We start from the raw sequence: 55,599 nt of genomic DNA, 5'->3' as shown, positions 1-55,599 counted from the left end.
ATGCAAACGGCACCTCCGGACGATCAAGCCTGGAGGTGCCGCCACCTATTGACGTGGATTCCTGAGACTTACAGCTTGTAGTCGGCAGGATTGGGCGAGTCGGTGGGATGCTCGATGACTTTCTTGAGTTCGGGCGTCATCGGCCAGTTGAGGTTGACGTTCTTCGGCGGGATGGGCGAAGTGAACCACTTGGCGTAGAGCTTGTCCACCTGGCCGTCTTTCATCATGGCCTTGACGGCGTTATCCACTGCCGTCTTGAACTTGACGTCGCCCTTGGGTTCGATCATGCCGTAGGGTTCGATCGTGTAGGCTTTTTCGCTGATCATCCATTCGCCCGGATTCTGCGAGTTGGCCACCAGGCCCGCCAGCAGGATGTCATCCATGAAGAAGGCCGTTGCACGACCGCTGGCCACCGTGAGGAAGGCTTCGGAGTGATCCTTGGCCGGGATGATGCGCATGCCCAGCTTTTGGTCGGCATTGATCTGCGTGAGCCACTTGAGGTTGCTGGTGCCTGAAGTGGACACCACGGTCTTGCCCTTGAAATCGGCCAGATCGTTGAGCTTGGCGCTCTTGAGCGCGGTGAAGCGGGTGGCCGTCACGAAGGTGGTGGGCGCGAAGCTGACCTGCACCTGGCGCTGTTCGTTGTTGGTGGCCGAGCCGCAGGCCAGGTCAACCGTGCCGTTGGCGACCAGCGGGATACGCGTGGAGGAGGTGACGGACACCAGCTTGATCTTCAGGTTGGGCAGGTTGAGGTCTTTTTTCAGCGCATCCGCAATGCCATAGCAGATGTCCATGGAATAGCCGACCGGCTTCTGGTTGTCGTCCAGGTACGAGAACGGAATGGATGAATCGCGATAGCCCAGCGTGAGTTCGCCCGTGGACTTGATCTTGTCCAGGCGGCTGGTTTCAGCCTGCGCGGACGTCATGCCCGCAACGGAGACGGCAGCTGCCAGAATGATTGGCAAGAATTTCATGGTTCCTCCTGTGAAATAGGCCTGTTTTTTCTATGTCAGTGGTTCGTCACTTGAACAGGCACCCGCATGGGGGTTACGCGAGCGACCGACAGTTTAATCACTTTGTTGTATTTGATACCACGCCAACCTGGGAGATGCGTGATTTGCACGCTCATTATTCTGCCAGAACCGCCCCTGCCGCAAATAGCAATTACACGGGCTCCCATAACAAGAAGCTATGCTCTATACTGCTGGGCTTTCAAGCCGCACGGTAGCCTGGCTGCCACCTGCGGGCATTTCTTCTTTGGCACATTCCATGCGGCTACGGCATATCGAAATTTTCGAGGCCATTCGCCAGGCAGGCTCGCTGACTCAGGCTGCCGCCCTGTTGAACATCTCGCAGCCTGCGGCCAGCAAAATCCTGGCGCACGCAGAAGCCCAACTGGGTTTCAAGCTCTTTGAGCGCGTCAAGGGGCGCCTGATCCCCACTCGTGAAGCGGAAATCCTCACCCCCCAGATCATCCAGCTGGGCCAGGATCTCGCCCACGTGCGGCGCCTGGCCGCCAACCTGCGTCAAGGGCGGCAGGGCCACCTGCGCATCGGCTGTGCCCCGGCAATCGGCCTGGGCCTGCTGCCCATGGCGATCCGTCGTTTTCACCCGGGGTCGCAAGCCTCGTTCAAGATCAGCACCCTGCACAGCCCGGGCCTGGTCGCCGGTTTACACGCCCAGGAACTCGACTTGATCGTCACCTTCGACGGCCAGGATCACCCCGGCCTGCGGCGCATCCCTGTCGGCGCGACCGAACTGGCTTACCTGAGCCGCACCCCCACGCCCAGCCCCGTTGCCCTCAAGACGCTGGCAGATCGGCCCGTCATCGCCCTGGACACCCGTGACCAGGTAGGCACGGTGATGGATCAGACCCTACGCCAGGCAGGCATCACGCTGGATACCCAGATCATCGTGCAAACACACTATGTGGCCTGTAGTCTGGTGGAAGCCGGCTGCGGCGACGCCATCGTAGATCTGCTGACAGGGCATGCCATGCTCAAGCCGGGCATGGCGCTGTGCCGTCTCGACCCCGCCATCCCGATCCCGATCTACGTCATGGCGCATGCCGCCGACCCCTTGAGCCTGCTGCACCATAAATTCATCGACTGCCTGCGCACTGCCTGCCAGCAACTGGCCTAGTGTGCCGTTGGGCCACACAGCCTGACTCCCCATCCCATGCCTTTTGGTTATGGGAGATACGTCGATTGGCATTTGTCGCCCTGGATGATGCCAGAGACAATATCCCCCGTTCTTAACAGATATTCATGAGCACGCAACAATGCACGCATGTGTGATCGGTGCCGGGGTGATTGGCGTCACCACGGCCTGGCAGCTGGCCCGGCAAGGCTGGCAGGTAACCTTGGTGGACGCGGCGGCCGAGCCGGCCAGCGGCGCCAGCCACGCCAACGGCGGACAGCTCAGCTACAGCTACGTCGCCCCCCTGGCCGAGCCCGGCGTGCTGGGCGACCTGCCCAAGTGGCTGTTGAACCCCAATTCGCCGCTGCGCTTTCGCCCGCGCTGCGATCCCCTGCAGTGGCGCTGGTGCCTGCAGTTCCTGCGGGCCTGCAACGCCCGCACGGCGTCCGCCACCTCCGCGCAACTGCTTTCGCTCGCGTATCTCAGCCGCCAGATGCTACACGACATCCAGCAGACGGCGCCCATCGATTTCGGCCATGCCCGCAACGGCAAGCTGATCGCCTACCGCACCCCCGCGCTGCTGGACAAGGCGCGCGCGCAGGTTGCCCTGCAGGCCAAGCTGGGCTCCAATCAGCAAATCCTGGACGCGGATCAACTGATCGCGCAAGAACCCGCGCTGGCGCCCGCCCGATCCCAGCTGGCGGGCGCCGTCTACACGCCCAGCGAAGAATCGGGCGACTGCGCGCGCTTCACGCAAGGCCTGTTCCAGCAGCTTGCCGCCCAGTCCCGGGTGACGCTGCGCATGCAAACGCCCATCCAGCGGCTGGAACGCCGCAGTGGGCGTATCGACCGCCTGCTGACCACCACGGGCGAGGCCATCGAGGCCGATCAGTTCGTCGTGGCCGCCGGCATGGGCAGCCGCCCGCTGCTGGCGGCGCTGGGCAGCCGCGCGCCCCTGTACCCGCTGAAAGGCTACAGCCTGAGCCTGCCCTGCACGCCCGAGCAGGCGCCCGCGATCAGCGTCACGGACTACGAGCGCAAGACGGTCTACGCCAACCTGGGGGGCACCTTGCGGGTGGCCGCCATGGTCGGCATCGGCGTGGCGGATCAGGGCATCGAGGCCGACCGCATCGCGCTGGTCCGGCGGCAGATGCGCGAACTGCTGCCGCGGGTGGATGCGGACCGGGCCCAGGCCTGGGCCGGCTACCGCCCCGCCACCCCCGATGGCCGACCGCGCATCGGCCGCAGCCGGGCCGCCTCGAATTTGTGGCTGAACATCGGCCATGGGGCCTTGGGCTTCACCCTGGCCTGCGGCAGCAGCGCCCTGCTGGGCAGCCTGATGGCGGGCGAAACGCCGGCCATCGACGCCCAGCCCTTCCAGCCGGCGTGCTGAGGCCGCCAGAGGCGAGCCCCGACAATCTCGACGGCAACCGCAAGGGCTACTGATACGCCTTGGGGTCGGCCGAATCGGTCGGGGACGCCAGCACGCGTTCGAGCACGGCCGACATCGGCCAGCCGAGCACCACGCCGCCGGGCGGGATGGGTTCGAGAAACCAGCGCCGATAGAGTTTTTTCAGGCGGCCATCACGCATCATGCCCACCAGGGCGGCGCGCACCACCCGCTGAAACTCGGGCTCGAACTTGGGCATCATGATGCCGTAGGGCTCGACCGTGAAAGCCTGCGGGCTGACGAACCAGCGCGCCGGCTGCGCCGAGCGGGCCACCAGGCCCGCCAGCAGGGAATCATCCATGAAATAGGCCTGGGCCTCGCCCTGTTCGAGGCGCTGCAGGGCGTCCTCGGGATTTTTGGCGAAACCGACGCGCATGCCCAGGTTCTGGCTGGCATTGAGCGTCTGCAGCCAGGCGACGTTGGTGGTGCCCCCGGTGGAGAGCACCCGCTTGCCCCGCAGATCGGCCAGCGTACGCACGCCGCTGCTCTTCAAAGCCAGAAAGCGGGTGTGCGCCACGAAGATGGTGGGGGTGAACGCCACCTGCCGCTCGCGCCAGGCATCGTGCGTATCCGTGCTGCAGAAAAGGTCGGCCTGTCCACCCACGACCAATGCCATCCGCGTGCTGGCACTGCCCGGGATCTCCTGCACGACCAGGCGGGACAGCCCCAGCTCGCGGCCCACTGCGGCGGCGATGGCGCGGCAGATGTCCAGGGCATATCCAATGGGCTGGTCGCCGTCCAGATATGAGAACGGAAAGGACGTCTCCAGATACCCGAGTGTCAGGGTCTGCGTCTTGCGGATGTGCTCCAGCCGCGACTCGGCCCTGGCCGTCGCGGCCAGGCACAGCAGCAAGGTCATGGACAACAGGGCAATGCGGATATGCTTCATGGGTTCTCCAGATCATGCGTCGTCTTGCCCGCGTACTATATCGACCAGCTTCCGCGTACGACAAGACTCAATCCCATCATTAGCCTATGGAAACCTGGCTGCTCTCATCGGTTCATGCCCTTCTGGCGGCGCTCGCCCTGCCCGGCATCGGGCTGCCCGCGATCTTCGTCATCAGCCTGGTGTCGGCCACGCTGCTGCCGCTGGGTTCGGAGCCCGCCGTCTTCGCCTATGTGCAGCTGGCCCCCGCCCTGTTCTGGCCCGCCGTCCTGGTGGCCACGCTGGGCAACACCCTGGGCGGGGCCATCAGCTATGCCATGGGGGCCGGCGCCGAAACGCTCTGGGAACGCTGGCGCCACCCGGCCACCGCCGCCCAGACCGGCGGCGGCCCGCGTCGGCAACCCATTGGGGGGCGCTGGCACGCGCTGACGGAGCGCTGGTTCCGACGCTTCGGGCCGCCCGCGCTGCTGCTGTCATGGCTGCCCGGCGTGGGCGACCCCCTGTGCGCCGTGGCGGGCTGGCTGAAGCTGCCCTTCTGGCCCTGCGTGGCCTATATGGCCGTCGGCAAGCTGCTGCGCTATATCGTCATGACCGCTGCCCTGCTGCACGCGTGGCCGTGGGTCAGCCAGTGGCTGTAAGCGTATCCGTTTCAAAAACTTTGACATCCTTCCCTTCCTGAGGCGAGGGGATTCCTGCCGCGCTCAGTCCGGATGGGCCGACTCACCTCGGCGGATTCCTGATGCTGGTGGCCTTGCCGCACCACTCAATCCACAGGCGAACTGCGCTTGTGTCTGCCGGTTGTCCTTCGACACATACCCACAAATTCGCAGGAAGAACTATCCAAGCACCCGCAAGAAACCATAGGGCGGTGCACTGTGGCCACTATCCGACGAGCAAACGATTTTGCCCTTACACTTGGGGATTGCCCCTAAGCATGATAGGGGTACTGCCAACCGCCATCCACCATGAACGCTCCCGTTGCTCCCGACCTGCTCGAACCCGCCCCTCAGCCGCGCCTGCGCGAAATCCCCTACAACTACACGTCCTGGTCCGACCGGGAAATCGTCTGCCGCCTGCTGGGCGAACCGGCCTGGCAGCTGCTTTCCGAACTACGCACGCAGCGGCGCACGGGCCGCTCGGCGCGCATGCTGTTCGAGGTGCTGGGCGACATCTGGGTGGTGCAGCGCAACCCCTACCTGCAAGATGACCTGCTCGACAACCCCAAGCGACGCCATCAGCTGGTCGAGGCCCTGAACCACCGGCTCACCGAGATCGACCACCGCCGCGACGACGACCACGGCGCGCGCGACGAACAGGTGCAGCAGCTGCTGACCGCCGCGCGGGCCGCCGTGGCCACGTTCGAGAACACCTTCGTCGAAGTGGCCAGACTGCGCACTGAAGCCCTCAAGCAGCTGGCGCGCCACACCCAGCGCGACAACATCCGCTTCGACGGCCTGTCCCGCGTCTCGCACGTCACCGACGCCACCGACTGGCGCGTGGAATACCCCTTCGTCGTGCTCATGCCCGACACCGAAGCCGAAATCGCGGGGCTGGTGCGCGCCTGTATCCAGCTGGGCTTGACGATTGTGCCGCGCGGGGGAGGCACGGGCTACACCGGCGGGGCCATTCCCCTGTCCTGGCGCTCGGCGGTCATCAATACCGAAAAACTGGACGCCATCGGCGCGGTCGAGACCACGGCCCTGCCGGGGGTCGATCACCCCGTCCCCACCATCCTGACGGGCGCGGGCGTGGTCACCCGCCGCATCGCCGAAGCCGCCGAGGCCGCCGGGCGGGTGTTCGCCGTCGATCCCACGTCGGCGGACGCCTCGTGCGCGGGTGGCAACGTCGCCATGAACGCGGGCGGCAAGAAGGCCGTGCTCTGGGGCACGGCGCTGGACAACCTGGCCTGGTGGCGCATGGTCGATCCCGCGGGCAACTGGCTGGAAGTCACGCGGCTGGATCACAACCTGGGCAAAATCCACGAGGCGCACGAAGCCCGCTTCGAACTGGCCTGGTCCGACGGCAGCCAGCCTCCGGGGCGCGCGCCGCTGAAAACCGAAACCCTGACGATCGAAGGTCGGCGCTTTCGCAAGGCGGGCCTGGGCAAGGACGTCACCGACAAATTCCTGGCGGGCCTGCCCGGCGTGCAAAAAGAAGGCTGCGACGGCCTCATCACCGCCGCACGCTGGATTTTGCACCGCATGCCCACGCACACCCGTACCGTCTGCATGGAATTCTTCGGCCAGGCGCGCAACGCCGTGCCCGCCATCGTCGAGGTCAAGCAGTATCTCGACACCGCGGGCAAGGCCAGCGGCGCCCTGCTGGCGGGCCTGGAGCACCTGGACGAGCGCTATCTGCGCGCCGTGGGCTACGCCACCAAAAGCAAGCGCGGCACGCTGCCCAAGATGGTGCTCATCGGCGACATCGTGGGCGACGACGAGCACGCCGTGGCCCTGGCAACCAGCGAAGTGGTGCGTATCGCCAATTCGCGCCACGGCGAAGGCTTCATCGCCGTCAGCCCCGAGGCGCGCAAAAAATTCTGGCTCGACCGCGCCCGTACCGCCGCCATCTCGCGCCACACCAACGCCTTCAAGATCAACGAAGACGTGGTGATTCCGCTGGCCCGCATGGGCGAATACACCGACGCCATCGAGCGCATCAACATCGAACTGTCCACGCGCAACAAGCTGCGCCTCATCGACGCGCTGGAAAGCTATCTGCAGGGCGAGCTGCCCGTGGGCAAGGCCGAAGACCCGGACGACGCGGAACACACCCGCGAGGTGATCCTGTCCACCCGACGCCACGATGCGCTGGACACCCTGGCGCAGGTGCGCAGCCGCTGGAGCTGGCTGCTGCAGCACCTGGACGCGCCGCTGGCCGCGCACCTCGACACCCTGGCATCGCTGGGGCTGGACACGCTGCTGCCCGCCTTGCGCGAACGCCTGGACACGCAGGCCGATGCCCGCATCGTGGACATCATCCAGGATCACACCCTGCGCATTTCCTGGAAAACCGACATCCGGTGCGCCATGGAACGCCATTTCGCCGGGGCCGAATGCGCGGCGATCCTGGCCGGTCTGCAGGCCACCCACGACCGCATCCTGAAAAGCCGCGTCTTCGTCGCGCTGCACATGCACGCGGGCGACGGCAACGTACACACCAACATCCCCGTCAATTCAGACGACTACGCCATGCTGGGCGAGGCCAACGCCGCCGTGGCACGCATCATGGGCATCGCCCGCAGCCTGGACGGCGTGATCTCGGGCGAGCACGGCATCGGCCTGACCAAGTTCGAGTTTCTCGACGCGGCCGAACTGGCCCCTTTCCAGGACTACAAACGGCGCATCGACCCGCACGGGCACTTCAACGCGGGCAAACTGATGCCAGGCGCCAACCTGTCGCGCGCCTGGACACCCAGCTTCAACCTGCTGGGCTACGAGTCGCTCATCATGCAGCGCAGCGAAATCGGCGCGATCTCCAACGCCATCAAGGACTGTCTGCGCTGCGGCAAGTGCAAGCCGGTGTGCGCCACGCACGTGCCGCGCGCCAACCTGCTGTATTCGCCGCGCAACAAGATTCTCGCCACCTCGCTGCTGATCGAGGCGTTTCTGTACGAAGAACAGACCCGACGCGGCGTCAGCCTGCGCCACTGGGAAGCCTTCGAGGACGTCGGCGACCACTGCACGCTATGCCACAAGTGCTACAACCCCTGTCCGGTGGACATCGACTTCGGCAACGTGTCGATGGACATGCGCGCGCTCCTGCGGCGCATGGGCAAGAAGTCGTTCAATCCAGGCACGGCGGCCTCGATGTTCTTTCTCAACGCCAAAGACCCGCGCGTCATCAAGGCCACGCGCACGGCCATGATCGACGTGGGCTACAAGGCGCAGCGCCTGGCCCACGACCTGCTCTCGCCCATCACCAAGCGCCAGGTGGCGCACCCGCCCGCCACGGTGGGCAAGGCGCCGGTGCGCGAGCAGGTGATCCACTTCGTCAACAAAAAGATGCCTGGCGGCCTGCCCAAGCAGACGGCACGCAAGCTGCTGGACATCGAAGACCCCAATATCGTGCCCATCATCCGCAATCCGGCGGCCACCGCCCCGGACAGCGAGGCGGTGTTCTACTTCCCCGGCTGCGGGTCGGAACGCCTGTTCTCGCAGGTGGGCCTGGCCACGCAAGCCATGCTGTGGCACGTGGGGGTGCAAACGGTGCTGCCGCCCGGCTACCTGTGCTGCGGCTACCCGCAACGCGGCAACGGCCTGGCCGACAAGGCCGAGCAGATGGTGACGGACAACCGGGTGCTGTTCCACCGCATGGCCACGACACTGAACTACCTGGATATCAAGACGGTGGTGGTCAGCTGCGGCACCTGCTACGACCAGCTCGAAAGCTACGAATTCGACAAGATTTTCCCCGGCTGCCGCCTGATCGACATCCACGAATACCTGCTGGAAAAAGGCGTGGACATCGCCGGGGTGCAGGGGGTGCGCTACATCTACCACGACCCCTGCCACACGCCGATGAAGCAGCAAGACCCGATGAAGACGGTGAAGTCCCTGCTGGGCGAATCCAACGCCATCAAGACCGACCGCTGCTGCGGAGAATCGGGCACGCTGGCGGTGTCGCGGCCGGATATTTCGACGCAAATCCGCTTTCGCAAACAGGAAGAGCTGGTGAAGAACACGGCGCAGATCCGCGCCGATGGTTTCCAGGGCGAGGTCAAGATGGTGACGTCCTGTCCGTCCTGCCTGCAGGGGCTGGCGCGCTACGAGCAGGATACGGGGCTGTCGGCGGACTACATCGTGGTAGAGATGGCCAAGCACCTGCTGGGCGAGAACTGGCTGCCGGATTACGTCAAGGCAGCCAACGCGGGCGGGATCGAGCGGGTGCTGGTGTAAGAGACTGGGTTCTCGCCGTAGGCTGTCTGGGGTTGAACCCCAGACAGCCCGCGGCGATTCAATGCCAGCCAGCGGGAAGCACCAGCTTATTGTTCAGTGCCGGTTTCAAAGGCGCAGACGGTGTAGACGGGCAGGCCGGAGTCGCGCACGGCTTTCGAGCCGCCGAGGTCGGGCAGGTCGATGATGGCGGCGGCTTCGGCCACGTTGGCGCCCAGGCGCTGCAAGAGGCGCGAGGCAGCCATCATGGTGCCGCCGGTGGCGATGAGATCGTCGATGAGCAGCACGCGCTGGCCGGGGCGTACCGAATCCTGGTGCATCTCGACGGCGGCGTTGCCGTATTCGAGCGCATATTGCTCGGACACCGTGCGGTAGGGCAGCTTGCCCTGCTTGCGCACGGGCACGAAACCCAGGTTCAGCTCGTAGGCCAGTACCGAACCGATGATGAAGCCGCGCGCGTCGATGCCCGCGACGAGGTCGAGGCGCTGGCGCATGTAGCGGTAGACGAACAGGTCGATGAGCACCCGAAACGAGCGCGGGTCTTGCAACACGGGGGTGATATCCCGAAACTGCACGCCGGGCTTGGGCCAGTCGGGCACGGTGCGGATCGTGTCCCGAATATACTGGGCCGGATCGGTTTGCATGGCTTCATCCTGAAGAAAGAGTGGGGCGGCAACAGTGTAGCAAGCGGGCTGCCGGATGGATACGCCAGGGCGGCAAACTCAGCGGCGGCGGAAAGGCGGCTCTTTCACAGTAAAATCACGGGATGCACAGCCACCCACAACCCAGCCCTGCCGCGCTGCGCAGCAGCGCGCAGCGTACCTTTGCCATCGAGATCGCAGCCCTGCAAGCCTTGCAGGGGCGGCTCGACGATCACTTCGTGCAGGCGGTCGAACTCATCCTCGGCTGCACGGGGCGCGTCGTGGTCACGGGCATCGGCAAGTCGGGCCACGTCGCGCGCAAGATCGCCGCCACGCTGGCGTCCACCGGCACACCGGCGTTCTTCATGCACGCCGCCGAAGCCATCCACGGCGACCTCGGCATGCTCACGGGCGACGACATCCTGCTGGCCATCTCGTACTCGGGCTCGGCGCAAGAACTCATCACCATCATTTCGGTGGCCAAGCGCATGGGCACGCGCATCATCGCGCTCACCGGCCACACCGATTCCGAACTCGCACACAGCGCCGACCTGTCCCTGGACGCCGCCGTCGATCACGAAGCCTGCCCGCTGAACCTGGCCCCCACGGCCAGCACCACGGCGGCGCTGGTGCTGGGCGACGCCATCGCCGTCGCCTGCCTCGAAGCGCGCGGCTTCAACCGCGACGACTTCGCCCGCTCGCACCCCGGCGGCGCGCTGGGTCGGCGACTGCTCACGTCGGTGGCCGATGTCATGCGCACGGGCAGCGCCCTGCCGCGCGCGCGCCCCGACACCCTCATTCCCGACGCGCTCAGCGAAATGTCCTCCAAGGGCATGGGCATGACCATCGTGCTCGACCACGACCGCCCCATCGGCATTTTCACCGATGGCGACCTGCGTCGCGTGATCGCCCAGTACGGCGACATCCGCACCCTGCCCGTCTCGGCGGGCATGAGCCACCACCCCAAGACGATCGCCGCCGAAGCCCCGGCCATCGAGGCCGCCTCCATCATGGACGCCAACAAGCTCAACCAGATGCTGGTGCTCGACGACAAAGGGCTACTATTGGGGGCTTTGCATATGCACGATCTGCTTGCCGCAAAGGTCATCTGATGAACGATCTGCCTGGTTTTTCCCACCCCGCCGAAGCGCAAATCCTCGCGCGGGTCGCCCCTGAAATACGCGCCCGGGCGCGCGCCGTGCGCCTGATGGTGTTCGACGTGGACGGCATCCTCACCGACGGCAGCCTCACCTACGGCGAACACGGCGAGGCCAGCAAGACCTTCAACGCGCTCGACGGCCACGGCCTGCGGCTGCTGCGCGAACACGGCATCCGCGTGGCCTGGGTCAGCGGGCGCAAGAGCGCCATCACGGCGCGCCGGGCCGCCGAACTGGGCATCTCGCCCGTACTGCAAGGCATCCACGACAAGATCACCACGGTGGAAGACCTGGCGCGCGAGGCCGGGCTGGGGCTCGACGCCGTGGGCTACATGGGCGACGACATCATCGACCTGCCCGTGCTGCAGCGGGCGGGGTTTGCCGCCAGCGTGCCCAACGCCCCGTTCTACGTCAGCCAGACCGCCCACTGGGTCGCCAGCCGCGCGGGCGGGCACGGCGCCGTGCGCGAATGCTGCGACCTCATCCTGGCCGCCCAGGGCCGCCTGGGCGCGTGTTTCACCGCCTCGCTCTCCACCCTGGGCGGCGCCATCCAATGAAAGAGCGGCTGCCGGGCCTGGTCGCCATCCTGTTGCTGATCCTGCTGGTGCTGGGCACCTGGTGGGCATCCGACTTCGCCCTGCGCTCGATCCAGGTCGATCCGCCGCGGCGCCTGACGCACGAACGCGATTCGTGGTCGGGCAAGTTCACCATGGTCAGCACCGACGCCCAGGGGCTTGCCACCAACCGCCTGGAAGGCACGGCGATGGCGCACTTCCCGGACACCGACAGCTACGACATCACCCAGCCGCGGGCCGTGGGACACCAGCCCGACTCGCCCGTGACGGTGGGCACGGCGCTCACGGGCACGCTCGACCAGCACGGCGAGCGCATCGTGCTCAAGGGCGATGCCCACCTGCGGCGCCTGCCCGACGCCGAACACAAGCTGCTGGACGTACGCAGCCAGCAGCTCACCATCGAACCCAACCGCGATCTGGTCTATACCGACCTGCCCGCACTGGTCATCAACGGTAATTCGACGATGCGCGGCCAGGGCATGCGCTACGATAACCGCACGCGCCAGCTCACCGTGAAGGCGGCCAGCGACGTGAAGATTTCTGGCGAAGATCAGGCCAATCGCAACACCGAATCCAAGAAGACCACCCAACCATGAAAACCGCACCCTTCGCTCTGCTGGCAGCCTCGGCCGCCTGCTGCGTCTTACTCTCCGCCCAGGCGGCGGCAGCCGACAAGGCCCCCGCGCCCAAGGCCGCCGAGCCCGACACGGTGATCCTGTCCGACACGCTGCACTACGATGACATCAGCAAGACCAGCACTTTCACCGGCAACGTGCTGCTCACCCGGGGCGCCATGACGCTGCGCGCCGCCAAGCTCGTCACCCACGAAGACGCCCAGGGCAATCAGTTCGGCACGGCCACGGCGGGCAAGGGCCAGGTGGTCACCATCCGCCAGGAAAACCCGGCCAAGTTCGAAACCATCATCGCCACGGGGCAGCAGGCCGACTACGCCGGCCAGTCGGGCGACATCACCCTCACGGGCCAGGCCACGGTCACCCGGCAGATTTGCGGGCAGGCGTTCGACAACGTGCGCGGCGCGCGCATCATCTACCACGAGAAAACCGGCACCTACGAAGCCTTTGGCGGGCAGAACTCCGCGGCGGCGGGTGGGCGCGTGCGCTCGCTGGCCCAGCCGCAATCCCGCATCGACCAGGCCATTGCCCAGTGCAAGGCCGGCAAATCTCCTTCCCGATAGCCCACCGTCCATGTCCGACATCTCTGCATCTCAAGCGGAAGCGCCCCGCACCGCGGGCTGCCTGCAAGCCATCGGCCTGGGCAAAAGTTTCGGCCGCCGCGCGGTCGTCCAGGACGTCTCGCTGTCGGTGGACAGCGGCGAAGTCGTCGGCCTGCTGGGCCCCAACGGCGCGGGCAAGACCACCAGCTTCTACATGATCGTAGGCCTGATTCCCGCCGATACGGGCCGCATCGCCATCGACCACCACGACGTCACCAGCGTACCCATGCACCGGCGCGCGCGCCTGGGGCTTTCCTACCTGCCGCAGGACGCCTCCGTCTTTCGTCGCCTGACGGTCGAGCAGAACATCCGCGCGGTGCTCGAACTGCAGCGCGACGCGCAAGGCCACGGCCTGTCGGCGCACGCCATCGAAGAGCGGCTGGAATCCCTCATTGACGAACTGCAGATCGAGCACATCCGCCGCAACATGGCGCTGTCGCTGTCGGGCGGCGAACGCCGCCGCGTGGAAATCGCGCGCGCCCTGGCCACGCACCCGCGCTTCATTTTGCTCGACGAGCCCTTCGCCGGGGTCGACCCCATCGCGGTGATCGAAATCCAGCGCATCGTGCAATTCTTGAAAGGGCGCAACATCGGCGTGCTGATCACCGACCACAACGTGCGCGAAACCCTGGGCATCTGCGACCGCGCCTACATCATCAGCGAGGGCAAGGTGCTCACCAGCGGCCACCCCAGCGAAATCATCGACAACGAAGCCGTGCGCCAGGTGTACCTGGGCAAGAACTTCCGTATGTAAGGCGGCCCATCAAAGCCAACCATGATAGCCCGTTTTCACGGGCTTGCAGTGACTACTGCAACCGGTACACTGACCTCATCGTCCACTTCCAAGCAAGGAGCCCCTTCCCCCACATCTCCCGGTTCCACACGGAACCAACCTCGTTTTCCGCAAGGAGTCTGCACTATGAGCCTGACAATCACTGGTCGTCATCTGGAAATCACCCCCGCCATCCGCGAATACGTCCACACCAAGACGGCGCGCGTCCTACGGCACTTCGATCAAGTCATCGACACCCAGGTCATGCTCTCCGTCGCGCCGCTCAAGCACACGGCGGAAATCACCATGCGCCTGCGCGGCAAAGACCTGCACTGCGAAGCCTCGGATGACAACCTGTATGCCGCCATCGATCTGCTGGTCGACAAGGTCGATCGCCAGGTGATCAAATACAAGTCCAAGGCGCAGACTTACGTCCATGAACCGCCCAAGCGTCAGGAAATCCACGCCGAATAAGGCGCCCTGACCCACTGCGCCTTTGGGGCGCACACCCACACATGGCCTCGTCACAACCGTTGCGAGGCCATGATGGTGTCCGGCTCCTATAATGATCACCATGAATCTCAGCTCCCGCATCCTGCCGCCTGACAACATCGTCCTCGACCTGGCCGCAACCAGCAAGAAACGCGCCTTCGAACACGCTGGCCTGCTGTTTGAAAACAACCAGGGCGTGGCGCGCATGTCCGTCTTCCACAGCCTGCTGGCCCGCGAACGTCTGGGCTCCACGGCCCTGGGCCACGACGTCGCCATTCCGCACGGGCGCATGAAAGACCTGCGCGAACCCCACGCGGCCTTCATCCGCCTGGCCAACCCGGTGCGCTTCGACGCCAGCGATGGCCGCACGGCGCGCCTGCTGTTCTTTCTGCTGATGCCCGAAACCGCCACCCAGGCCCACCTCGACCTGCTGGCCGGCATTGCGCGCCTGTTCTCGGACGCCGAGGTGCGCCAGACGCTCGCCCGCTCCAACGACCCGGCGGCCATCCACCAACTGATTCTCCACAGCGCCCGCACCGAGCCGCTCGAACATGCTGACGATACAAGAGCTGATTCGCGATAACGCCGACAAGGTCACCTTCACCTGGCTGGCCGGCCAGGAAGCCGCCAGCCAGCGCCCGGTGCCTGATTCCCGCGAAGCCGCCGCCGACCTGGTGGGCCACCTCAACCTGATCCACCCCAGCCGCATCCAGGTCTTCGGCACCGAAGAGGTCGCCTACTACCAGCGCCTCGACAGCAAACGACGCACCCACCACCTCGAAGAACTCGTGGCGGGCAACGTGCCGGCCATCGTCCTGGCCGGTGGCACGCTGGCGCCCGACGACCTGCGCGCGTTCTGCCAGGCACACGACATCCCGCTCATCGGCACGCCCACCGACGCCGCCCACCTGATCGACCTGCTGCGCGTCTACCTGGGCAAGCGCATGGCGCCCAAGACCACCGTACACGGCGTCTTCATGGACGTGCTCGGGCTGGGGGTGCTCATCACTGGCGAATCCGGCCTGGGCAAGAGCGAACTGGCACTCGAACTCATTTCCCGCGGGCACGGCCTGGTGGCCGACGATGCCGTCGAACTGTCCCGCACGGCGCCCAACTTCGTCGAAGGCCAGTGCCCCTCGCTGCTGCAGAACCTGCTCGAAGTGCGCGGCCTGGGTCTGCTCGACATCCGCACCATCTTTGGCGAAACCTCGGTGCGCCGCAAGATGAAGATCAAGCTCATCGTGCACCTGGTGCGCATGACCCCGGAAAACTTCGAACGCCTGCCGACACAAGACGAATACCAGGACATCCTCGGCATCCCCATCCGCCGGGTGATGCTGCAGGTGGCCGCGGGACGCAACCTGGCGGTGCTCGTCGAGGCCGCCGTGCGCAACACCATCCTCAGCCTGCGCGGCATCGACACCATGGGCGACTTCATCGAGCGCCAGGCGTTGGCCATCATGGAAAGCACCCGAGAGAAGCACTGATGCTCAACATCGTCCTCATCACCGGCATCTCGGGCTCCGGCAAATCGGTTGCCCTGCGCCTGCTCGAAGACACGGGCTACACCTGCGTTGACAACCTGCCGGTGCGCTTCTTGCACGATTTCATCGCCAGCACGCAAGAAACCGGTCTCGAACGCGTGGCTGTCGCCATCGACGTGCGCACCCCTGGTGATCTCGACGAGCTGCCCGGCGTCCTGACCAGCCTGCGGGCCATGGGCATGGCCCTGCACGTCATTTTCCTGGACGCCGACGACCACACGCTGATGCAGCGTTATTCCGAATCGCGCCGACGCCACCCGCTCACTGACCGCCTGCAGCACGAAGGCATCAACGCCTCGCTGCAGGAATGCATCACCCGCGAGCGCGACCTGCTGGCCCCGCTGCGCCACCAAGAGCACGTGATCGACACCTCCGACCTCACGCCGGGGCAATTGCGCAGCTGGGTGCGCGACCTGATCCAGACCGACCGCGCCTCGGTCATCCTCACCTTCGAATCATTTGCCTACAAGCGCGGGGTGCCGCACGACGCCGACCTGGTATTCGACGTGCGCTGCCTGCCCAACCCGCACTACGACCCGCAGCTGCGCCCGCTCACCGGGCGCGACGCCCCCGTGGCGGCCTGGCTGGCGCAATTCGGCAGCGTCGAGGCCATGATCGAGGACATCGCCAGCTTCATCCGCAAGTGGCTGCCGCTCTACATGCAAGATACGCGCAACTACCTCACCGTGGCCATCGGCTGCACGGGCGGGCAGCACCGCTCAGTCTACGTCACCGAGCAGCTCGCCCTGCGCTTTGCCGACCACTCGCCCCTGCTGGTGCGCCACCGCAACCCCCTGCTGCACAAGCCATGACCGCCCTTGCCCGCCCCCTGCCCGCCGCCCCGGCGGTCGCCCGCCTCCCGAGAGCGGCGGCCCGGGGCCAGGCCGCCACACTGAGCCGGGCCGTGATGCTGGGGGTGCTGGGCGTGATCCTGCTCGTCCTGGCTGGCTGCGCCTCGCGCTCGGGCGGTTATTACAAGGACGACGGCCCGGGCGACCGCGTCCCCGCCAACATCGACGCCATCCCCAACGCCGTCCCCAAAATCGAACAGCACGCCGCCGCCAACTTCCGCCCCTACGAAGTCTTCGGCGTGCGCTACGTGCCCATCGGCGAAAATCAGCCCTACCGGCGTGAAGGCGTTGCCTCGTGGTACGGCCGCAAATTTCACGGCGAAAAAACGGCCAACGGCGAAACCTACGACATGTACGCCATGACGGCGGCCCACCCCACCCTGCCCATCCCCAGTTATGCGCGGGTCACGCGGGTGGGCAGCAACCGCTCGATCATCGTGCGCATCAACGACCGCGGCCCCTTTCATCCCGGGCGCATCATCGATCTCTCTTATGTGGCAGCCGCCAAGCTGCGGCTGATCGGCCCGGGCAGCGGGCGCGTGGTGGTGCAGGCGATCACCAACGCCGACATCCGCGCGGGCCGCTACCAGGACGACAGCCCGCTGCTGGCCTCGGGCACGGACACCACCGAGGCGGCCAGCCCGGCGCCCGTCAGCGCGCCGGTGCAGCCGCGCGCCGTGCAGCCCAGCCTGCCGCCACCGGCGCCCCCGCTCGCCACGCCCATCCACCGCTCGGCCCCGGGGGGCATCTACCTGCAGTTCGGCGCCTTCGCCTCGGCTGAAAACGCCCAGGCGCTGGCCCAGAAGGTAAACGCGCAGATGGATCAAGGCCTGGGGCAGGCGTCGGTCAGCCAGCAGGCCTCGCTGTACAAGGTGCGCATGGGGCCCTACGCCTCGCGCGACGAGGCCAGCCAGACCGCCGCCACGCTGGCGACATCCGCCGGGCTGAACCCCGTGGTGGCCCTGGATCAGGGCTTCTGACGCAAGGCCCAGGCGTACAGCGGGTCGCGCGGCAGGCCAGTCGCCGCCATCCCGATGCGCACGGCGTCGCGCACCGACAGTTCGGCCAGCAACGCCCGCATGAGACGCTCGTGTTCGGGTGCCAGGCCCTCGCCCTCGTCGTCGGACGCCCGCGGCGCGTCGGCGTGCAACACCAGCACAAACTCACCCTGGCTGCGGTGGGCGTCCTGCGCCAGCCAGTCGGCCACCTCGGCCAGGCGGATCGTGGCCACTTCCTCAAAGCGCTTGCTGAGCTCGCGGGCGATGGTCAGCTGCCGATCCGGGCTCGCCAGTTCGGCCAGGTCGGCCAGCGCCGCGCGCAGGCGATGCGGCGTCTCGAACAGCACCACCGGCACGGGCCAGTTCAGCCAACGGGCCAGCCACTTGCGCCGCGCCTGCGTCTTGGACGGCAGGAAACCGGCAAAAGCGAAGCCGGGGTCTTCGTCCGAGGTGGCGCCGCTGGCCATGAGCGCGGCGATCACCGCGCTGGGCCCCGGCAGCGGCACGACCCGAAAACCCGCCGCGCGCACCTGGCGCACGATGCGCGCGCCCGGATCGCTGACGGCGGGCGCCCCGGCGTCCGACACCAGGGCGATACGCTCGCCCTGGGCCAGGCGGGCCACGATGGTTTCGGCCGCCTGTTGTTCATTGTGCCGATGCGCCGCCAGCAGCGGCGTGGCAATGCCCCAGGCATCGAGCAGGGTGCGGCTGGTGCGCGTGTCTTCGGCGGCAATGGCGTCGCAGCGCCGCAGGGCCTCCCAGGCGCGCAGACTGAGATCGGCCAGGTTGCCGATGGGCGTGGCCACCACGTACAGGCAGGCGGCCGGCCATTGTTGTTCGGCCACCTGCTGGATATGACGTTTCCACGTCACCTCGGCATCGCCGACCGGGTTTGTTTCGGTCATACTGAATTCCTTGTTTCTGGACGAACACGCCACCATGCCGACCGATGCCTACGCGCGCGCCAGCCAGGCCCAGGCCAGCGCCCACCGCCGACGCCGCAGGCGCCTGGCGCGGCAGGCCGCAACACGGCAGCCGCCAGTACCGGACGCACCGCCCGCCGCCGGTTCGCCCAGCCAGCAACGCGGCTACCAGGCCGAGCACCAGGCCCGCGATTACCTCGAAGCACGGGGCCTGCGCATCCTGGCGCAGAACCTGCGCTGCAAAGCGGGCGAGATCGACCTGATCGCCCGGCACGGCGACGTCCTGGTGTTCATCGAGGTACGCCAGCGCTGCGACGGGCGTTTTGGTGGCGCCGCCGCCAGTGTAAACCGCGCCAAGCAGCGGCGACTGATCCGCACCGCCCAGCACTTCCTGGCGCGCCTGTGCCGCCAGCACTTCCAGGCGACGCGCGCGCCCTGCCGCTTCGACGTCATCAGCCTGGACGACGGCGGCCTGCGCTGGATTCAGGACGCCTTCCGGCTATGAAAACGGTTACGTTCCCGATCGCCCCGCAGCCCTCGTCATGCGATAATCGGCGCCATGGATATGACCTCCCGCATGACGTCGCACTTCGATGATGCCGTCGATACCTTCAAGTCCAGCGCGCGCGAGCTGGCTCCGGCCCTGGCCGCCGGGGTCGACCTGCTGTTTGGCGCGCTCACCAACAATGGCCGCATCCTGGCCTGCGGCAACGGCGGCTCGGCGGCCGACGCCCAGCACTTCGTGGCCGAACTGGTCGGGCGCTTCGAGCGCGACCGCCTGCCGCTGGCGGGCATCGCCCTGAACACCGACACCTCCATCATGACCGCGGTGGGCAACGACTACGGCTTCAACGCCGTCTTCGAGCGCCAGGTCAACGCCCTGGGCCAGCCGGGCGACGTGCTGGTCGCCATCACCACCAGCGGCAATTCGCCCAACGTGGTGCGCGCCATCGAAGCCGCCCACGACCGCGAAATGCAGGTCATCGCGCTCACTGGCAAAGGCGGGGGCCAGGTCAACACGCTGCTATACGAAACCGACATCCACCTCTGCGTGCCGCATGACCGCACCATGCGCATTCAAGAAGTCCACATCATGCTGTTGCACGCCCTGTGCGACGGCATCGACGCCCTGCTTCTAGGAGACCCCCTCTGATGCCCTTGTCCATTCGCCCGCTGTCCCCACGCATTCTGGCCCGCTGCCTCATCGGCGCCGCCTGCCTGTCTTCCCTGTCGGCCTGCGGCCTGCTGATCGTCGGCGGCACCGCCGCCACCACGGCCACCGTCGCCACCGACCGGCGCACCGCGGGCGAACAGGTCGATGATCAGACCATCGAATTGCGTGTCTCCAGCGAAATGAACAAGGCCTTCGGCGACACGGCCCGGGTCGTGGGCACCTCGTACGCCGGGCGCCTGCTGCTGGTGGGCGACGTCCCCAGCGACGCCGACCGCGAACGCGCCGTCAACATCGCGCGCACCATCCCGAAAGTGCACTCGGTGGACAACCACATCCGCGTGGGCGACCTCACGCCGCTCAGCGTGCGCACCAACGACACCTGGATCACCTCCAAGGTCAAGAGCCAGATGGTCACCACCGAAAACGTGCCCTTCCGCACCATCAAGGTCACCACCGAACGCGGGGTGGTCTATCTGATGGGCAAGGTCACCGCCGACGAAGGCGAGCGCGCGGCCAAAGTGGCGTCCAGCATCACGGGCGTCAACAAAGTCGTAAAATTGTTTACGCTCGTGTCACGTGAAAGCCTGATTACCGACCCCGGCAAGCCAGCACCCGTCACGGATTCCAGCACTTCCAGCGCCAGCACCCCGCCAGCCCCGGCGGTCGATAGCGGCGGCGCACAAACCATGCCTGTGAAATGAAAAAAGTCATTCTTGGCCTGGCAGCGGTCATCGCGATCGGCGCTGCCACTCTATGGCAATTCCAGGGGGCTGCCCAGGCGGCCCCCAACGTCGCGCTCACCGATCTGCAAGGCAACACGGTGCACCTGCAAGACCTGCGCGGCAAGGTCGTGCTCGTCAAGTTCTGGGCCACCAGCTGCACCACCTGCGTGGCGCAGATGCCCGACACCATCCGTCACTACGACGAACTCAAGGCGCAGGGCTTCGACACCTACGGCGTGGCCATGCAGTACGACCCGCCCAACTACGTCAAGAACTTCACCGACACCCGCAAGCTGCCCTTCCCGGTGGTCATCGACGCCCAGGGCAAGATCGCCCAGGCGTTCGGCGACGTGCGCCTGACGCCCACGGCCTTTCTCATCGACAAGAAAGGCAACATCATCAAGCGCTATCTGGGCAATTACGACGAAAAGGCCTTCATGGCCACGGTAGAAAAGGCACTGGCCTCATGAGCATCCCCACGGATACCCAAACCGCATTTTCCGCCTCGGTGCAGGCCGAGGTGCTCTCCGAGGCCCTGCCCTACATCCGCCGCTTCCATGGCAAGACGGTCGTCATCAAGTACGGCGGCAACGCCATGACCGACGAACACCTGCAGCGCAGCTTCGCGCACGATGTGGTGCTGCTCAAGCTGGTCGGGCTCAACCCCGTCGTGGTACACGGCGGCGGGCCGCAGATCAACAGCGCGCTCAAGCGCATCGGCAAGGAAGGCACCTTCATCCAGGGCATGCGCGTCACCGACGCCGAAACCATGGAAGTCGTCGAATGGGTGCTGGGCGGCCAAGTGCAGCAAGACATCGTCATGATGATCAACGAGGCGGGCGGCAAGGCCGTGGGCCTCACGGGCAAGGACGGCTGCCTCATCCAGGCGTGCAAGAAACTCATGCCCGACCCCGACCATCCCGGTGAGACACTGGACATCGGCTTCGTGGGCGACATCGAACGCATCGAGCCCGCCGTCGTCAAGGCCCTGCAAGACGACCAGTTCATCCCCATCATTTCCTCCATCGGCTATGGCGAAGATGGCCAGGCCTACAACATCAACGCCGACGTGGTCGCGGGCAAGATGGCCGAAGTGCTGGGCGCCGAAAAACTGGTGATGCTCACCAACACCCCCGGCGTGCTCAACAAAGACGGCGAGCTTCTGCGCAGCCTGTCGGCGCAGACCATCGATGCCCTGTTCCAGGACGGCACGCTCTCGGGGGGCATGCTGCCCAAGATTTCCTCGGCACTCGACGCCGCCCGCTTCGGGGTCAACTCGGTGCACATCATCGACGGCCGCGTGCCGCACTGTCTGCTGCTCGAAATCCTCACCGACCGCGGCGTGGGCACCATGATCAGCTCGCACTGATGTCGCCGCTGCAGGCGCCCAGCCCGTTGCGGCGGGCGCGCCCCATCCCGTCCGATGCCCCCGTCTGGCTGTTCGACCTCGACAACACCCTGCACGACGCCTCGCGGGCGATCTTTCGCACGATCGACCAGCGCATGGGCGCGGCCGTCGCCCAGGCCCTGAACCTGCCGCCCGAAGAAGCCGACGTGGTGCGCCGACGCTATTGGAAACGCTACGGCGCCACGGCGATCGGGCTGGTCAAGCACCACCAGGTGAATCTGCAGCAATTTCTGCGCACCTGCCACGACTTCGACGTACGCCCGCTGGTGCATGCGGACAGAGGTCTGAAGGCGCGTCTGCGCGCGCTGCCCGGCAGGCGCATCGTGCTCACCAACGCCCCGGCCCACTACGCGCGCCGCGTGCTGCAGGCGCTGAACATCCTGCAAGAATTTGACGGCCTCTGGGCCATCGACCACATGATGCCCATGGGCCTGCCCCGGCCCAAGCCGTCGCTCGCGCTGATGCGCCAGGTGCTGGCCCGGCTGGACGTGCCCGCGCAGCGGGTGATCCTGGTGGAAGACACCTTGCGCAACCTGAAGTCGGCGCGCCAGGTCGGCATGCGCACGGCGTACCTGTATCACCCCGGCACACCGTTTTCACACCAGCAGCACGGCCGCGACCTTTACGTGGATGTGCGCGTCAACCGCCTGAGCGACCTGCTGATGCAGGCGCACGCCGGGCACATACCGGGCATTCGGGGTCACGCCTGAAGCGGATGGTGTGCCACTGCATGCGCAGGGCATCCACCGACAGCAGGCGCCCGACCAGGGGCTCGCCCATGCCAGTGAGTACCTTGATGGCCTCGGCCGCCTGAACACTGCCCACCATGCCCACCAGCGGCCCCAGCACGCCGGTGGTGGCACAGCGAAGTTCTTCGACGTCGTCGGCCTCGGGGAACAGGCAGTGGTAGCAGGGGGAATCGTCACGGCGCAGGTCGTAGACGCTGACCTGGCCCGAAAACTTGATCGCCGCCCCGGACACCAGCGGCGTGCGCGTGGCCACGCAGGCGCGGTTGAGCGCGTGGCGGGTGGCGAAGTTGTCGCTGCAATCGAGCACCAGATCGACCTGCGCCGCCAGCTCGCGCAGGCGGGTTTCGTCCAGCCGCTCGACCAGCGCCTGCACGCGGACGTCGGGGTTGAGCGCCTGCAAGGCCTGCTGGCCGGAAACGGCCTTGGGCTCGCCCAGGGTGCTCATGCGGTGCAGCACCTGGCGCTGCAGATTGCTGAGTTCGACCCGGTCGTCATCGACCAACAACAAAGAGCCCACCCCCGCCGCCGCCAGATACAGGGCGACGGGCGAACCCAGCCCCCCGGCACCGAGGATGAGCACCCGGGCGGCCAGCAGGCGTTCCTGGCCTTCGATGCCCAGCTCATCGAGCAGGATGTGCCGGGCATAGCGCATCAGCTGCGCATCGTCGAGCGGGGCGAGACCGGGTTTCATGGCACCTTGATCAGGCCTTCGGGGGTAACGCGATAGCGCTCGACGGCCTGCCCACCATTATTCAGTGTTTTTTTTTCAGCCGATGCGGGCTTGGTGGCCGCGGCAGGTTTGGCCGACGGCTGCGCCGCCTTCTGCCCGTCGCCACCGGTGGCCGCTTCAGCCTTGGCCTGGCGCACCAGGGCCGGATCGGATTTCAGCACGGGGCGCCCCAGCAGGGCATTGACGCCTTGCTGCAGCTGCCAGTCGTCGGCCCCGCCGAATTCAAACATCTTGATTTCGCCCTGGACGAAATCACCCTCGTCGTCATCCTCGGAGGCCGCCTGGGCAGCCGCCTGATTGGCCAGGTGGTGCTGGAGATCGACCTCGCGCTGCATGCGGAACAGGTTGCCCGCGGCGCTGTCGTCCACGATGTGGTCGGGTTCGACGCCGGTGTTCTGGATGGAGCGGCCACTGGGCGTGTAGTAGCGCGCCGTGGTGAGCTTGATGCCGGTATCTTTGCTGAGCTGCAGCACCGACTGCACCGAGCCCTTGCCGAAGGTGCGGTTGCCGATGATCTGGGCGCGCTTGTAGTCTTGCAGGGCCCCGGCCACGATTTCAGAGGCGGACGCCGAGCCGACGTTGACCAGCACGACCATGGGCACGGTGCGTGTCCAGGTTGGCAGGCGCGTGCCGTCCAGACCATGGCTGCCGTCCAGGGGCCGTGCGTAGAATTCTTCGTTGGACGAGGGGATGCGCCCCTTGGTGGACACCACCAGCTTGCCGGGTTCGACGAACGCCGACACGACGCCGATGGCGCCATCGAGCAGCCCGCCCGGGTCGTTGCGCAGGTCGAGGATCAAGCCCTTGGGCGCCTGCTTTTTAGCCAGGCTGCCGAGCATCTTGACGAGATCGGCCGTGGTGCGATCCTGGAACTGGCTGATGCGCACGTAGGCGACGTTGTTGGCGAGCATCTTGCCGCGCACGCTGCGCGTCTTGATCATCTCGCGCACGATGTGGAATTTGAGCGGCTTGGCGCTGCCCGCCCGCTCGATGGTGAGATTGATGGCCGTGCCCGGCTCGCCGCGCATCTTCTTGACGGCATCGTTGAGCGACATGCCCTTGGTGGGCTCGCCGTCGATCTGGGTGATGACATCGCCCGTCAGGATGCCCGCTCGCGCCGCCGGCGTGTCTTCGATGGGGGCGATCACCTTGGGCATGCCGTCTTGCGTGCCGATTTCGATGCCCAGGCCGCCAAAGCCGCCACGCGTGATGTCCTGCATCTGCTTGTAGGCTTCTTCATCGAGATACACGGAGTGCGGGTCGAGATCGGCGAACAGGCCCTTGATGGCATCGTCGATGAGCACCTGGTCGGCCACGGGTTCGACATAGCTGGACTTGATGGCGCCATAGACGTTGGCGAACTGCTGCAGGCTCTTGAGCGGCAGAGGCTCGGCCTTCTGCGCAGCCGCCGCGATTCCCAGGCTGACCAGAATGCCCCCGACAAACCCCAGGGTGATCCAGCCAAATGATCGATTTTTACGAGTGCTCATGCACGTTCCTAAGCCATCAGCCAAAAAGGCCCGCCTCAAAGCGCGGCGTGCCAAACGTCATATAGTACAGAAATTAGCGCAACCACAGCTGCGGATTGATGGGCGCACCCTGGTGGCGAAGCTCAAAGTACAGGCCGGGCTCGACCTGCCCGCCCGTGGCGCCCACCCGCGCCACCACGTCGCCACGCGCCACCACATCGCCCACCTGCTTGAGCAGCGCCTGGTTGTAAGCGTACACGCTGAGATACTGCTGGCCGTGATCGATGATGAGAATGTTGCCAAAACCGCTCAGCCAGTGAGCATAGACGACGCGTCCCGGTGCCACGGCATGCACCGCGGTTCCGGCGGGCGCGCGCAGGACGATGCCCCGCCAGACGCCGCCCTCGGGACGTTGCGCACCAAAACGGCCTTGCACCTCGCCCGCCACGGGATAAGGCAGCCCCTTGCGCAGACCGGCAAAACCCTTGTCGGGCACCCCCGCGGGCTCGTCCGCCGCGGAGGGCGCCTGCGCCACCTCGGCGGCCCGCGCCACCCGGCTGCCGCTGTCGTGCGCCGTGCCGGGCGTGGCGGCCAGTTCGTCCGCCGACAGCCCACCCGACGGATGCGCCGCCCCGGCGGACGCGGTGGCCGGGGCCTCGGCGCCGGGTGCGCCCTGCCGCAGATGGCGCTCGGCCTGCTCGCGGATCTGCTGCGCCTCTTGGGCGGCCTTGGCCCGCTGCGCCTGCAAGGCCTTGAGACGCTGCTGCTCGCGGCGCGCCTGCTCGGCCCGCGCCTTGGCCCGGCGTTCGGCCTCGGCCTTGAGCGCGGCCTGGCGGCGCGCCTCGGCGGCGGCGATTTCTTGGTCGAGCGACTGAATGAGCGTGCCCAGGCGCGCGTCGCGCGCCTGCAGGGTCTTGGCTTGCTGCTGCTCGTCGTGCAGGCGCGACTGCACCTGCGCCAGAACCACACGGCGCTGGGCCTGCTGTTCGAGCAAGGCGCCCTTCTGTGCCTGGGTTTCCGTCAACAGGGCGTCGAGTTCGGCCCGGCCCGCGTCGGTCTGCTGGCGCAGCTGCGCCAACCGCGCGAGCGTGGTCTGCAGCGCCTCGACCGTTGCGGTGCGCGCCCGCGAGACGTAGGCCAGGTACGCCAGCTCGCGCCCGATGTCCTGCGGGTCACGCCCCGACAGCAGCGCCGTCCAGGGCGACAGGCCGCTGGCGTACTGCGCCCGCAGCTGCCGCGCGAGCGCCTGGCGCTGGCGTTCGAGTTCGGCCGCCTGCTCGTCGTGGGCCGCACCCAGCGTCTGCAGCGAGGCGGCCAGCGCCCGGTGGCGGGCGTCGAGATCGGCCAGGCGGCGGCTGATGTCGGAGATGGCCTGCTCGGACGCCTGCAGCGCCGTGCTGGCATCCTGGCGCGACGACTCGGAGGCTTCGATGCGCTTTTGCAGCGCCTCGATCTGGGCCTTCAGGGCGGTGCGATCTTCGCGCGCCTGCGACTGCCGCGTCTGCAATGAGGACTGCGCCTGAGCCGCGGCGACCGCCACACACAGCACCAGCCCCAGCCCCAGCGCGCGCATATCAGGCCTTGGCCGCCTTGCCCTGGTTGGCCACGGCCTGCATGGCGGCGCGAATCTTCTCTTGATCGCCCAGATAATAGTGGCGCAAGGGTTTGAGGTTTTCGTCCAGTTCGTAGACCAGCGGCTGCGCCGTGGGGATGTTGATGCCTACGATGTCGTCGTCGGACACGCCGTCGAGGTGCTTGATGAGCGCCCGCAGGCTGTTGCCGTGAGCGGAAACCAGTACCCGGCGGCCCGCGCGGATGGCCGGCGCGATGGAGTCGTCCCAGAAGGGCACGACGCGCTCGACCGTGTCGCGCAGACACTCGGTGGCGGGCAGCTGCCCGGCCGGGATGCGATGATAGCGGGCGTCGAAACGCGGGTGGCGCGGGTCGTCCGGGGCGAGGGGATCGGGGGCGATGGCATACGCGCGGCGCCACTGAAGCACTTGCGCATCGCCATAACGCGCCGCAGTCTCGGCTTTATTGAGCCCCTGCAAGGCGCCATAATGACGCTCGTTGAGCCGCCAGTTGAGGCCGATGGGCGTGTGCATGGCATCCATGGCGTCGAGCGCGATCCAGAGCGTGCGGATGGCGCGCTTGAGCACCGAGGCAAACGCCAGGTCGAACGCATAGCCTTCGGCGCGCAGCAGTTCGCCGGCCTGCCAGGCCTGGGTGCGGCCCGTGTCGGTGAGATCGACGTCCGTCCAGCCCGTGAAACGGTTTTCGAGGTTCCATTGGCTTTCGCCATGGCGCATGAGGACAAGTTTGTACATGATCGGCAAGCCTGCAAGGTTCAAAATCGCCGTCCATTTTATAATCCCCCGGCATACAATTTTGTCTGACCGTTGTTACAGGAACCACTGTGGACTTTTTACTTAGCCAGAACAACCTCTGGATCCTGCTGATCGCCCTGGCATCCGGGGCGCTGCTGGCATGGCCCAGCCTCTCTCGCGGGCGCGCCACCGGGCGCGTCACGCTGGCTGATGCGGTGCAGCAGATCAACCGCGACCAGGGCCTGTTCATCGACATCCGCCCCGCCGAGCAGTTCAAGGCGGGGCACATCCCGCAAGCGCGCAACATCACGCTCGACACGCTCGACGCCCACCTGGGCAGCCTGTCCAAGGACAAGCCCATCGTCGTCGTGGACGCCCACGGGCGCGACGGCGCCCAGGCCGTCAAAGAACTGCGCAAGCACGGCTTCGAACGCGTCGCCAGCCTCGAAGGCGGCCTGGCTGCCTGGACCGAAGGCGGCTATCCCCTCAAAAAATCCTGACCGAGTCTCTCCAATGGCCCAAGTCACCATGTATTGCACGGCGGTGTGCCCTTACTGCACGCGCGCCGAAATGCTGCTCAAACAGCGCGGCGTCCAGGACATCCACAAAATCTACGTGGATCGCGACCCCGCCCAGCGTTCCATCATGATGGAACGCACGGGGCGGCGCACCGTGCCGCAAATCTACATCGACGAGCGCCACATCGGTGGCTTCGACGACCTCTCCGCCCTGGATCGCGCCGACGGCCTGGTGCCGCTTCTGCAGGCCTGACCCTTTCTGCCCACCCTCTCGCACGGAATCTCTCATGTCTGAAGAAAACCAAACCGCCGACACCGAACAGAACCCCAGCTTCGGCCTGCAGCGCACCTACGTCAAAGACCTGTCGCTGGAAATGCCCAATGCCCCGGCCATTTTCCTTGAACAGAAAGGCCCGACGGTCGAGGTCTCCATCCAGGTGGCCGGCCAGCAGCTGGCCGAAACCGTGTTCGAATCGGTGGTCACGGCCACCGTTACCACGCGCATCGACGACAAAGTGCTCTATCTGGTCGAACTGAGCCAGGCAGGCATCTTCGAAGCCGCCAACATCCCCGCCGAACAGCTCGACCCGCTGCTGGGCATCGTCTGCCCGACCATGCTGTACCCCTACCTGCGCGCCAACGTGGCAGACGCCATCACGCGCACGTCGCTGCCGCCGCTGCACCTGAGCGAAATGAATTTCCAGGCGCTCTACGAGCAGCGTCTGGCGCAACAGGCCGGTGCACAGCCCCAGGGCGAAGACTCCGGGCTCATTCTGCCGCCCGGCGCACGCAACTAAGCGCCTGCCGATGGCCGCCGTCCAAGTCACCGTCCTGGGGGCGGGCAGCTGGGGCACGGCCCTGGCCGCCCTCGCCAGCCTGCGGGCGGATACCCTGTTGTGGGCACGCGACGCCAGCGTGGCGCGCGGCATCAACGAGGCGCAGCACAATCCACGCTACCTGCCGGAAATCACGCTGCCGCCCACGGTTCGGGCGACCGCCAGCTGGGCCGACGCCCTGGCCCACGCAACGAACGCCCCCGATCAGGCCCAACAGCTCATCGTCCTGGCCGTGCCGATGGCGGGCCTGGCCGACGTCTGCCGCCACCTGGCCCAGACGCTGCCCGCCCGGACGGCCAGCCCCATCCATCTGCTCTGGACGTGCAAGGGCATCACCCCCGATACCCAGCAGTGGCCGCACCAGATCGTCTGCCAGGCCCTGCCTCGGCACAGCCGCCTGCAGGCCGGCGTACTGTCGGGCCCGTCCTTCGCGCGTGAAGTGGCCCAGGGGCTGCCAGTGGCTCTCACGGTGGCCAGCACCCACGCCGAAACCGGCCAGGCGGCGCAAGCCGCTTTTCACGGCACGCAGGCGCGCATCTACACCACGCGCGACATCATCGGCGTCGAGGTGGGCGGCGCCCTGAAAAACGTCATGGCGATTGCCTGCGGCATCAGCGACGGCCTGCGGCTGGGCACCAATGCCCGGGCGGCGCTTATCACGCGCGGGCTGGCCGAAATCCGCCGCCTGGGGGTCGCACTGGGAGGCCGAGCGGAAACCTTCACCGGCCTCACCGGCCTGGGCGACCTGGTGCTCACGGCCACGGGCGACCTGTCCCGCAACCGGCAGGTGGGCATCGCCATCGGCCAGGGACGCGCGCTGGACGCCATCCTGGCGGGCGGCATGACCGCCGAAGGGGTGCGCTGCGCGCAGGCGGCACAGACACTGGGCAAGCGCCACGGCATCGAGCTGCCCATCACCGAGGCCGTCTGCCAGGTGCTCTTCGAGGGGGTCTCGCCCAAGCACGCGGTGGCCGCCCTGCTGGCACGCGACGCCCGCTCCGAATAATCCGCGGCGCGACGGGGCTCTAAACGCCACCGGCATAGCCCGCCTGGCGCCAGGCCTCGAACACCGTCACCGCCACGGCGTTCGACAGGTTCAGGCTGCGCTGCTGCGGCCGCATGGGCAGGCGGATGCGCTGCGTCAGCGGAAACAAGGCCATCTGCGCATCCGACAGGCCCGCCGTCTCACGGCCAAACACGAACACGTCGCCCGGCTGCAACGCGCGCTCGCCAATCAGCACCGAGCCCCGCGTGGTGAGCGCGAAGCGGCGCGCGGGATCGCCGCCGATCGCCTCGAAGGCGGCGGGCAGGCTGTCATGCACCCGCATGCGCGCCCACTCGTGATAATCCAGTCCAGCGCGGCGCATCTTGGCGTCGTCCAGGGGAAAGCCCAGCGGACGCACCAAGTGCAGGAACGTGCCGGTGTTGGCGCTCAGCCGGATGACGTTGCCCGTATTGGGCGGAATTTCGGGCTCGACGAGAACGATGTGGAACATGGGGTGGGCAGAACAGGCCGAATGAGAAGATGAGAACGAGAAGGGCAAGGGGCGAGCGCGGGCGAACCGGCGGCAAGCCCGGCCATTGTAGAACCCCGCAACCAGATGACCGGTACACCCCCCGCGGACTGCTCATGCCTGGCGCAGGGGTGGGGCCTCTGGCCCGGTGCGGCCCGCACGGCTGGCAGCATGGCAGGGGCGGTGCGGACGCCAGACTTTTAATCGGAACAGGGTGCTAGCGGCGTACCGTCCGGGCCAGCACCCAGCCCTCGACGTGGGCGGCTCCGGCGGCCTTCAGGGCCAGCGCGACCGCCTGCAAGGTGGCGCCCGTGGTCATGACGTCATCGACCACCGCCACCCGGGCGCCCGCCAGGGGCTGCGCCACCGGGCCGATGACATCTGATCGCCGCCGCAGCCCCCCGCACAGGCTGCCATACAGATCACCACACAGGCCGCCACGTCGGGCTGCGGGCGGACAGACGAAAGCGCCCACCGGCGCGCGCAGGCGGGCGGCCCGCCCCAGGCTCGCCTGGCGCGGCGCGTCGTCGTCCGCACGCCGCACGAGATCGAGCCGGTAGCGCAACCCATGCCGCCGCGCCAGCAGGCGCGCCACCTCGGCGGGCGGGCTGAAGCCGCGCTGGCGCAGCGCCGCCCGGTGCGCCGGCACAGGCGTCACCCAATCGGGCGGCGGCTCGTCCCGCCCGCCGAAGCCGCCCGTGGCTTCGAGCGCCTGCGCCAGCCGGTCGGCCAGCACGCCGACCAGGGCCAGCCGCCGCTGGAACTTGCAGGCCCGGATCAGCTCGCGTCCAAGCCCCTGGTAGTCGAAGGCCACGACGACGCGATCGTACGCCGGTTGCCACCCGCCGCAATCGGGGCAGGCTCCCGCCACCAGCGGGTGGGTGCAGACACCGCAGCGCGCCTGCGTTGGGTCGATGTCCAGCAGCGCGGCGCAGGCGGCGCACAGCCCCATGCCCAGGACACGCTGCCCGCACCCCGGACACGGGGCCGCAATCCAGCGGCGCCAGTCGCACCAGACCCCAAGATGCCGCATAATGTCACCTTCGTTTCCGCACACATGCTTCATCACAGCACAGCCCCGAAGCTTGCGGCACCGGTCTTGATTCTTTATGTCACAGCTTCCCCGCCTGCCCATCGATCCCGCCGCCGTCGCCCGGCAATTCGCCCGACGCGCGCCGCTTGACGCGCCCCAGTTCCTGTTTGGCGAGATCGCCCAGCGCATGCTGCGGCGCCTGAGCTACATCCGCATCGACCCGCGCGACATTCTCGACGCGGGCTGCGGGGCCGCGCACGCGCTCGACCCCCTGAGCGCCCGCTATCCCAACCTGCACTACATCGGCCAGGACACCTGCACGGCGCTGCTCGACACGGCGCGCGAGCGCCACAGCGGCAAGCCGGGTTTCTGGCACCGCCTGCGCAACAAGCCCACGCCGCAGCCCGAGTTCATCCAGACCGACCTCGCGGAAACCGGCCTGCCCGACCAGAGCCTCGATCTCGTCTGGTCGAACCTCGCCCTGCACTGGCACCCCGAACCCCATCTGGTGCTGCAGGAATGGCGCCGCATCCTGCGCATCGACGCGCTGGCCATGTATTCCAGCCTGGGGCCCGGCTCGTTGCGCGAACTGCGCGAGGCCGTCGCCGAGGCGGGTCTGCAGACGCAGCCCATGGAATTCGTCGATATGCACGATTTCGGCGACCTGATGATCCAGGTGGGTTTCGCCGATCCGGTCATGGATCAGGAAATCATCACCCTCACCTACCGCACGGCCGAGAAACTGCTGGAAGACGTGTACGCCCTAGGCGGCAACCCGCACCCGCAACGGCGCGCGGGCTTGGCCGGGCGCACCTGGCGCGCACGCCTCATCCAGGCGCTCGAACGCCGCCGCCACGATGATGGCACCATCCACCTCAGCCTTGAAGTCGCCTACGGCCACGCCTGGCGGGCCAAGGCGCGCCAGGGCGTCTTCGGCGACCTGCCCGTCGCCACCTTCAAGCGCGCCAAGCCGCTCGAGGCCGGCAAGCCGCCCCCCCGGGTCGTGCCCCGCAAGCTCGACGGCGAAGAGTAAGGCGCCATGGCCCAAGCCGAACTCGCCGAACAGCTGCTGGCCGCGGCCCGCGCCATCCGGGGTGTGCTGACGGGCGTCTCGCTTTCCGAAGCCCTGGAACAAACGCCCGCGGCCCTGCGGCCCGGCGCGCAGGCGCTGGCCTTCTACGCCATGCGTCGGCTGGGCTTTGCCACCGCGCTGCGCGAGCAGCTCGTCCCCCGCCGCCCACCCGACCGGCTCACCGAAGCCCTGCTGCTGCTGGGCCTGTGCCTGCTGGAGGCCAGCCACCAGCAGGCCGATGGCATCCCGCTTGCCGCGGGCACCCCGCGCTACGCGGCGCACACGCTCGTGCACCAGCTGGTGCAGGCTGCGGGCGCCGACCGCCATACCCGGCCCGCCAAGGCGCTCATCAACGCCGTCTTGCGCCGCTACGGGCGCGAGCGGCACGCCATCCGCGCCACGCTGACCGAACAGCCCCGGGCGCGTTTCAACCACCCCGACTGGTGGGTCGAGGCGCTACGCCAGGCCTGGCCCGAGCACTGGCAGGCCATATTGCAGGCCGCCGACCAAACCCCGCCCATGACGCTGCGCACCAACGTACGCCAGATCACCCGCGCCGCCCTGCTCGACCAGCTGGGTGCGGCGGGCATCGCCGCGCACCCGGCGGGCGAGGTCGGCCTGGTGCTCGAACAGCCGCGCCCGGTGCGCGACATCCCCGGCTTCGACGCCGGCTGGTGGTCGGTGCAAGATGCCTCGGCACAGCGCGCGGGCGCGCTGCTGCCCTTGCGCGACGGCCTGCGGGTGCTGGACGCCTGCGCCGCGCCGGGAGGCAAGACGGCCCACCTGCTCGAACGGCACAGCCTGCGGCTCACCGCCCTCGACAGTGACGAAAAACGCCTGGCGCGCGTGGCCGACAACCTGCGGCGGCTGCAACTGCCCAGCGACCAGGTGCAACTGCGCTGCGCCGACGCGGCCCAGCCCAGCCAGTGGTGGGACGGGCAGCCCTACGATGCCATCCTCGCCGACGTGCCCTGCACCGCCTCGGGCGTCGTGCGGCGCCACCCGGACATCCGCTGGCTGCGGCGCCCCGAAGACGTGAGCCGCACCGCCGCCTTGCAGGCGCGGATCATCGACGCGCTGTGGCCGCTGCTGGCGCCCGGCGGGCACCTGCTCTATGCCACCTGCTCCATCTTTCCACAAGAGGGCGAATCCCAGATCCAGGCTTTTCTGACCCGCCACGCCGACGCGCGACGCCTGCCGGCCCCCGGGCAGATTCTGCCTGGTAACGCTGGCGACGGCTTCTTCTACGCCCTGCTCACCAAACCCGTCGGCTGAGCCATGCCCCACGCCCTGATCATCCTGGCCTTCTGCCTGCTGAACCTGCTGCCCAGCGCCTATGCGCGGGACGGTGCGGTGCTGCGCATCGAGCCGCTCGTCAACCAGGGCCAGCTGCTGCTGGACGCCGACATCGATTTCACCCTGAGCGACGAGCTGCACGACGCGGCCAGGAAAGGGGTGCCGCTGTACTTCACGGTCGACCTGAAGATCCAACGCCCCCGCTGGTGGTGGTTCGACGCCACCGTCCTCACCGCCGAGCAAACCTGGCGTATCCAGTTCAACGCCCTCACGCGGCAATGGCGCGTGGGCATCGGCGAGCGCTCGCTGCCCGCCGCCACGCTGGACGAGGCGCTGAATCTGGTGCGCCACGTCCGCGGCTGGGCCGTCGGCCCGGCGCGGCGCCTCGAAGCGGGCGTACGCTATGAAGGCCAGCTGCGCCTGCGGCTCGACACCTCCCGGCTGGCGCGTCCCTTCCAGATCGACGCGCTCAACAGCAAGACCTGGTCTCTCTCGACGCCATGGAAAAATTTCAGTTTTTCTCTTTCCGCCGACACGCCCCGCGAATGATCCGCTGGGCGCTGCGCCTGACGCTGCTGGTCGCGGCCGTCAGCGCGCTGGCGCTGCTGGGCCTGCTGGTCTGGTCAACGGGCAACGCCTCGCGCTACGCCCAGCAGTACGACCTGCTGCTGCTGCTCAACGGCGTGCTCGCCATGGCGCTCATGTCCTGGGTGGCGATGCTCAGCATCCGCCTGCTGCGCCAGATTCGCCGACGCCAGTTCGGTGCCCGTCTGACGGCGCGCTTCACCCTGTACTTCACCCTCATCGGCATCCTGCCGGGCGTCATCATCTACGTGCTGTCCGTGCAGTTCATGTCGCGCTCGATCGAATCCTGGTTCAACGTGCGGGTGGACAGCGCCCTTGAAGCCGGCCTGAACCTGGGGCGCGCGGCGCTGGACGCCCAGATCACCGACCTCAGCAACCGCGCCCATAGCATGGCCTTGCGGCTGAACAGCGCCAGCGACCCGGAAACCTCGCTGCTCATCACGTCGCTGCGCGAGGCCAACGGTATCGACGAGGCCATGGTCTTCACCGGCAACGGCCGCCTGGTGGCCTTCTCATCGTCGGTCTTCGGCCAGTTGCTGCCCGACCTGCCCCCCACCAGTGTCATGAATCAGCTGCGGGTCGCGCAAAGCTACGCCGCCGCCGAAGCCGACGTCGCGCCCGCCGAAGGCCCGACCAGCACCGGCCTGCACCTGCGCGTCATCATCCCCCTGGGCTCGTCCGCCGACCGTCTCAACAACCCCATGGGGCTGAGCAGCGACACCCGCTGGCTGCAAGTGATCCAGGCGGTGCCCGAGCGCATCGCGCGCAACGCCAGCCAGGTGCAGCAGGGCTTTCGCGACTATCAAGAGCTGGCGCTCTCGCGCCTGGGCCTGCGCAAGCTCTACGGCATTACGCTTACGCTGGCGCTGATTCTCGCCGTCTTCGCCGCAGTGGCCGCCGCCCTGGCGGTCTCGCGGCGGCTGGTGCGTCCCTTGCTGACACTGGCCTCGGGCACCCAGGCCGTGGGCATCGGCGACTACCGCCCGCTACCCGAACCGCCGGCGCGCGACGAGGTCGGCCAGCTCACCCGCTCTTTCAACGCCATGACACGCCAGCTGGACGAGGCACGACGCATGGTCGATCGCCACCGGCGCCAGCTGGAACAAAGCAATCTCTACCTGGAAACCGTGCTCAGTAATCTGTCTTCGGGCGTGCTGGTCTTCGACCACGCCTTCCGCCTGACGCTGTTCAACCAGGGCGCACAAGCCATCTTGCACCTCGACCTGCGCACCTGTCAGGGGCGCCCTCTCGAAACAGTAGAGGGCGCGCTCTCGCTCGCGCAGCTGATCCGCCAGGCCTTTGCCACACACGACGCGGTGGAATCCACCCGTCCCTACTGGCAGCAGCAGTTTGAAATCGAACTGCAAGAGGCCCCCGACAACGAGCGCAAGATGCACGTGGTCACGCTGCTGGCGCGCGGCACGCGGCTGCTGATGGACAGCCAGGAAGACGGTTACCTGGTGGTGTTCGACGACATCAGCGAGGTCATCTCAGCCAGCCGCACCGTGGCCTGGGGCGAAGTGGCCCGGCGCCTGGCGCACGAAATCAAGAACCCGCTCACGCCCATCCAGCTCTCGGCCGAACGCCTGGCCATGAAGCTGGCCGACCGGCTCAACCCAGCCGACGCGGCCATGCTGCAGCGTTCCACCCAGACCATCGTCAACCAGGTGGGCTCGCTCAAGCGCATGGTGGATGATTTCCGCGAATACGCGCGCACGCCGCCCGCGCAGATGCAGGACATCGACCTGAACGCGTTGCTGGCCGAAGTGCTGTCGCTCTATGGCTGGGATCCGGCCGACGCGCACCCGGCCGGCACGCGCCCGGGGGTGCGCTTCGACGCGCACCTGGCCGACGCGCTGCCCGACATCCAGGGCGACCCCGCGCAGTTGCGCCAGGTGATCCACAACCTGCTGGCCAACGCCCGCGATGCCGCCGGAGCCCACGCGCCGCCGGGCACGGCGGAAGTACGGGTGCAGACCCGCTTCATCGCCCCCGAAACGCCATCGGGCACGGCCCGCATCCGTCTCACGGTGTCCGACAACGGGCCCGGCTTCGCCTCCGAGGTGCTGCCGCGCGTCTTCGAGCCCTACGTGACCACGAAATCCACCGGCACGGGCCTGGGGCTGGCCATCGTCAAGAAAATTGTCGAAGAGCATGGCGCCCAGGTCGATATTTCCAACCGCGCCGAAGGCGGCGCCCGCATCTCGATTCTGTTCTCGCGGCTGGGCAAACACCCGGCCCGGCTGGACGAGGCCGATCAGGCACTGGATAATACACACAATACACAGGTGAGGTGATATGGCCAGGATTCTGGTGGTTGACGACGAAATCGGCATCCGCGAACTGCTGTCGGAAATTCTCTACGACGAAGGGCACACGGTCGAGCTTGCCGAAAACGCCGCCCAGGCCCGCGACTATCGTCTGCGCCAGCGCCCCGACCTCGTGCTGCTCGACATCTGGATGCCGGACGCCGACGGCGTCAGTCTGCTCAAAGAATGGTCCAGCCAGGGCCTGCTCAACATGCCGGTCATCATGATGAGCGGCCACGCCACGGTAGACACCGCGGTCGAAGCCACGCGCATCGGTGCCGTCGATTTCCTGGAAAAGCCCATCACGCTGCAAAAACTGCTCAAGGCCGTGGCCTCGGGGCTGGCGCGCCCCGTCATCCCCGCCTCGATGCGCAGCCGTACCGAGCGGCCCGTGCTGCCCGACCCCGTCTTCACCCAGGTGCCCCTGGTGGGCGGCGCCAGCGTCCCCGAACAGGCCGCGGGGGCGCCTGCCCGCGCACCGCTGGCCGACGATTCGCACCTGGGCTCCATCTCGCTCAACCAGCCCCTGCGCGAAGCGCGCGACGAATTCGAGCGCATCTACTTCGAATACCACCTGCTGCACGAAAACCACAGCATGACGCGGGTATCGGAACGCACTGGGCTCGAACGCACCCACCTGTACCGCAAGCTCAAGCAGCTGGGGATCGAAACCTCGCGCAAGAAATCGTCGGCCACTTGATGTCCCGTTCGGTTAATCCGCACATTCAAATTCGGATGGATACGCAGCATGGGCTGTGTAGGCACCCAATTCAGGTACGATTATTCACCGAACGGAACACCAGGCCACCCAGCCAAGCCATCCCGGCCACTGCGCCCGGACGACGTGTCAGCGGCGGTACGACTGCATGAAAACATCCACCGGCTGGCGCCGCCCCCCCGGCTTTTGCAGCGCCGTCACCCGCAGGATGCCCTCGCCAGTGACGACGTCGATGCCCTCGGGTGCCAAGTGCAAGATCGTGCCGGGCGCAGCGCCCACCGTGGCATTGCCCACGTTCGTGAGGCTGTGCGCGGCCCACACCTTGACCGGCTGGTCGAAGCCCGGCAAGACCATCGTGGTGCCGGGAAACGGATCGAAGGCGCGGACGCGCCGCGCCAGGGCCTCGGCGGGCAGGGAAAAATCGAGCGCCGATTCGGTTTTGAGCAGTTTGTCGGCGTAAGTGACGCCCTGATCAGGTTGCGGCACGGCCACCAGGTGCTCGCCCGACCGCAGGCTGGCCAGCACCTGCACGATGGCCTGGGCGCCATCCTGCGCCAGGCCATCGTGCAGGCTGGCGCCGGTTTCATCCACCGCCAGGGGACGTTCGACGCGCAGCAGCATGGCGCCGGTGTCCAGCCCGGCATCCATCTGCATGATGGTGACGCCGCTGGCGGCATCGCCCGCTTCGATGGCCCGCTGGATGGGCGCCGCGCCACGCCAGCGCGGCAGCAGACTGGCATGGATGTTGAGGCACCCCAGGCGGGGCAGGTCGAGCACCCACTGCGGCAGAATCAGGCCGTAGGCCGCCACCACCATGACCTCGGGCGCCCAGGCCCGCAACCGCGCCTGCGCGTCTTGCGCCGCGTCGGGAAACTTGCCGTCCAGCCGCAGGCTGCGCGGCTGCAAGACCGGGATGTCGGCCTCGAGCGCGGCCAGCTTGACCGGGCTGGCCTGCAGTTTCATGCCGCGCCCCGAGGGCCGGTCGGGCTGCGTGAGCACGCCCACGACCTGGTGCCCGGCTTGCAAGATGGCCTGCAGCGCCTGCCGGGCGAATTCGGGCGTGCCTGCGAAAACGAGCCGCACGGCCTACGCCCCGACGGCGTCGTGCTGCGCCTCGCGTTGCTGTTTGCGCAGCCGCGTGCGGATGCGATTTTGCTTGAGCACCGAGAGGTATTCGACGAAGACCTTGCCCATGAGGTGATCGAGTTCGTGCTGCACGCACACGGCCAGCAAGCCGTCGGCGTCGAACTCGTAGGATTCGCCTTTTTCGTTGAGCGCGCGCACATGGATGCGCGCCGCGCGTTCGACCTCGTCGTACACACCTGGCACCGACAGGCAGCCTTCTTCGTAGACCTGGCGTTCTTCGCTTTTCCAGGTGATTTCGGGGTTGATGAGCACGTGCAGCTCGTTGCCGTCTTCGGAAACGTCGATGACGACGACGCGTTCGTGGACGTCCACCTGCGTGGCCGCCAGCCCCACGCCCGGCGCGGCGTACATGGTTTCGGCCATGTCGCGCACCAGCTGGCGGATGCGGTCATCGACCTGCTGCACGGGCGCGGCAACCTTGTGCAGACGGGAGTCGGGATATTTGAGGATGGGAAGCAAAGCCATGGCGACCGCCGATTCAATGAAACCTAAAGCTCTATGATAAAGCATGCATCCGCCGGGAACACCGGATCATTTGATCCCAAACGGGGTATCCGGCCCCCGGCTTACGTGGCACACTGCCGCCCATGCCACTGACGATTGCCGAACCCGAACTGCGCGCCTGGATACGCCTGAGCCTCGAACCCGATCTGGACGCGGCGCAGGCGCGCCAGCTGCTGTCCGCGCTGGGCCTGCCGCAAGACATCTACGCGGCACCCGTCGGCCAGTTGGCGCGCCTGTTGGGCGCGCCGCTGGCGGCCCAGCTGCGGCAAGAAACGCCCGAGCCGCTGCAAGCCCAAATCGAACAGGCCCTCGACTGGCTGCGTGCCCCGACACACACCCTGCTGACGCTGGCCGACCCGCTCTACCCGCCTGCCCTGCTGCAGCTGGGCGACCCGCCCCTGGTGCTGTACGCCCACGGTTGCCTGGACGTGCTGTCGCGCCCCAAGATCGCCATCGTCGGGGCCCGGCACGCCAACCACGAGGGCGAACGCAACGCCTTTGAATTCGCACAATATCTGGCCGGGCACGGCTGGTGCGTCATCAGCGGCCTGGCCAGCGGCATCGACGGGGCGGCCCACGCGGGCGCCCTGCAGGCCGGGCCGTCCGGCGGCGGCACCCTGGCCGTGCTGGGCACGGGCATCGACCGCGTCTACCCCGCCGCGCACCGCCCCCTGGCGCACCGCATCGCCGAGCACGGCCTGATGCTGTCCGAGTTCCCCCTGGGCGCCCAGGGCCTGCCCTTTCACTTTCCCAAACGCAACCGCCTGGTGGCGGCACTGAGCCAGGGGGTGCTGGTGGTGCAGGCCGCTCCCCAGAGCGGCTCGCTCATCACGGCCCGCCTGGCGGGCGAACTGGGGCGCGAAGTCTTCGCCATCCCCGGCTCCATCCATTCGCCGCTGTCGCGCGGCTGCCACCGCCTCATCCGCCAGGGCGCCAAACTGGTGGAATCCGGTCAGGATATTCTGGAAGAGCTGGCGCAAGGCAGACTGGACGGCCTGTTCACGCCACCGGCGGCATCGACCACCAAGCCCTGTCCAGACGCGGAGCAGGTAGCGCCAGCCGTGAGCCCCATGCCAGCCGCCCCGACATCAACGCACGCACCGGCGCCTGTCGCGCCGGATGGCCCGGCAGCCTCACGGGCAGGCCTGGCCGATACGGACGAAGCCCAGGTGCAGGACGACAGCCAGGTCTTGCTGCAGGCCTTGCATGAAGGCCCGGCCAGCGCCGACGACTTGCACCTGCGCCTGGGCTGGCCCATGGCGCACCTGATGGCCGAGCTCACCCTGCTGGAAATCGACGGGCACATCCTGCGCCAGGCCGACGGGTGCTTCACGCGCCGCTAGCACCACCCGTCCCATCAGCACCGCCGCCGCCAGGCACGCCGCCAACGCGTCATCGGCGCCCCTGCGCGCGTTATCATCGTCATCATGAGGTCGGCCCCAGCCAGGGTCGGCCGCTTCCAGCAGACAGAACGCGTTTCAAGGCGCATTGCAAGGTTCATCCATGACAGAACACATCAAGATCGTCGAAGTCGGGCCCCGCGATGGCCTGCAGAATGAAAAGCAGTTCGTCGAGACCGCGGCCAAGATCGAACTGGTCGACCGGCTCGCGGCGGCGGGTTTCGCCAACGTCGAGGCCGCCTCGTTCGTGTCGCCCAAATGGGTGCCGCAGATGGCCGATGGCGCCCAGGTCATGGCGGGTATCCAGCGGCGGCCCGGCACGATCTACTCGGCGCTGGTGCCCAACATGAAAGGACTCGAAGGCGCCCTGGCCGCGCGGGCCGACGAAGTCGTCATCTTCGGCGCCGCCAGCGAGGCCTTTTCGCAGCGCAACATCAATTGCTCGATTGCCGAATCCATCGCCCGCTTCGAACCCGTCGCGGCAGCCGCCAAGGCGGCGAGCCTGCGCCTGCGCGGCAGCATCAGCTGCGCACTGGGCTGCCCGTACCAGGGCGAAACTCCAATTTCCGCCGTGGTGGACGTGGCCGAACGCCTGCTCAAGCTGGGGTGCGACGAAATCGACGTGGCCGACACCATCGGGGTCGGCACGGCGGCGCAGGTGGCCCGCGTGATGCGGGCCGTGGGCCAGGTGGCGCGGCTGGACACCCAGGTGTCGGGGCATTTCCACGATACCTACGGCCAGGCGCTGGCCAATATCCTGTCGGCGCTGGAATGCGGGGTGCGCATTTTCCACAGTTCGGTCGCCGGCCTGGGCGGCTGCCCCTACGCCAAGGGCGCCACAGGCAACGTCGCCACCGAAGACGTACTCTACCTGCTGCGCGGCCAGGGCCTGCACACGGGGGTTGACCTCGATGCCGTGGTGGACATCGGCCAGTGGATCTCGACCACCATCGGCCGCCCCACGTCCAGCCGCGCGGGGCGCGCGCTGGCCCTCAAAAAGGCCTGAGACCAGCCCAGACCACGCCGACTGCCGCCATCCGCCCCTAGCGGCAGCCACCGACAAGCCGCAACGACGCGGCCCAAACACATCGGCCCGACAAGGGGCCAGTGTGTTCAGTCATAGCGGCGGACATCCTCGATTACCTTGCCGTCGTTGGGCAGGCTACCCAAGGGCACGACATCAACCACGGCCCGCAGCTTGGTCTGATCGCGTACCGTCTCGGCCACCCGGATGACGTCCAACTGCACGCCGGACTCGACCTTCAGCGTCATGACGTCGTGGCCCATTTCGCCGGACACCACCAGGCGCGCCCGGCCGATCTGCGGGTGGCAGTCGAGCACCCGGGCAATCTGCTCGGGATGCACGAACATGCCGCGTACCTTGGTGGTCTGGTCGGCGCGCCCCAGCCAGCCGCGCAGGCGCCCATTGGTGCGGCCACAGGCCGACACCCCCGGCATGAGGGCGGAAAGATCGCCCGTGCCAAAACGCACCAACGGGTAATCCGGATTGAAAGTAGTGACCACCACCTCGCCCACCTCACCCTCGGGCACGGGCTGACTGGTGCCGGGCCGCACAATCTCGACGATGAGGTCTTCGTTGATGACCAGGCCGTCGCGGGCATCGGTTTCGTAGGCCACCATGCCCAGATCGGCGCTGCCATAGGCCTGATAACCCAGCACGCCGTGCGCCTCGAACCAAGCCTGCAGTGACGGTGGATACGCCTCGCCGGAAAACAGGGCGCGACGCATGGATGGCAGCGCCACACCCATGTCGTCGGCCTTCTCGAAGATGATGCGCAGGAAGCTGGGCGTGCCGGTATAGGCCTGCGGCGCCAGGTCGGCCATGGCGCGCACCTGCTGCTCGGTCTGCCCCACACCGCCCGGGAACACGGTGCAGCCCAGCGCGTGGGCGGCGGTTTCCATCATCGACCCCGCAGGGGTGAAATGGTAGGAAAAACAGTTGTGTACCAAGTCGCCCGCGCGCACGCCCGCCGCGTGCAGGGCACGGGCAAAGCCCCAGTAATCGGGCCGGGTGCTCTCGGGCTCGTAGATGGGGCCGGGCGACGCGAACACGCGTCGCGCCGCGCCCCAGCCGATTGTCGAAAACCCGCCGAACACGCGCACCCGCTCGGCATCGCCCGTGCCGACCGCGCGGGCGATGCGTGCGGCATGCTGCACCTGCAGCAGCTCGCTCTTGCGCAAGACCGGCACCTGCGACAGCAGCGCCCGCGACGTCACCTGCGCGGGATCGACCCCGCGCAACTGCCGCGCGATGGCCGGCGCCCGCGCGCGCGCCTGTGTCAGCACCCCGGGCAGGCGCTGGAACAGCGCGTGCTCACGTTCTTCGGCGGCCATGGTCTCGCGCGCGTCAAAATATGCCTGCATGCCATCTCCCGTGCGTCAGGCCAGCCAGCGCTTGCGCCGACGATAGAACTTGGTGTCGCGAAAGCTGGTGCGACCCGCACCGGACACCCCCAGGTAAAACTCTTTGACGTCGGCGTTGTCCGCCAGCGCCCGCGCCGCGCCATCCATCATCACGCGCCCGTTTTCCAGGATGTAGCCGTAGTCGGCATAGCGCAACGCCACGTTGGTGTTCTGTTCGGCCAGCAGGAAGCTGACCCCCTCGCGCTGATTGAGGTCGCGCACGATCTCGAAGATTTCCTCGACGATCTGCGGCGCCAGCCCCATGGAGGGTTCGTCGAGCAGGATCATGCGCGGATCGGCCATGAGCGCGCGGCCAATGGCGGCCATCTGCTGCTCGCCGCCGGAGGTATACCCCGCCTGGCTCTTGCGGCGCTGCTTCAGGCGCGGAAAATACTGGTAGACACGATCGAGCGCCGCAGCCAGATCGGCCCGGCCCAGCGGGCGGGTATACGCCCCCGTCAGCAGGTTTTCCTCGATGCTCAGGTGGGCGAAGCAGTGGCGGCCTTCCATCACCTGCACCACCCCGCGCTGCACGAGCTCGGCGGGCGACAGCGACTCGATGCGTTCGCCGCGATACTCGATGCTGCCCTTGGTGACCTCGCCGCGCTCGCCGCGCAAGAGGTTGGAAATTGCCCGCAGCGTCGTGGTCTTGCCCGCCCCGTTGGCCCCCAGCAAGGCCACGATGTGGCCTTCGGGGACACTGAGCGACACCCCCTTGAGCACCAGGATCACGTGGTTGTAGATGACCTCGATGCCATTGACGTCAAGCAACGCCGCCGGTTGGGTGGCCACCACCTCGCGCTCGATGGTCTGTGCGTTTTCCATAAAGATGTGTCTCCTGCTACTGTCTTGCGACCCGGTCCGGACAGACCGCAAGGCGCGGGGCCGAGCCCGCGCCCAGCCCTACCCTGGCCCGATCAGCCTTCGGCCGCGCAATCACGCACCGGCAGCTTCTTTTCCGCGGCATATTTTTCACCCAGCGACTGCACCAGGGGCTGCACGTACTTGGGGTCGGACTGATACCAGCCCGACACCACCTGGAACTTCTTGCCATCCCACTGGATGATGCGCGCCCAGTCGGTGCCCAGGTGGTTCTCGCAGGTGGTCTGCACGGGGCGCATCAGCTTGGCGAAGCCCAGCTGTTCGAGCTTGGCCTCGTCCAGGTTGAGGTGCTCGTAGCCCCAGCGCACCTGCTCGGGCGTCATGACCTGGCCCTTGCCGAATTTTTCCTGTGCCGCGCGGATGGCCTCGACCTGCAGCATGGAGATCATCATGCCGCGCGTATAGGCCAGCGAGCCGAAGGTCTTGCCGTCCTTGTCCGAGCCCTGGCCTTTGTCGTAGACGTACTTGCGGATGTCGTCGTGCGCGCGGCCATGCTCGGCGCTGTTCTGGATGGTGATGCCGTGATAGCCCTTGGCCGTGTCGCCCAGGTCGGCCACGTCGGTCTCGGAACTGGCCCACCAGATGCCGTACATCTTGTCGCGCGGATAGCCCACGGCCTGCGCCTCGCGGATGGCGGTGGGCGTCATGATGCCGGCGCTTTGCATCAGCACGAAATCGGGCCGGTTCTTGCGAATCTGCAGCCAGGTGGATTTCTGCTCGACGCCGGGCGCGGCCACCGGATAAAGCTGCAGCGCGAAACCGTTGGCCTTGGCGCGCGCTTCGAGCAGGGCGATGGGCTCTTTGCCAAACGGCGAATCGTGATACACCAGGGCGATCTTCTTGCCCTTGAGCTTGTCTTCGCCGCCCAGATTCTTGGCGATGTCCTGGATGATGGAATCGTAGGCCGTCCAGTAATTGCCCAGCAGCGGGAAATTCCACTTGAACACCCGGCCATCGGCGGACTGCGACAGGCCATAGCCCACCGAGACCACGGAACGGCCATCCACCATGGCCTTGTCGGTGACGGCAAAGGTGATGCCGGTGGATTGCGTGTCAAAACCGGTGGCCCCACCGAACTTGTCTTTCAGGCGCTCGTAGCATTCCACCCCCTTGTCGGTGGAATACGCCGTCTCGCACTCTTCGTAGACGATTTTCACGCCATTGACGCCGCCATCGCGCGCATTGATCATTTTCAGATAATCGAGCTTGCCATCCGCCCAGGGAATGCCCAAGGGGGCAAACGAGCCGGTTCGGTAAACCAGCAAGGGGATGAACTGCTCGCCGGCGGCCTGCGCCGTGCTGGCAACACCCATCAAACCCGTGGCGGCCAGCACGGCAGCCGCCGTGGTCTTGCCCAGTGCCTGCTTCAGCTTCATCTGTCGCTCCTCCTGGTGCTGTGCGCACCTTGTTTTAAATGAGACGGCCCTGGATGGCACCGCCGGGTTGAACCCCGCCCCGACACGGCCGCTTCATGAACGCGCCGACCCGGGGCAAGGACATGGCCACCTCAGTGTGGAAATGGCCAGATTCTGAGTTTTTCCTTGGCGATGCTCCAGAGCCTGGCCAGGCCGTGCGGCTCGACGATGAGAAAGAACACGATCAGGAAGCCGAACACCATGTGCTCGATGTGCGCCGCCAGATCGACGGGCAGCGACAGGCCCAGCGCATGCGGCACGTTGGTGAGCAGCACGGGCACGAGCACCATGAAGGCCGCGCCAAAGAAGCTGCCGATGATGGAGCCCAGTCCGCCGATGATGATGATGAACAGCAGCTGCAGCGAGCGGTTGAGGTCGAACGCCAGGGGTTCCCAGGAGCCCAGGTGGATGTAGGCCCACAACGCCCCCGCCACCCCGATGATGAACGAGCTGACGGCGAAGGCCGTGAGCTTGGCGTAGACGGGCCGGATGCCGATGACCGCGGCGGCCACGTCCATGTCGCGGATGGCCATCCACTGGCGCCCGATGGCGCCGCGCACCAGGTTCTTGGTGAGCAGGCCGATGACGGCCACGAACAGCAGCACGAACAGGTATTTCTGCGCCGGAGTGACCACCGGCAGGCCGAAGAAGTCGAGCGCGGGCACTGAAACATTGCCCGAGGTGGAGTAGTTGGTGAAATACGGGATGCGCAGGAAGACCCAGTCCATGAAGAACTGCGCCGCCAGCGTGGTGACGGCCAGGTACAGGCCGCGGATGCGCAGGCTGGGCACGCCGAACACCACGCCCGCCAGCGTGGCGAACACCCCGCCCAGCAGGATCTGCACGACCAGCGGCCAGTCGAGGCGCACGCCGAAGTTCCAGGCGGCATAGGCGCCCACCGCCATGAAGGCCCCCGAGCCGATGGAAATCTGGCCGCAATAACCCACCAGCACGTTCAGGCCGATGGCCGCCAGCGACAGGATGAGAAAGGGGATGAGGATGGCCTGCAGGAAGTAGTCGGACGCCCACAGCGGGATGCCGGCAAAGGCCAGCAGCAGGACGATGGAAACGAACCAGCGATCCTGGCGGATGGGGAAAATCTGCTGATCGGCCCGGTACGAACTCTTGAACTGGCCATTTTCACGATAAAACATGGATGCGAACCTCCTTCAAGCCTGATGTCCGGCGCACTCAGACGCGGTCGATGATTTTTTCGCCAAACAGGCCTTGCGGGCGAAAGAGGAGAAACACCAGGGACAGCACGTAGGCAAACCAGATTTCGATGCCGCCGCCCACGAAGGGCCCCAGATAGACTTCGGAGAGCTTTTCGCCCACCCCGATGATGAGCCCGCCGACGATGGCGCCCGGCACCGAGGTGAGCCCCCCCAGAATGACCACCGGCAAGGCCCGCAGGGCCGCCGTGGACAGGGTGAACTGCACGCCAAACTTAGACCCCCAGACGATGCCGGTGACGAGCGCCACCAGCCCGGCGACCGTCCAGACCACCACCCAGATGCGGTTGAGCGGAATGCCCACCGACTGCGCCGCCTGGTGATCGTCGGCCACGGCACGCAAGGCGCGCCCCACCTTGGTGTACTGGAAGAAAAACGCCAGGATGGCCACCAGCACCGCCGCCACCAGGGCCGCCGTAAGGTCTTCGAGGCTGACCAGCACGCCGCCTTCGAACGTGCCGTCGAGGATGAACCAGGGGTCTTTGGGCATGCCCACGTTGATGGAATACACCGAGCTGCCGAACAGAATCTGGCCGATACCATCGAGGAAATAGCTGATGCCGATGGTGGCCATGAGCAGCGTGGTGGCCTCTTGGTTGACCAGGTGGCGCAAGACCCAGCGCTCGACCAGCACCGCGATCAGCCACATGAAGACGGCCGCGAGTGCGAAGGCCAGCAGGTTGGCCAGGATGGGCGATTGCCCGCCCAGCCAGCCGTCAATCCAGCCCGACAGGCGCGCCATGGCCAGCGCGGCGATCAGTACCATGGCGCCCTGGGCGAAGTTGAAGACGCCCGAGGCCTTGAAGATGAGCACGAAGCCCAGCGCCACCAGCGCGTAGAGCATGCCGCTCATCAAGCCGCCGATCAGTGTTTCGAGAAAAAACCCCACTGCCTTCTCCTTGTCTCAGCCCCGCCCGGCGGCCTGCCTCGGCCCGCGGACGGAGACGCGCGGCCACGCCGCGCCGCCGTTCAATGGGTCGTGCCCAGATAGGCCCGGATCACCTCGGGATTGCCGCGCACCTCGTCGGGCGTGCCGTCGCCGATCTTGCGGCCATAATCGAGCACGACGACGCGGTCGGAAATGTCCATCACCACCCCCATGTCGTGTTCGATGAGCACGATGGTGGTGCCGAACTCGTCGTTGACGTCGAGGATGTAGCGGCTCATGTCCTGCTTTTCTTCGATGTTCATGCCCGCCATGGGTTCGTCGAGCAGCAGCATGCGCGGCTCCATGGCCAGCGCCCGCCCCAGATCGACGCGCTTTTGCAGACCATAGGGCAGGCGCCCCACCGGCGTCTTGCGATAGGCCTGCAGCTGCAGGAAATCAATGATGTTTTCGACGAAGGCGCGGTGCGCCAGTTCTTCGCGCTCGGCCGAACCCAGGCGCAGGGCCTGCGCGAGGATGCCGCTTTTCATGCGCAGGTTGCGCCCCGTCATGATGTTGTCGAGCACGCTCATGCCCTTGAACAAGGCCAGGTTCTGGAAGGTGCGCGCAATGCCCATTTCGGCGGCGCGGCGCGGGTTCATGCGGGCAAACTGTCGGCCTTGCAGCAGAATGCGGCCTTCTTGCGGGGTGTAGACGCCATTGATGACGTTGAGCATCGAGCTTTTGCCCGCCCCGTTGGGGCCGATGATGGCGCGGATCTCGTGCTCGCGCACGTCAAAGGAAATGTCGGTGAGCGCCTTGACCCCGCCAAACGACAGAGAAATGCGCTGCAGGTCGAGGATGACGGCACCGATGCGCGCCGCGCGATCATCGTCCACCACCTGCACGCCTGCGGTTTCACTTGCGGTGAGACTCATCTACGCCACCTTCTTCAGGGGTTCGGGCAAGGCCACCTCGGCGGGCTCGATGCGCAGGTGGGCGGCAATGCGGCCCGTACGGCCATCTTCGAACTTAACCTCGGTCTCGATGTACTGCTGATCCAGCCCCTGGAACAGGGCCTCGACGAGCACCGCGTATTTCTGCGCGATGAAGGCCCGGCGCACCTTGCGCGTGCGGGTGAGTTCGTCGTCGTCGGGGTCGAGCTCTTTGTGCAGGATGAGGAAGCGCGCCACCTGCGAGGCGGCCAGCTTGGGGTCTTGGGCAAGGTCGCGGTTGACCTGTTCGACACAGTCACGGATGAGCGCATAGACCTCGTCCTTGGATGCCAGATCGGTATAGCCGGCATAAGGCAGGCCACGGCGTTCGGCCCAGTTGCCCACGGCTTCGAGGTCGATGTTGATGAAGGCGCAGACCTCGGGACGGTCGGCGCCGAAAGCCACCACTTCTTTGATGAAGGGGAAGAACTTGAGCTTGTTTTCGATGTACTTGGGCGCGAACAGGCTGCCGTCGGCCAGGCGCCCGACGTCCTTGGCGCGATCGATGATCTTCAACTGCCCGTCGGCATCCAGATAGCCGGCGTCCCCCGTGTGATACCAGCCGTCTTCGGTGTAGGATTCGGCGGTGGCCTGGGGATTACGGTAGTAGCCCGTGAACAGGCCTGGGCTGCGCACCTGGATTTCGCCGCTGTCGGCCACGCGGATATCGACGCCAGCGCACGGCGGGCCGACGGTATCGTCGCGTACCTGGCCGTTGGCCTGCACGCAGACGAAGACCGAGGTTTCGGTCGAGCCGTACAGCTGCTTGAGGTTGATGCCGATCGAGCGGTAGAACACGAAGAGGTCGGGCCCGATGGCCTCGCCCGCGGTATACGCCACCCGCACCCGGCTCATGCCCAGCGTATTGCGCAAGGGGCCGTAGACGAGCAGCGTGCCCAACGCGTATTTGCAGCGATCCCAGAAGCCCACCGAGCCGTCGCCATCGAGGATGTGGGGGCCTACGCGGCGCGCCAGCGCCATGGCGTGGTGAAACAGCCAGCGCTTGAAGCGCCCGGCGTCTTCCATGCGGATCATCACGTGCGTAAGCAGCCCTTCGAGCACGCGCGGCGGCGCGAAATAATAGGTGGGGCCAATGTCGCGCATGTCGATGGCCACCGTCTCGGGGGATTCGGGATGATTGACGGTAAAGCCCGTGGTGAGAAACTGCGTATAGGAAAACATGTTCTGGCCGATCCAGGCGGGCGGCAGGTAGGCCAGCACGTCTTCGTGGTCGGTCAGGCCCTCGAAGCGCTCGATGACGCGGGCGCGGTCGATGAGCGCCTGGTGGCTGAGCACGACCCCCTTGGGCTTGCCCGTGGTGCCCGAGGTGTAGAACATGGCTGCGGTGTCGTCCGCGGCAATGGCGGCCATGCGCGCGTCGATTTCGTCGGGCTGCCGGGCGCGGCGGGCATCGCCCAGCGCCAGCAAGGCATCCCAGGACAGCAGGCGCGCATCCTGGTAGTTGCGCAGGCCACGCGGATCGTCGTACACCAGCGCCCGCAGCGCGGGGCAGCGGTCGGAGACTTCGAGCATCTTGTCGAGCTGTTCCTGGTCTTCGACCACCACCACGCCGACCTCGGCGTCCTGCAGCACGAAGGCCATCTCGTCGGCCACGGCGTCTTGATACAGCGGCACCGGAATCGCCCCCAGACACTGCGCCGCCATCATCGCCATGTAGAGGCGCGGGCGGTTCTCGCCGACGATGGCCACGTGCTCGTCCACGGCCACGCCCAGGTGCGCCAGGCCGGCGGCCACGCGGCGCACTTCGGCGGCCACCTGAGCCCAGGTCAGGGTTTGCCAGATGCCCAGGTCTTTCTCCCGCATGGCGGGCCGCTGGGCGCGAACCTGCGCATGGTGCATCAACAACGCGGGGAAGGTCACCGCAAGGGTGGTTTCCTGTACCATGATGTCTCCTAGGCCCAGCCCCCGTGCGAACCACAGGGCTGGGTGATGCGCCTCTATCGGGCGATACGGGGCTTAAGGTACAAGCTGTCCGCCACCAGAACTGTCGTACATATGACATTCATTCACGATCTAGGGTAATTCCCCATGAACCTGTCGCGGGTTTTAGAAACTCACGCAGCCTGGTTCGACCTGCTCGACGATGCGCAACAGGCGCGCGTGCTGCGCGACACCACCATCGCGGACATCGAAGCGGGCACCATCATCGAACACAAGGGCGCCATCGCCAGCGCCTGGATCGGCGTGCTCGACGGTCTGGTGAAAGTGTCGGTGGGCAATGCCGACGGCAAAATGGCCTCGCTCACCGGCGTACCCTCGGGCGGCTGGATCGGCGAAGGGTCGCTGCTCAAGCGCGAGGCGCGCAAATACGACATCATCGCCCTGCGCCGCAGCACCATCGCGCGGCTGCGGGGCGATACCTTCAACTGGCTGCTCGACGGCAGCATCCCCTTCAACCGCTTCTTGCTGCACCAGCTCAACGAACGGGTGGCGCAGTTCATCGGCAAGGCCGAGCACGACCGCCTGCTGGCCCCCGACGCGCGGGTGGCACGCTGCCTGGCCGAGCTGTTCAACCCCCTGCTCTACCCTGGCAACAGCACCCGGCTCGAAATCACGCAGGAAGAAATCGGCTATCTGGCGCGCATGTCGCGCCAGCGCACCAACCAGGCCCTGCGCTCACTCGAAGCGGCCGGCCTGCTCAAAGTGGTATATGGCGCTGTCGAAGTGCTCGATCTGGACGGGCTGAAGGCGTTCGGCACCTGAAAGCCCGGCCCGCGGATGCAAACGCCCCATGCGCCAGCGATCACGCCGCGGGCTGCGCGCCCGCGGCGTCCAGCCGCACCAGACCGGCGGCCGCCGTCTGGTTGCTGGCGGCATCGATCAGAATGAAGGCGCCCGTGGCGCGCTGCACGTCGTAGTCGTCCAGCGCCAGCGGGTCACGTGCGCGCAGCTGCACGCGGCCGATGTCGTTCATGGCCAAAGTGCCGCTCCAGGCGACCGAGCGCAGTTCGTGGATGTCGCGCCGCGTCTGCACGGCCCGCACCTTCACCTGCGTCAGGCGCGAGCCCTGCTTGAGCCAGTACCAGCGCGCCGGATTGAGCGCCTGCTGATCCAGCCAGCAGATGTCGGCCTCGAAGTCCTGCCGCGCCACGGGCGCGTCGGCGGCGGCCACCAGCAGGTCACCGCGCGACAGGTCGATGTCGCGGTCGAGCACCACGGTGATGCTGTCGCCCGGCAGGGCCTGTTCGACGGCCTCGACCCCGCGCAGAATCTGCCGGATGGCTGCCGTCTCGCCGCCCGGCAGCACCTGGACGGTGTCGCCCGTGCGCCAGGCCCCGCCCTGCAGCTGCCCGGCGTAGCCGCGAAAGGCGTCGGGGCCGCTGCCGTTGTGGCGGATGACCCACTGCACGAAAAAGCGCGGCTGGCCGCTGTCTTGCACCGTCTCCAGCGGCAGGGTTTCCAGCAGGGACAGCAGCGGCAGGCCGCCATACCAGGGCGTGTGCTCGCTGCGCTGCACGACGTTGTCGCCCGACAGCGCCGACAGCGGCACGATGTGATACGAGGCGATCCCCAGGCGCTCGGCCAGATCCTGATAGGCGGCATGAATCCGCTGGAAGACACGCTCGTCCCAGCCGACCAGATCCATCTTGTTGACGGCCACGATGATGTGCCGCAGGCCCAGCAGTTGCGCCAGCGTGCTGTGGCGCTTGGTCTGCGGCAACAACTGGCCGTCGGTCACGCGGCTGGCGTCGGTCACGCGGCTGGCGTCGATCAGGATGATGGCGGCATCGGCGGTGGACGCACCCGTGACCATGTTGCGCGTGTACTGCTCGTGGCCCGGCGCGTCGGCCACGATGAACTTGCGCGCCGGGGTGGCGAAGTAACGGTAAGCCACGTCGATGGTGATGCCCTGCTCGCGCTCGGCCTCCAGGCCGTCGGTGAGCAGCGCCAGGTCGTACTCCTGGCCCGGCGCGCGCGTGTATTTCGACCCGGCGATCGCTTTGAGCTGGTCGGCAAACACGCCCTTGCTGTCGAGCAGCAGACGCCCGATGAGCGTGGACTTGCCGTCGTCCACCGAGCCCGCCGTAATCAGGCGCAAGACGGCGGTTTCCTGGTTTTCCTGGCCTTCCTGCCAGAGTTCGTTGATGGCGTTCATTAGAAGTACCCCAGTTTCTTGCGCCGTTCCATGGACGCTTCGGAAGTTTGGTCATCCATGCGCGTGGCGCCGCGCTCGGTGATGGTGGTCAGCGCCGTCTCGGCGATGATGGCGGCGGGCGTGGCCGCGTCGGAGGCTACCGGGCAGGTGCACGACACGTCGCCCACGGTGCGAAAGCGCACGGTGAGGCGCTCGGGGTGCTCGCCCTTGCGCGGCGGGGTCAGCGGCGTGACCGGCACCAGCAAGCCCTGGCGGCGCACGACTTCGCGCTCGTGGGCGTAGTACAGCGAAGGCAGCGCCAGCTGCTCGCGCTCGATGTACTGCCAGACGTCCAGCTCCGTCCAGTTGGAAATCGGGAAGACGCGGATGTTCTCGCCCGCATGCACCCGGGTGTTGTAGAGGTTCCAGAGCTCGGGCCGCTGGGCTTTCGGGTCCCATTGGCCGAACTCGTCGCGAAACGAGCAGATGCGCTCTTTGGCGCGCGCCTTTTCCTCGTCGCGCCGCGCCCCGCCGATGCAGGCGTCAAACTGAAACTCGGCGATGGATTCCAGCAGCGTGGTGGCCTGGGCGGCGTTGCGCGAATCGGTGGCGTGGCGCAGCACCACGGTGCCGCGTGCGATCGAATCCTCGACGCTGCGCACGATGAGCTCTTCGCCCAGCTCGGCGGCGCGTTGATCGCGGAACCGGATCACCTCGGGAAAGTTGTGGCCGGTATCGATGTGCATGAGCGGAAACGGGAAGCGGCCGGGGCGAAAGGCCTTTTCAGCCAGCCGCAGCAGCACACAGGAATCCTTGCCGCCGGAAAACAGCAGGACGGGGCGCGCGCACTCGGCGGCCACTTCGCGCAAAATGTGGATGGCTTCGGATTCCAGCCAATCCAGGTGGGTTCGAGTCGATTGCAGGGTTGCTTGAGCCATGATCAGGATTCAATAGAAGCGGGGTGAAAGGGTGACGCGGCGCCCGTCGGGGCGGCCTCGGCCGCCGGGGCGTCGAGCCCGGCGGCAGGCAACGCCGTGGCCGACAAGCCGGGACGGGGCTGCGGCGTGACAGGCTGCGCGGCAAGGCGCGGGCGCACGCGCGGGTGGTTCAGGTTGGCGGCGTGCAGGCCGCACTCGCGACTGTCGCGCTGTTCCCACCACCAGCGCCCGGCGCGCGGGTCTTCGCCGGGTCGCACGGCGCGCGTACAGGGCTCGCAGCCGATCGAGGGATAGCCACGGTCGTGCAAGGGGTTGTAGGGGACGTCCAGGGCGCGCACCACGGCCCAGACCTCGTCGGACGTCCAGCCCGCCAGCGGATTGAATTTGCGCAGGCCGAAGGTCTCGTCCCATTCGGTTTCGGCGATTTCGGCCCGGGTGACGGACTGCTCGCGGCGCTGGCCGGTGATCCAGGCCGAATGCCCAGCCAGCGCGCGGCGCAGGGGCTCGACCTTGCGAATGCCGCAGCATTCTTTGCGCAGGGCCACGCTTTCATAGAAGGCGTACTCGCCATGCGCCGCCACGTGGGCCGCCACCGCGCCCGCATCCGGGTGCACGCGCAGCACCTCGATGCCGTAGCGCGCGCGGATGACGTCCACCATGGCAAGCGTTTCGGCATGCAGCCGCCCTGTATCCAGCATGAACACCCCCAGCCGCGTGGTGGGCTGCTGGGCCAAGGCGTGGATGAGCAGGGTGTCCTCCACGCCCATGGACGAGGCCAGCAGCGCATCCGGGTGCGCTGCCGCGATCTCGGCCAGGCGGGCCAGCAGGGCCTGCCAGCGCGGCTGCAAGGAAGGCGAAAGAGAAGACGGCATCGGCATGCTCCAGGGAAAGCGGACGGGCTCCGGCCAAAGGCCAGGCGCCCGGGTTTGCCCACCGGCTGCGCGAAACGGCGCGCCGACCAGTGACGAAGGTGCCCAGTGTGCGCCCTCATCCAGGCCGGACGAACGAATAAATGGTTGGTTCCATATAACCCTGGCGCCGCCGCCGGGCCCGTCCGGCGCCGGGCGCCCGTACCCCCCGGAAAACCCGAGTCGGCGCCCGTCCGGATGCAAGAGAAACAAAACCGGCACTAAAATGGTGCCAGTTGTATGTCCTTGAACATGCTTAACTCGTCAAAAGGCTGCACACCATGGCTGAACCGCATTCCCAAGTTCTACCGTCGTACCTCGACGCTGCTCACCCAGGCCCCTGGGGCATCTATCTCGAGCAGGTCGATCGGGTCACTCCGTATCTGGGCCCCCTGGCACGATGGGTCGAAACCCTCAAGCGCCCCAAGCGCATTCTCATCGTCGATGTCCCCGTCGAACTCGACGACGGCACGGTCGCCCACTTTGAAGGCTACCGGGTACAGCACAACACCTCGCGCGGCCCCGGCAAGGGCGGCGTGCGCTTCCACCAAGACGTCACGCTCTCCGAAGTCATGGCGCTGTCGGCCTGGATGTCGGTGAAATCCGCCGCGGTCAACCTGCCTTTCGGCGGCGCCAAGGGCGGCATCCGCATCGACCCGCGCAAGTATTCGCACGCCGAACTCGAACGCATCACGCGCCGCTACACCAGCGAGATCCACGACATCATCGGCCCCAACAAAGACATCCCGGCCCCCGACGTGAACACCAACGGCCAGGTCATGGCCTGGATGATGGACACGTACTCCATGAACGAGGGCCGCACCACCACGGGCGTGGTCACCGGCAAGCCCGTGTCGCTGGGCGGCAGCCTGGGTCGGGTCGAAGCCACCGGGCGCGGCGTCTACGTCATCGCCTGCGAGGCCGCCCGCGAATCAGGCATCGACATCAAGGGTGCGCGCGTCGCCATCCAGGGCTTTGGCAACGTGGGCGGCACCGCCGCCCGGCTGTTCAACGAAGCGGGCGCCAAGGTCATCGCCGTCTACGACCACACGGGTATCGTCTACAACCCGCACGGGCTCAACGTGCCCGCGCTGGCCGAACACGTGCGCGAAAACGGCGGGGTGGCCGGGGCCGCTGAAACGCAAACCCTCAACCCGCAAGAGTTCTGGTCGCTCGAAACCGACATCCTCATCCCGGCGGCCCTCGAAGGCCAGATCACCAGCGATAACGCCGACCTCATCCGCACGCGCATTCTGGTCGAAGGCGCCAACGGCCCCACCACGCCAGAAGCCGACGACATCATCTCGTCCAAGGGTACGGTCATCGTCCCCGACGTGGTGGCCAACGCCGGCGGGGTGACGGTCAGCTACTTCGAGTGGGTGCAAGACTTCTCAAGCTTCTTCTGGACCGAGCAAGAGATCAACCACCGCCTCGAAGCCATGATGCGCTCGGCCTATGCGGCCATCTCCGGCACCGCCCGGCAGCACCAGGTGTCCCTGCGCACGGCGGCCTTCATCGTGGCCTGCTCGCGCATCCTCGAAGCCCGCCAGGTGCGCGGCCTTTATCCCTGAGGCGCGCAAACACGATACACAGCGACGCCTCGGCGACAAGACGGCTCGGATGCCAGGACAGGAAGAACCACACTGTCCCTCCATCCGAGCCACCTATCCGCCTGACGAGACGCGAAGCAGCGCAAAAACAGCGCCGACAACATCGCCAAAGCCCCAAACCCAGACGAGGCGGGACGATTGCGCCTGGGTGGAAGGACTGTGTGGCT

55 protein-coding genes are annotated in these 55,599 nt (G+C 67.0%); 33 read left to right on the top strand and 22 right to left on the bottom strand.

Features of this window, described 5'->3' with window-relative positions; genetic code table 11:
* Positions 1-68: 68 nt before the first annotated feature.
* On the bottom strand, positions 69-974 hold the full coding sequence (locus CCA01S_RS08140) for an amino acid ABC transporter substrate-binding protein (protein WP_066456734.1): 906 nt from the start codon (positions 972-974) through the stop codon (positions 69-71).
* A 295-nt stretch (positions 975-1,269) separates the two neighbouring features.
* Between CCA01S_RS08140 and CCA01S_RS08135 the strand changes: the two genes are divergently transcribed.
* Both CCA01S_RS08135 and CCA01S_RS08130 read left to right on the top strand, forming a co-directional pair.
* Positions 1,270-2,142 (top strand): LysR family transcriptional regulator, encoded by an 873-nt coding sequence (locus CCA01S_RS08135; protein WP_066456726.1) that lies wholly within the window; start codon positions 1,270-1,272, stop codon positions 2,140-2,142.
* 139 nt (positions 2,143-2,281) lie between these two features.
* Positions 2,282-3,532 carry a D-amino acid dehydrogenase gene (locus CCA01S_RS08130; protein WP_066456724.1) on the top strand — a complete coding sequence of 417 codons (1,251 nt, stop codon included), beginning with the start codon at positions 2,282-2,284 and terminating at the stop codon, positions 3,530-3,532.
* A 46-nt stretch (positions 3,533-3,578) separates the two neighbouring features.
* Here the strand turns inward: CCA01S_RS08130 and CCA01S_RS08125 are convergent, their stop codons facing one another.
* Entirely contained in the window at positions 3,579-4,478 is a 900-nt protein-coding gene (locus CCA01S_RS08125; protein ID WP_066456720.1) for an amino acid ABC transporter substrate-binding protein, read from the bottom strand.
* Positions 4,479-4,564: 86 nt separating this feature from the next.
* Between CCA01S_RS08125 and CCA01S_RS08120 the strand changes: the two genes are divergently transcribed.
* Both CCA01S_RS08120 and CCA01S_RS08115 read left to right on the top strand, forming a co-directional pair.
* Positions 4,565-5,113 carry a YqaA family protein gene (locus tag CCA01S_RS08120; protein ID WP_066456718.1) on the top strand — a complete coding sequence of 183 codons (549 nt, stop codon included), beginning with the start codon at positions 4,565-4,567 and terminating at the stop codon, positions 5,111-5,113.
* A 327-nt stretch (positions 5,114-5,440) separates the two neighbouring features.
* A complete protein-coding gene (locus tag CCA01S_RS08115; protein WP_066456716.1) occupies positions 5,441-9,373 on the top strand; it encodes a DUF3683 domain-containing protein in 3,933 nt (1,310 codons plus the stop codon).
* 86 nt (positions 9,374-9,459) lie between these two features.
* Here CCA01S_RS08115 and CCA01S_RS08110 read toward each other — a convergent pair whose 3' ends face one another.
* A complete protein-coding gene (locus tag CCA01S_RS08110; protein ID WP_066456713.1) occupies positions 9,460-10,014 on the bottom strand; it encodes an adenine phosphoribosyltransferase in 555 nt (184 codons plus the stop codon).
* A gap of 122 nt (positions 10,015-10,136) precedes the next feature.
* On the opposite strand from CCA01S_RS08110, the gene CCA01S_RS08105 reads away from it, so the two are divergent.
* From CCA01S_RS08105 to CCA01S_RS08060, 10 genes are all read left to right on the top strand, one after another.
* On the top strand, positions 10,137-11,123 hold the full coding sequence (locus CCA01S_RS08105; RefSeq protein WP_066456712.1) for a KpsF/GutQ family sugar-phosphate isomerase: 987 nt from the start codon (positions 10,137-10,139) through the stop codon (positions 11,121-11,123).
* Complete coding sequence (locus CCA01S_RS08100) at positions 11,123-11,725, top strand: KdsC family phosphatase (RefSeq protein WP_066456709.1); 603 nt, start codon at positions 11,123-11,125, stop codon at positions 11,723-11,725. The genes CCA01S_RS08105 and CCA01S_RS08100 overlap by 1 nt, the downstream gene beginning before the upstream one ends.
* A complete protein-coding gene (lptC, locus tag CCA01S_RS08095) occupies positions 11,722-12,339 on the top strand; it encodes an LPS export ABC transporter periplasmic protein LptC (RefSeq protein WP_066456707.1) in 618 nt (205 codons plus the stop codon). Before CCA01S_RS08100 ends, lptC begins: the two co-directional genes overlap by 4 nt.
* A complete protein-coding gene (lptA, locus tag CCA01S_RS08090) occupies positions 12,336-12,938 on the top strand; it encodes a lipopolysaccharide transport periplasmic protein LptA (RefSeq protein WP_066456705.1) in 603 nt (200 codons plus the stop codon). The genes lptC and lptA overlap by 4 nt, the downstream gene beginning before the upstream one ends.
* A gap of 10 nt (positions 12,939-12,948) precedes the next feature.
* A complete protein-coding gene (lptB, locus tag CCA01S_RS08085) occupies positions 12,949-13,731 on the top strand; it encodes an LPS export ABC transporter ATP-binding protein (protein WP_066456703.1) in 783 nt (260 codons plus the stop codon).
* 165 nt (positions 13,732-13,896) lie between these two features.
* Entirely contained in the window at positions 13,897-14,223 is a 327-nt protein-coding gene (gene hpf / locus CCA01S_RS08080; RefSeq protein WP_066456700.1) for a ribosome hibernation-promoting factor, HPF/YfiA family, read from the top strand.
* Between the two features lie 100 nt (positions 14,224-14,323).
* Entirely contained in the window at positions 14,324-14,824 is a 501-nt protein-coding gene (locus CCA01S_RS08075; RefSeq protein ID WP_066456830.1) for a PTS sugar transporter subunit IIA, read from the top strand.
* Positions 14,793-15,728: an HPr(Ser) kinase/phosphatase gene (gene hprK / locus CCA01S_RS08070; protein WP_066456698.1), complete on the top strand. Its 936-nt coding sequence runs from the start codon at positions 14,793-14,795 to the stop codon at positions 15,726-15,728. The genes CCA01S_RS08075 and hprK overlap by 32 nt, the downstream gene beginning before the upstream one ends.
* Positions 15,728-16,597: an RNase adapter RapZ gene (rapZ, locus tag CCA01S_RS08065; protein WP_066456694.1), complete on the top strand. Its 870-nt coding sequence runs from the start codon at positions 15,728-15,730 to the stop codon at positions 16,595-16,597. The genes hprK and rapZ overlap by 1 nt, the downstream gene beginning before the upstream one ends.
* Positions 16,594-17,616 (top strand): septal ring lytic transglycosylase RlpA family protein, encoded by a 1,023-nt coding sequence (locus CCA01S_RS08060; RefSeq protein WP_084386605.1) that lies wholly within the window; start codon positions 16,594-16,596, stop codon positions 17,614-17,616. Before rapZ ends, CCA01S_RS08060 begins: the two co-directional genes overlap by 4 nt.
* On the opposite strand, the gene rsmI is transcribed toward CCA01S_RS08060, so the two are convergent.
* The gene (gene rsmI, locus CCA01S_RS08055) at positions 17,604-18,539 is read right to left on the bottom strand and encodes a 16S rRNA (cytidine(1402)-2'-O)-methyltransferase (RefSeq protein ID WP_066456690.1); all 936 of its coding nucleotides are present in this window, start codon (positions 18,537-18,539) and stop codon (positions 17,604-17,606) included. The two genes, CCA01S_RS08060 and rsmI, sit on opposite strands and share 13 nt — an antisense overlap.
* A 34-nt stretch (positions 18,540-18,573) precedes the next feature.
* Between rsmI and CCA01S_RS08050 the strand changes: the two genes are divergently transcribed.
* The 6 genes from CCA01S_RS08050 to CCA01S_RS08025 are packed head-to-tail and all read left to right on the top strand — an operon-like array spanning position 18,574 to position 22,571.
* On the top strand, positions 18,574-19,062 hold the full coding sequence (locus CCA01S_RS08050) for a YraN family protein (protein WP_084386613.1): 489 nt from the start codon (positions 18,574-18,576) through the stop codon (positions 19,060-19,062).
* A 54-nt stretch (positions 19,063-19,116) separates the two neighbouring features.
* A complete protein-coding gene (locus tag CCA01S_RS08045; protein WP_066456682.1) occupies positions 19,117-19,710 on the top strand; it encodes a phosphoheptose isomerase in 594 nt (197 codons plus the stop codon).
* Positions 19,710-20,432 carry a BON domain-containing protein gene (locus CCA01S_RS08040; RefSeq protein ID WP_066456679.1) on the top strand — a complete coding sequence of 241 codons (723 nt, stop codon included), beginning with the start codon at positions 19,710-19,712 and terminating at the stop codon, positions 20,430-20,432. Before CCA01S_RS08045 ends, CCA01S_RS08040 begins: the two co-directional genes overlap by 1 nt.
* On the top strand, positions 20,429-20,923 hold the full coding sequence (locus tag CCA01S_RS08035; protein ID WP_066456676.1) for a peroxiredoxin family protein: 495 nt from the start codon (positions 20,429-20,431) through the stop codon (positions 20,921-20,923). The genes CCA01S_RS08040 and CCA01S_RS08035 overlap by 4 nt, the downstream gene beginning before the upstream one ends.
* Positions 20,920-21,822, top strand: coding sequence for an acetylglutamate kinase (gene argB / locus CCA01S_RS08030; RefSeq protein WP_066456673.1), 903 nt, complete (start codon positions 20,920-20,922; stop codon positions 21,820-21,822). The genes CCA01S_RS08035 and argB overlap by 4 nt, the downstream gene beginning before the upstream one ends.
* On the top strand, positions 21,822-22,571 hold the full coding sequence (locus CCA01S_RS08025; protein WP_066456672.1) for a pyrimidine 5'-nucleotidase: 750 nt from the start codon (positions 21,822-21,824) through the stop codon (positions 22,569-22,571). The genes argB and CCA01S_RS08025 overlap by 1 nt, the downstream gene beginning before the upstream one ends.
* Here the strand turns inward: CCA01S_RS08025 and CCA01S_RS08020 are convergent.
* The 4 genes from CCA01S_RS08020 to gpmA all read right to left on the bottom strand — a co-directional run bounded on the left by CCA01S_RS08020 (position 22,501) and on the right by gpmA (position 27,136).
* Positions 22,501-23,301, bottom strand: coding sequence for a HesA/MoeB/ThiF family protein (locus CCA01S_RS08020; RefSeq protein WP_066456656.1), 801 nt, complete (start codon positions 23,299-23,301; stop codon positions 22,501-22,503). The two genes, CCA01S_RS08025 and CCA01S_RS08020, sit on opposite strands and share 71 nt — an antisense overlap.
* Positions 23,298-24,830, bottom strand: coding sequence for a S41 family peptidase (locus CCA01S_RS08015; RefSeq protein WP_066456654.1), 1,533 nt, complete (start codon positions 24,828-24,830; stop codon positions 23,298-23,300). The genes CCA01S_RS08020 and CCA01S_RS08015 overlap by 4 nt, the downstream gene beginning before the upstream one ends.
* A 73-nt stretch (positions 24,831-24,903) precedes the next feature.
* Entirely contained in the window at positions 24,904-26,382 is a 1,479-nt protein-coding gene (locus CCA01S_RS08010) for a murein hydrolase activator EnvC family protein (protein WP_066456652.1), read from the bottom strand.
* A 1-nt stretch (position 26,383) separates the two neighbouring features.
* Complete coding sequence (gpmA, locus tag CCA01S_RS08005; RefSeq protein ID WP_066456650.1) at positions 26,384-27,136, bottom strand: 2,3-diphosphoglycerate-dependent phosphoglycerate mutase; 753 nt, start codon at positions 27,134-27,136, stop codon at positions 26,384-26,386.
* Positions 27,137-27,225: 89 nt separating this feature from the next.
* On the opposite strand from gpmA, the gene CCA01S_RS08000 reads away from it, so the two are divergent.
* The 4 genes from CCA01S_RS08000 to CCA01S_RS07985 are packed head-to-tail and all read left to right on the top strand — an operon-like array spanning position 27,226 to position 29,496.
* Positions 27,226-27,636, top strand: a complete 411-nt coding sequence (locus CCA01S_RS08000; RefSeq protein ID WP_066456647.1) for a rhodanese-like domain-containing protein — start codon at positions 27,226-27,228, stop codon at positions 27,634-27,636.
* Between the two features lie 13 nt (positions 27,637-27,649).
* A complete protein-coding gene (gene grxC / locus CCA01S_RS07995) occupies positions 27,650-27,907 on the top strand; it encodes a glutaredoxin 3 (protein WP_066456646.1) in 258 nt (85 codons plus the stop codon).
* Positions 27,908-27,941: 34 nt separating this feature from the next.
* Complete coding sequence (gene secB, locus CCA01S_RS07990; RefSeq protein ID WP_066456645.1) at positions 27,942-28,451, top strand: protein-export chaperone SecB; 510 nt, start codon at positions 27,942-27,944, stop codon at positions 28,449-28,451.
* A gap of 10 nt (positions 28,452-28,461) precedes the next feature.
* Positions 28,462-29,496, top strand: a complete 1,035-nt coding sequence (locus CCA01S_RS07985) for an NAD(P)H-dependent glycerol-3-phosphate dehydrogenase (protein ID WP_066456643.1) — start codon at positions 28,462-28,464, stop codon at positions 29,494-29,496.
* Positions 29,497-29,515: 19 nt separating this feature from the next.
* Here CCA01S_RS07985 and CCA01S_RS07980 read toward each other — a convergent pair whose 3' ends face one another.
* Both CCA01S_RS07980 and CCA01S_RS07975 read right to left on the bottom strand, forming a co-directional pair.
* A complete protein-coding gene (locus CCA01S_RS07980) occupies positions 29,516-29,986 on the bottom strand; it encodes a tRNA (cytidine(34)-2'-O)-methyltransferase (RefSeq protein ID WP_066456641.1) in 471 nt (156 codons plus the stop codon).
* Positions 29,987-30,221: 235 nt separating this feature from the next.
* Complete coding sequence (locus tag CCA01S_RS07975; protein WP_232305010.1) at positions 30,222-31,037, bottom strand: ComF family protein; 816 nt, start codon at positions 31,035-31,037, stop codon at positions 30,222-30,224.
* Positions 31,038-31,113: 76 nt separating this feature from the next.
* Here CCA01S_RS07975 and CCA01S_RS07970 point away from each other — a divergent pair, with 76 nt between their 5' ends.
* Genes CCA01S_RS07970 through CCA01S_RS07950 form a run of 5 tightly spaced genes read left to right on the top strand, consistent with a single transcriptional unit; the run spans position 31,114 to position 36,999 of the window.
* Positions 31,114-32,070 carry a methyltransferase domain-containing protein gene (locus tag CCA01S_RS07970; protein ID WP_066456636.1) on the top strand — a complete coding sequence of 319 codons (957 nt, stop codon included), beginning with the start codon at positions 31,114-31,116 and terminating at the stop codon, positions 32,068-32,070.
* A 6-nt stretch (positions 32,071-32,076) separates the two neighbouring features.
* Positions 32,077-33,384 (top strand): 16S rRNA (cytosine(967)-C(5))-methyltransferase RsmB, encoded by a 1,308-nt coding sequence (gene rsmB, locus CCA01S_RS07965; protein WP_066456634.1) that lies wholly within the window; start codon positions 32,077-32,079, stop codon positions 33,382-33,384.
* A gap of 3 nt (positions 33,385-33,387) precedes the next feature.
* Entirely contained in the window at positions 33,388-33,954 is a 567-nt protein-coding gene (locus tag CCA01S_RS07960; RefSeq protein ID WP_066456632.1) for a DUF4390 domain-containing protein, read from the top strand.
* Positions 33,954-36,287 (top strand): sensor histidine kinase, encoded by a 2,334-nt coding sequence (locus CCA01S_RS07955; RefSeq protein WP_084386612.1) that lies wholly within the window; start codon positions 33,954-33,956, stop codon positions 36,285-36,287. The genes CCA01S_RS07960 and CCA01S_RS07955 overlap by 1 nt, the downstream gene beginning before the upstream one ends.
* Position 36,288: 1 nt before the next feature.
* Complete coding sequence (locus tag CCA01S_RS07950) at positions 36,289-36,999, top strand: response regulator (RefSeq protein WP_066456623.1); 711 nt, start codon at positions 36,289-36,291, stop codon at positions 36,997-36,999.
* A gap of 147 nt (positions 37,000-37,146) precedes the next feature.
* Here the strand turns inward: CCA01S_RS07950 and fmt are convergent, their stop codons facing one another.
* Positions 37,147-38,100, bottom strand: coding sequence for a methionyl-tRNA formyltransferase (gene fmt / locus CCA01S_RS07945; RefSeq protein ID WP_066456622.1), 954 nt, complete (start codon positions 38,098-38,100; stop codon positions 37,147-37,149).
* A gap of 3 nt (positions 38,101-38,103) precedes the next feature.
* Positions 38,104-38,628: a peptide deformylase gene (gene def / locus CCA01S_RS07940; protein WP_066456620.1), complete on the bottom strand. Its 525-nt coding sequence runs from the start codon at positions 38,626-38,628 to the stop codon at positions 38,104-38,106.
* Between the two features lie 122 nt (positions 38,629-38,750).
* Here def and dprA point away from each other — a divergent pair, with 122 nt between their 5' ends.
* Positions 38,751-40,010, top strand: a complete 1,260-nt coding sequence (gene dprA, locus CCA01S_RS07935) for a DNA-processing protein DprA (RefSeq protein ID WP_066456618.1) — start codon at positions 38,751-38,753, stop codon at positions 40,008-40,010.
* Between the two features lie 160 nt (positions 40,011-40,170).
* Positions 40,171-41,073 carry a hydroxymethylglutaryl-CoA lyase gene (locus CCA01S_RS07930; RefSeq protein WP_066456617.1) on the top strand — a complete coding sequence of 301 codons (903 nt, stop codon included), beginning with the start codon at positions 40,171-40,173 and terminating at the stop codon, positions 41,071-41,073.
* A gap of 107 nt (positions 41,074-41,180) precedes the next feature.
* Here CCA01S_RS07930 and CCA01S_RS07925 read toward each other — a convergent pair whose 3' ends face one another.
* The 7 genes from CCA01S_RS07925 to CCA01S_RS07895 form a co-directional block, all read right to left on the bottom strand.
* Positions 41,181-42,452 carry a phenylacetate--CoA ligase family protein gene (locus CCA01S_RS07925; protein ID WP_066456615.1) on the bottom strand — a complete coding sequence of 424 codons (1,272 nt, stop codon included), beginning with the start codon at positions 42,450-42,452 and terminating at the stop codon, positions 41,181-41,183.
* A 15-nt stretch (positions 42,453-42,467) separates the two neighbouring features.
* On the bottom strand, positions 42,468-43,316 hold the full coding sequence (locus CCA01S_RS07920; protein ID WP_066456613.1) for an ABC transporter ATP-binding protein: 849 nt from the start codon (positions 43,314-43,316) through the stop codon (positions 42,468-42,470).
* A 92-nt stretch (positions 43,317-43,408) separates the two neighbouring features.
* Positions 43,409-44,749 (bottom strand): ABC transporter substrate-binding protein, encoded by a 1,341-nt coding sequence (locus CCA01S_RS07915; protein ID WP_066456611.1) that lies wholly within the window; start codon positions 44,747-44,749, stop codon positions 43,409-43,411.
* Positions 44,750-44,880: 131 nt separating this feature from the next.
* A complete protein-coding gene (locus CCA01S_RS07910; RefSeq protein WP_066456609.1) occupies positions 44,881-45,942 on the bottom strand; it encodes a branched-chain amino acid ABC transporter permease in 1,062 nt (353 codons plus the stop codon).
* A 37-nt stretch (positions 45,943-45,979) separates the two neighbouring features.
* Positions 45,980-46,909, bottom strand: coding sequence for a branched-chain amino acid ABC transporter permease (locus tag CCA01S_RS07905; RefSeq protein WP_066456606.1), 930 nt, complete (start codon positions 46,907-46,909; stop codon positions 45,980-45,982).
* 80 nt (positions 46,910-46,989) lie between these two features.
* Positions 46,990-47,823, bottom strand: a complete 834-nt coding sequence (locus CCA01S_RS07900) for an ABC transporter ATP-binding protein (protein ID WP_066456602.1) — start codon at positions 47,821-47,823, stop codon at positions 46,990-46,992.
* Positions 47,824-49,785, bottom strand: coding sequence for an AMP-dependent synthetase/ligase (locus CCA01S_RS07895; RefSeq protein WP_066456599.1), 1,962 nt, complete (start codon positions 49,783-49,785; stop codon positions 47,824-47,826).
* A 144-nt stretch (positions 49,786-49,929) separates the two neighbouring features.
* Here CCA01S_RS07895 and CCA01S_RS07890 point away from each other — a divergent pair, with 144 nt between their 5' ends.
* Positions 49,930-50,604, top strand: coding sequence for a Crp/Fnr family transcriptional regulator (locus tag CCA01S_RS07890; RefSeq protein WP_066456597.1), 675 nt, complete (start codon positions 49,930-49,932; stop codon positions 50,602-50,604).
* A 40-nt stretch (positions 50,605-50,644) separates the two neighbouring features.
* Here CCA01S_RS07890 and CCA01S_RS07885 read toward each other — a convergent pair whose 3' ends face one another.
* From CCA01S_RS07885 to CCA01S_RS07875, 3 genes are read right to left on the bottom strand one after another with little or no spacing between them, the layout of a single operon-like run.
* Entirely contained in the window at positions 50,645-51,997 is a 1,353-nt protein-coding gene (locus CCA01S_RS07885; protein ID WP_066456592.1) for a sulfate adenylyltransferase subunit 1, read from the bottom strand.
* Positions 51,997-52,914: a sulfate adenylyltransferase subunit CysD gene (gene cysD / locus CCA01S_RS07880; protein ID WP_066456589.1), complete on the bottom strand. Its 918-nt coding sequence runs from the start codon at positions 52,912-52,914 to the stop codon at positions 51,997-51,999. The genes CCA01S_RS07885 and cysD overlap by 1 nt, the downstream gene beginning before the upstream one ends.
* A 2-nt stretch (positions 52,915-52,916) precedes the next feature.
* Complete coding sequence (locus CCA01S_RS07875; protein ID WP_084386604.1) at positions 52,917-53,786, bottom strand: phosphoadenylyl-sulfate reductase; 870 nt, start codon at positions 53,784-53,786, stop codon at positions 52,917-52,919.
* 317 nt (positions 53,787-54,103) lie between these two features.
* Here CCA01S_RS07875 and CCA01S_RS07870 point away from each other — a divergent pair, with 317 nt between their 5' ends.
* Complete coding sequence (locus CCA01S_RS07870; protein ID WP_066456584.1) at positions 54,104-55,393, top strand: Glu/Leu/Phe/Val family dehydrogenase; 1,290 nt, start codon at positions 54,104-54,106, stop codon at positions 55,391-55,393.
* Positions 55,394-55,599: the final 206 nt, after the last annotated feature.

Origin of the sequence: Castellaniella caeni NBRC 101664 (genome assembly GCF_001592225.1) — a bacterium.
Lineage (GTDB): Bacteria > Pseudomonadota > Gammaproteobacteria > Burkholderiales > Burkholderiaceae_B > Castellaniella > Castellaniella caeni.
This window is presented reverse-complemented; position numbering and strand designations above follow the sequence as displayed.

Bases quoted from the DNA above. Each gene is read 5' to 3' on its own strand.
- CCA01S_RS08075 (WP_066456830.1), top strand. From the start codon at position 14,324: ATGAATCTCAGCTCCCGCATCCTGCCGCCTGACAACATCGTCCTCGAC.
- CCA01S_RS07980 (WP_066456641.1), bottom strand. From the start codon at position 29,986: ATGTTCCACATCGTTCTCGTCGAGCCCGAAATTCCGCCCAATACGGGC.
- CCA01S_RS07970 (WP_066456636.1), top strand. From the start codon at position 31,114: ATGTCACAGCTTCCCCGCCTGCCCATCGATCCCGCCGCCGTCGCCCGG.
- CCA01S_RS07925 (WP_066456615.1), bottom strand. From the start codon at position 42,452: ATGCAGGCATATTTTGACGCGCGCGAGACCATGGCCGCCGAAGAACGT.
- CCA01S_RS07910 (WP_066456609.1), bottom strand. From the start codon at position 45,942: ATGTTTTATCGTGAAAATGGCCAGTTCAAGAGTTCGTACCGGGCCGAT.
- CCA01S_RS08100 (WP_066456709.1), top strand. From the start codon at position 11,123: ATGAACGATCTGCCTGGTTTTTCCCACCCCGCCGAAGCGCAAATCCTC.
- CCA01S_RS08045 (WP_066456682.1), top strand. From the start codon at position 19,117: ATGGATATGACCTCCCGCATGACGTCGCACTTCGATGATGCCGTCGAT.
- CCA01S_RS08010 (WP_066456652.1), bottom strand. From the start codon at position 26,382: ATGCGCGCGCTGGGGCTGGGGCTGGTGCTGTGTGTGGCGGTCGCCGCG.
- gpmA (WP_066456650.1), bottom strand. From the start codon at position 27,136: ATGTACAAACTTGTCCTCATGCGCCATGGCGAAAGCCAATGGAACCTC.
- CCA01S_RS08105 (WP_066456712.1), top strand. From the start codon at position 10,137: ATGCACAGCCACCCACAACCCAGCCCTGCCGCGCTGCGCAGCAGCGCG.
- CCA01S_RS08140 (WP_066456734.1), bottom strand. From the start codon at position 974: ATGAAATTCTTGCCAATCATTCTGGCAGCTGCCGTCTCCGTTGCGGGC.
- CCA01S_RS07985 (WP_066456643.1), top strand. From the start codon at position 28,462: ATGGCCGCCGTCCAAGTCACCGTCCTGGGGGCGGGCAGCTGGGGCACG.
- CCA01S_RS07885 (WP_066456592.1), bottom strand. From the start codon at position 51,997: ATGAACGCCATCAACGAACTCTGGCAGGAAGGCCAGGAAAACCAGGAA.
- CCA01S_RS07950 (WP_066456623.1), top strand. From the start codon at position 36,289: ATGGCCAGGATTCTGGTGGTTGACGACGAAATCGGCATCCGCGAACTG.
- argB (WP_066456673.1), top strand. From the start codon at position 20,920: ATGAGCATCCCCACGGATACCCAAACCGCATTTTCCGCCTCGGTGCAG.
- cysD (WP_066456589.1), bottom strand. From the start codon at position 52,914: ATGGCTCAAGCAACCCTGCAATCGACTCGAACCCACCTGGATTGGCTG.
- lptA (WP_066456705.1), top strand. From the start codon at position 12,336: ATGAAAACCGCACCCTTCGCTCTGCTGGCAGCCTCGGCCGCCTGCTGC.
- CCA01S_RS08110 (WP_066456713.1), bottom strand. From the start codon at position 10,014: ATGCAAACCGATCCGGCCCAGTATATTCGGGACACGATCCGCACCGTG.
- CCA01S_RS07895 (WP_066456599.1), bottom strand. From the start codon at position 49,785: ATGGTACAGGAAACCACCCTTGCGGTGACCTTCCCCGCGTTGTTGATG.
- CCA01S_RS08015 (WP_066456654.1), bottom strand. From the start codon at position 24,830: ATGAGCACTCGTAAAAATCGATCATTTGGCTGGATCACCCTGGGGTTT.
- CCA01S_RS08120 (WP_066456718.1), top strand. From the start codon at position 4,565: ATGGAAACCTGGCTGCTCTCATCGGTTCATGCCCTTCTGGCGGCGCTC.
- CCA01S_RS08020 (WP_066456656.1), bottom strand. From the start codon at position 23,301: ATGAAACCCGGTCTCGCCCCGCTCGACGATGCGCAGCTGATGCGCTAT.
- lptC (WP_066456707.1), top strand. From the start codon at position 11,722: ATGAAAGAGCGGCTGCCGGGCCTGGTCGCCATCCTGTTGCTGATCCTG.
- rsmI (WP_066456690.1), bottom strand. From the start codon at position 18,539: ATGACCGAAACAAACCCGGTCGGCGATGCCGAGGTGACGTGGAAACGT.
- CCA01S_RS08025 (WP_066456672.1), top strand. From the start codon at position 21,822: ATGTCGCCGCTGCAGGCGCCCAGCCCGTTGCGGCGGGCGCGCCCCATC.
- rsmB (WP_066456634.1), top strand. From the start codon at position 32,077: ATGGCCCAAGCCGAACTCGCCGAACAGCTGCTGGCCGCGGCCCGCGCC.
- CCA01S_RS08130 (WP_066456724.1), top strand. From the start codon at position 2,282: ATGCACGCATGTGTGATCGGTGCCGGGGTGATTGGCGTCACCACGGCC.
- CCA01S_RS07900 (WP_066456602.1), bottom strand. From the start codon at position 47,823: ATGAGTCTCACCGCAAGTGAAACCGCAGGCGTGCAGGTGGTGGACGAT.
- CCA01S_RS08115 (WP_066456716.1), top strand. From the start codon at position 5,441: ATGAACGCTCCCGTTGCTCCCGACCTGCTCGAACCCGCCCCTCAGCCG.
- CCA01S_RS08125 (WP_066456720.1), bottom strand. From the start codon at position 4,478: ATGAAGCATATCCGCATTGCCCTGTTGTCCATGACCTTGCTGCTGTGC.
- grxC (WP_066456646.1), top strand. From the start codon at position 27,650: ATGGCCCAAGTCACCATGTATTGCACGGCGGTGTGCCCTTACTGCACG.
- hprK (WP_066456698.1), top strand. From the start codon at position 14,793: ATGCTGACGATACAAGAGCTGATTCGCGATAACGCCGACAAGGTCACC.
- CCA01S_RS07960 (WP_066456632.1), top strand. From the start codon at position 33,388: ATGCCCCACGCCCTGATCATCCTGGCCTTCTGCCTGCTGAACCTGCTG.
- rapZ (WP_066456694.1), top strand. From the start codon at position 15,728: ATGCTCAACATCGTCCTCATCACCGGCATCTCGGGCTCCGGCAAATCG.
- CCA01S_RS08040 (WP_066456679.1), top strand. From the start codon at position 19,710: ATGCCCTTGTCCATTCGCCCGCTGTCCCCACGCATTCTGGCCCGCTGC.
- lptB (WP_066456703.1), top strand. From the start codon at position 12,949: ATGTCCGACATCTCTGCATCTCAAGCGGAAGCGCCCCGCACCGCGGGC.
- CCA01S_RS08135 (WP_066456726.1), top strand. From the start codon at position 1,270: ATGCGGCTACGGCATATCGAAATTTTCGAGGCCATTCGCCAGGCAGGC.
- secB (WP_066456645.1), top strand. From the start codon at position 27,942: ATGTCTGAAGAAAACCAAACCGCCGACACCGAACAGAACCCCAGCTTC.
- CCA01S_RS07875 (WP_084386604.1), bottom strand. From the start codon at position 53,786: ATGCCGTCTTCTCTTTCGCCTTCCTTGCAGCCGCGCTGGCAGGCCCTG.
- CCA01S_RS08050 (WP_084386613.1), top strand. From the start codon at position 18,574: ATGCCGACCGATGCCTACGCGCGCGCCAGCCAGGCCCAGGCCAGCGCC.
- CCA01S_RS07975 (WP_232305010.1), bottom strand. From the start codon at position 31,037: ATGCGGCATCTTGGGGTCTGGTGCGACTGGCGCCGCTGGATTGCGGCC.
- dprA (WP_066456618.1), top strand. From the start codon at position 38,751: ATGCCACTGACGATTGCCGAACCCGAACTGCGCGCCTGGATACGCCTG.
- CCA01S_RS07930 (WP_066456617.1), top strand. From the start codon at position 40,171: ATGACAGAACACATCAAGATCGTCGAAGTCGGGCCCCGCGATGGCCTG.
- CCA01S_RS07920 (WP_066456613.1), bottom strand. From the start codon at position 43,316: ATGGAAAACGCACAGACCATCGAGCGCGAGGTGGTGGCCACCCAACCG.
- CCA01S_RS07915 (WP_066456611.1), bottom strand. From the start codon at position 44,749: ATGAAGCTGAAGCAGGCACTGGGCAAGACCACGGCGGCTGCCGTGCTG.
- CCA01S_RS07890 (WP_066456597.1), top strand. From the start codon at position 49,930: ATGAACCTGTCGCGGGTTTTAGAAACTCACGCAGCCTGGTTCGACCTG.
- def (WP_066456620.1), bottom strand. From the start codon at position 38,628: ATGGCTTTGCTTCCCATCCTCAAATATCCCGACTCCCGTCTGCACAAG.
- hpf (WP_066456700.1), top strand. From the start codon at position 13,897: ATGAGCCTGACAATCACTGGTCGTCATCTGGAAATCACCCCCGCCATC.
- CCA01S_RS08060 (WP_084386605.1), top strand. From the start codon at position 16,594: ATGACCGCCCTTGCCCGCCCCCTGCCCGCCGCCCCGGCGGTCGCCCGC.
- CCA01S_RS08035 (WP_066456676.1), top strand. From the start codon at position 20,429: ATGAAAAAAGTCATTCTTGGCCTGGCAGCGGTCATCGCGATCGGCGCT.
- CCA01S_RS07870 (WP_066456584.1), top strand. From the start codon at position 54,104: ATGGCTGAACCGCATTCCCAAGTTCTACCGTCGTACCTCGACGCTGCT.